Source organism: Polynucleobacter sp. JS-Polo-80-F4 (assembly GCF_018881965.1).
Classification (GTDB): Bacteria; Pseudomonadota; Gammaproteobacteria; order Burkholderiales; family Burkholderiaceae; genus Polynucleobacter.
The window spans coordinates 823,056-880,726 of record NZ_JACVPI010000001.1; the positions used below are offsets into that span (position 1 = coordinate 823,056).

52 protein-coding genes, 7 tRNA genes, 3 rRNA genes and 1 pseudogene (2 of these 63 cut by a window edge) are annotated in these 57,671 nt (G+C 46.4%); 53 read left to right on the plus strand and 10 right to left on the minus strand.

All coding sequences use genetic code 11. From position 1 onward, the window contains the following. The 4 genes in view from yidC to rpmH are tightly spaced (at most 8 nt apart) and all read right to left on the minus strand, a layout consistent with a single transcriptional unit that may run on beyond the window. Nucleotides 1-73 carry the start of a membrane protein insertase YidC gene (gene yidC / locus ICN20_RS04105; RefSeq protein WP_216238261.1) on the minus strand. 1,601 nt of this gene lie to the left of the window's left edge, so 73 of the gene's 1,674 nt are visible here — the first part of the coding sequence; it begins with the start codon at nucleotides 71-73; its stop codon lies beyond the left edge, outside the window. A gap of 6 nt (nucleotides 74-79) precedes the next feature. Continuing rightward, nucleotides 80-322, minus strand: coding sequence for a membrane protein insertion efficiency factor YidD (yidD, locus tag ICN20_RS04110; protein WP_216238263.1), 243 nt, complete (start codon nucleotides 320-322; stop codon nucleotides 80-82). A 1-nt stretch (nucleotide 323) separates the two neighbouring features. Beyond that, nucleotides 324-641, minus strand: coding sequence for a ribonuclease P protein component (gene rnpA / locus ICN20_RS04115; RefSeq protein WP_255534642.1), 318 nt, complete (start codon nucleotides 639-641; stop codon nucleotides 324-326). Nucleotides 642-649: 8 nt separating this feature from the next. After that, nucleotides 650-784: a 50S ribosomal protein L34 gene (gene rpmH / locus ICN20_RS04120; protein WP_011903922.1), complete on the minus strand. Its 135-nt coding sequence runs from the start codon at nucleotides 782-784 to the stop codon at nucleotides 650-652. Nucleotides 785-1,006: 222 nt separating this feature from the next. Here rpmH and dnaA point away from each other — a divergent pair, with 222 nt between their 5' ends. The 26 genes from dnaA to priA all read left to right on the plus strand — a co-directional run bounded on the left by dnaA (nucleotide 1,007) and on the right by priA (nucleotide 27,734). Next, the gene (gene dnaA, locus ICN20_RS04125; RefSeq protein ID WP_255534643.1) at nucleotides 1,007-2,434 is read left to right on the plus strand and encodes a chromosomal replication initiator protein DnaA; all 1,428 of its coding nucleotides are present in this window, start codon (nucleotides 1,007-1,009) and stop codon (nucleotides 2,432-2,434) included. A gap of 263 nt (nucleotides 2,435-2,697) precedes the next feature. After that, nucleotides 2,698-3,813 carry a DNA polymerase III subunit beta gene (gene dnaN, locus ICN20_RS04130; protein WP_216238264.1) on the plus strand — a complete coding sequence of 372 codons (1,116 nt, stop codon included), beginning with the start codon at nucleotides 2,698-2,700 and terminating at the stop codon, nucleotides 3,811-3,813. A gap of 11 nt (nucleotides 3,814-3,824) precedes the next feature. After that, on the plus strand, nucleotides 3,825-6,323 hold the full coding sequence (gene gyrB / locus ICN20_RS04135) for a DNA topoisomerase (ATP-hydrolyzing) subunit B (RefSeq protein ID WP_216238266.1): 2,499 nt from the start codon (nucleotides 3,825-3,827) through the stop codon (nucleotides 6,321-6,323). 3 nt (nucleotides 6,324-6,326) lie between these two features. Continuing rightward, nucleotides 6,327-6,821 carry an SET domain-containing protein gene (locus tag ICN20_RS04140; RefSeq protein WP_216238268.1) on the plus strand — a complete coding sequence of 165 codons (495 nt, stop codon included), beginning with the start codon at nucleotides 6,327-6,329 and terminating at the stop codon, nucleotides 6,819-6,821. Between the two features lie 11 nt (nucleotides 6,822-6,832). Next, nucleotides 6,833-7,048 carry a DUF3717 domain-containing protein gene (locus ICN20_RS04145; RefSeq protein ID WP_216238269.1) on the plus strand — a complete coding sequence of 72 codons (216 nt, stop codon included), beginning with the start codon at nucleotides 6,833-6,835 and terminating at the stop codon, nucleotides 7,046-7,048. Between the two features lie 107 nt (nucleotides 7,049-7,155). Then, entirely contained in the window at nucleotides 7,156-7,923 is a 768-nt protein-coding gene (locus tag ICN20_RS04150; RefSeq protein WP_216238270.1) for an ABC transporter ATP-binding protein, read from the plus strand. Further along, a complete protein-coding gene (locus ICN20_RS04155; RefSeq protein ID WP_216238271.1) occupies nucleotides 7,920-8,624 on the plus strand; it encodes an ABC transporter ATP-binding protein in 705 nt (234 codons plus the stop codon). The genes ICN20_RS04150 and ICN20_RS04155 overlap by 4 nt, the downstream gene beginning before the upstream one ends. A 22-nt stretch (nucleotides 8,625-8,646) precedes the next feature. Further along, nucleotides 8,647-9,873: an ABC transporter substrate-binding protein gene (locus ICN20_RS04160; protein ID WP_216238272.1), complete on the plus strand. Its 1,227-nt coding sequence runs from the start codon at nucleotides 8,647-8,649 to the stop codon at nucleotides 9,871-9,873. 16 nt (nucleotides 9,874-9,889) lie between these two features. After that, on the plus strand, nucleotides 9,890-10,810 hold the full coding sequence (locus ICN20_RS04165) for a branched-chain amino acid ABC transporter permease (protein ID WP_216238273.1): 921 nt from the start codon (nucleotides 9,890-9,892) through the stop codon (nucleotides 10,808-10,810). A 2-nt stretch (nucleotides 10,811-10,812) separates the two neighbouring features. Continuing rightward, nucleotides 10,813-11,742 (plus strand): branched-chain amino acid ABC transporter permease, encoded by a 930-nt coding sequence (locus ICN20_RS04170; protein WP_216238274.1) that lies wholly within the window; start codon nucleotides 10,813-10,815, stop codon nucleotides 11,740-11,742. Between the two features lie 117 nt (nucleotides 11,743-11,859). Then, nucleotides 11,860-12,597, plus strand: a complete 738-nt coding sequence (locus ICN20_RS04175) for a TSUP family transporter (protein ID WP_216238275.1) — start codon at nucleotides 11,860-11,862, stop codon at nucleotides 12,595-12,597. A 106-nt stretch (nucleotides 12,598-12,703) separates the two neighbouring features. Further along, the gene (mnmG, locus tag ICN20_RS04180) at nucleotides 12,704-14,626 is read left to right on the plus strand and encodes a tRNA uridine-5-carboxymethylaminomethyl(34) synthesis enzyme MnmG (RefSeq protein WP_216238276.1); all 1,923 of its coding nucleotides are present in this window, start codon (nucleotides 12,704-12,706) and stop codon (nucleotides 14,624-14,626) included. After that, on the plus strand, nucleotides 14,619-15,287 hold the full coding sequence (gene rsmG / locus ICN20_RS04185) for a 16S rRNA (guanine(527)-N(7))-methyltransferase RsmG (protein ID WP_216238278.1): 669 nt from the start codon (nucleotides 14,619-14,621) through the stop codon (nucleotides 15,285-15,287). Before mnmG ends, rsmG begins: the two co-directional genes overlap by 8 nt. A 19-nt stretch (nucleotides 15,288-15,306) precedes the next feature. Next, the gene (locus ICN20_RS04190; protein ID WP_216238279.1) at nucleotides 15,307-16,077 is read left to right on the plus strand and encodes a ParA family protein; all 771 of its coding nucleotides are present in this window, start codon (nucleotides 15,307-15,309) and stop codon (nucleotides 16,075-16,077) included. Nucleotides 16,078-16,100: 23 nt separating this feature from the next. Then, nucleotides 16,101-16,991 (plus strand): ParB/RepB/Spo0J family partition protein, encoded by an 891-nt coding sequence (locus ICN20_RS04195; protein WP_216238280.1) that lies wholly within the window; start codon nucleotides 16,101-16,103, stop codon nucleotides 16,989-16,991. 69 nt (nucleotides 16,992-17,060) lie between these two features. Beyond that, the gene (locus ICN20_RS04200; RefSeq protein ID WP_216238281.1) at nucleotides 17,061-17,555 is read left to right on the plus strand and encodes an ATP synthase subunit I; all 495 of its coding nucleotides are present in this window, start codon (nucleotides 17,061-17,063) and stop codon (nucleotides 17,553-17,555) included. A 40-nt stretch (nucleotides 17,556-17,595) separates the two neighbouring features. Beyond that, entirely contained in the window at nucleotides 17,596-18,471 is an 876-nt protein-coding gene (atpB, locus tag ICN20_RS04205) for a F0F1 ATP synthase subunit A (protein ID WP_216238282.1), read from the plus strand. Nucleotides 18,472-18,516: 45 nt separating this feature from the next. Further along, a complete protein-coding gene (atpE, locus tag ICN20_RS04210) occupies nucleotides 18,517-18,783 on the plus strand; it encodes a F0F1 ATP synthase subunit C (RefSeq protein ID WP_011901869.1) in 267 nt (88 codons plus the stop codon). Between the two features lie 63 nt (nucleotides 18,784-18,846). Then, nucleotides 18,847-19,317, plus strand: a complete 471-nt coding sequence (locus ICN20_RS04215; RefSeq protein WP_215364694.1) for a F0F1 ATP synthase subunit B — start codon at nucleotides 18,847-18,849, stop codon at nucleotides 19,315-19,317. A gap of 1 nt (nucleotide 19,318) precedes the next feature. Further along, the gene (locus ICN20_RS04220; protein ID WP_216238284.1) at nucleotides 19,319-19,855 is read left to right on the plus strand and encodes a F0F1 ATP synthase subunit delta; all 537 of its coding nucleotides are present in this window, start codon (nucleotides 19,319-19,321) and stop codon (nucleotides 19,853-19,855) included. A 45-nt stretch (nucleotides 19,856-19,900) separates the two neighbouring features. Further along, nucleotides 19,901-21,442: a F0F1 ATP synthase subunit alpha gene (atpA, locus tag ICN20_RS04225; RefSeq protein ID WP_072582050.1), complete on the plus strand. Its 1,542-nt coding sequence runs from the start codon at nucleotides 19,901-19,903 to the stop codon at nucleotides 21,440-21,442. A gap of 17 nt (nucleotides 21,443-21,459) precedes the next feature. Further along, on the plus strand, nucleotides 21,460-22,329 hold the full coding sequence (atpG, locus tag ICN20_RS04230; RefSeq protein WP_216238286.1) for a F0F1 ATP synthase subunit gamma: 870 nt from the start codon (nucleotides 21,460-21,462) through the stop codon (nucleotides 22,327-22,329). A 55-nt stretch (nucleotides 22,330-22,384) separates the two neighbouring features. Beyond that, complete coding sequence (atpD, locus tag ICN20_RS04235) at nucleotides 22,385-23,785, plus strand: F0F1 ATP synthase subunit beta (RefSeq protein ID WP_072582052.1); 1,401 nt, start codon at nucleotides 22,385-22,387, stop codon at nucleotides 23,783-23,785. Nucleotides 23,786-23,797: 12 nt separating this feature from the next. Then, complete coding sequence (locus tag ICN20_RS04240; protein ID WP_215321259.1) at nucleotides 23,798-24,214, plus strand: F0F1 ATP synthase subunit epsilon; 417 nt, start codon at nucleotides 23,798-23,800, stop codon at nucleotides 24,212-24,214. A 9-nt stretch (nucleotides 24,215-24,223) separates the two neighbouring features. Next, nucleotides 24,224-25,342, plus strand: coding sequence for a uroporphyrinogen decarboxylase (gene hemE / locus ICN20_RS04245; RefSeq protein ID WP_216240263.1), 1,119 nt, complete (start codon nucleotides 24,224-24,226; stop codon nucleotides 25,340-25,342). A 265-nt stretch (nucleotides 25,343-25,607) separates the two neighbouring features. Continuing rightward, the gene (gene priA / locus ICN20_RS04250; RefSeq protein WP_216238289.1) at nucleotides 25,608-27,734 is read left to right on the plus strand and encodes a primosomal protein N'; all 2,127 of its coding nucleotides are present in this window, start codon (nucleotides 25,608-25,610) and stop codon (nucleotides 27,732-27,734) included. Between the two features lie 13 nt (nucleotides 27,735-27,747). On the opposite strand, the gene gcvH is transcribed toward priA, so the two are convergent. Next, nucleotides 27,748-28,140, minus strand: coding sequence for a glycine cleavage system protein GcvH (gene gcvH, locus ICN20_RS04255; RefSeq protein WP_255534645.1), 393 nt, complete (start codon nucleotides 28,138-28,140; stop codon nucleotides 27,748-27,750). Nucleotides 28,141-28,219: 79 nt separating this feature from the next. Between gcvH and ICN20_RS04260 the strand changes: the two genes are divergently transcribed. Beyond that, on the plus strand, nucleotides 28,220-28,864 hold the full coding sequence (locus ICN20_RS04260; protein WP_216860186.1) for an MBL fold metallo-hydrolase: 645 nt from the start codon (nucleotides 28,220-28,222) through the stop codon (nucleotides 28,862-28,864). A 19-nt stretch (nucleotides 28,865-28,883) separates the two neighbouring features. Here the strand turns inward: ICN20_RS04260 and ICN20_RS04265 are convergent, their stop codons facing one another. The 3 genes from ICN20_RS04265 to ICN20_RS04275 all read right to left on the minus strand — a co-directional run bounded on the left by ICN20_RS04265 (nucleotide 28,884) and on the right by ICN20_RS04275 (nucleotide 30,410). Then, a complete protein-coding gene (locus ICN20_RS04265) occupies nucleotides 28,884-29,069 on the minus strand; it encodes a hypothetical protein (protein ID WP_041396810.1) in 186 nt (61 codons plus the stop codon). A 40-nt stretch (nucleotides 29,070-29,109) separates the two neighbouring features. Further along, entirely contained in the window at nucleotides 29,110-30,261 is a 1,152-nt protein-coding gene (locus ICN20_RS04270) for a fatty acid desaturase (protein ID WP_370624556.1), read from the minus strand. 73 nt (nucleotides 30,262-30,334) lie between these two features. Continuing rightward, a tRNA-Arg gene (locus tag ICN20_RS04275) sits at nucleotides 30,335-30,410 on the minus strand. A gap of 103 nt (nucleotides 30,411-30,513) precedes the next feature. Here ICN20_RS04275 and ICN20_RS04280 point away from each other — a divergent pair. Beyond that, on the plus strand, nucleotides 30,514-30,741 hold the full coding sequence (locus tag ICN20_RS04280) for a hypothetical protein (protein ID WP_255534646.1): 228 nt from the start codon (nucleotides 30,514-30,516) through the stop codon (nucleotides 30,739-30,741). Nucleotides 30,742-30,795: 54 nt separating this feature from the next. Here the strand turns inward: ICN20_RS04280 and rsmI are convergent, their stop codons facing one another. Then, entirely contained in the window at nucleotides 30,796-31,689 is an 894-nt protein-coding gene (gene rsmI / locus ICN20_RS04285) for a 16S rRNA (cytidine(1402)-2'-O)-methyltransferase (protein WP_216238293.1), read from the minus strand. 104 nt (nucleotides 31,690-31,793) lie between these two features. On the opposite strand from rsmI, the gene ICN20_RS04290 reads away from it, so the two are divergent. Genes ICN20_RS04290 through ICN20_RS04300 form a run of 3 tightly spaced genes read left to right on the plus strand, consistent with a single transcriptional unit; the run spans nucleotide 31,794 to nucleotide 33,452 of the window. Further along, a complete protein-coding gene (locus tag ICN20_RS04290) occupies nucleotides 31,794-32,396 on the plus strand; it encodes a phosphoheptose isomerase (protein WP_216238295.1) in 603 nt (200 codons plus the stop codon). A 35-nt stretch (nucleotides 32,397-32,431) separates the two neighbouring features. Then, the gene (locus ICN20_RS04295; RefSeq protein ID WP_216238297.1) at nucleotides 32,432-33,082 is read left to right on the plus strand and encodes a BON domain-containing protein; all 651 of its coding nucleotides are present in this window, start codon (nucleotides 32,432-32,434) and stop codon (nucleotides 33,080-33,082) included. 16 nt (nucleotides 33,083-33,098) lie between these two features. Then, nucleotides 33,099-33,452, plus strand: a complete 354-nt coding sequence (locus ICN20_RS04300; RefSeq protein ID WP_216238299.1) for a c-type cytochrome — start codon at nucleotides 33,099-33,101, stop codon at nucleotides 33,450-33,452. A gap of 21 nt (nucleotides 33,453-33,473) precedes the next feature. On the opposite strand, the gene ICN20_RS04305 is transcribed toward ICN20_RS04300, so the two are convergent. Continuing rightward, entirely contained in the window at nucleotides 33,474-34,130 is a 657-nt protein-coding gene (locus ICN20_RS04305) for a GNAT family N-acetyltransferase (protein WP_216238301.1), read from the minus strand. A gap of 482 nt (nucleotides 34,131-34,612) precedes the next feature. On the opposite strand from ICN20_RS04305, the gene ICN20_RS04310 reads away from it, so the two are divergent. The 22 genes and pseudogenes from ICN20_RS04310 to tuf (ICN20_RS04415) all read left to right on the plus strand — a co-directional run. Then, nucleotides 34,613-36,145, plus strand: a 16S ribosomal RNA gene (locus tag ICN20_RS04310). Nucleotides 36,146-36,203: 58 nt separating this feature from the next. Further along, nucleotides 36,204-36,280 (plus strand) — tRNA-Ile (locus ICN20_RS04315). Nucleotides 36,281-36,310: 30 nt separating this feature from the next. Beyond that, a tRNA-Ala gene (locus ICN20_RS04320) sits at nucleotides 36,311-36,386 on the plus strand. A 268-nt stretch (nucleotides 36,387-36,654) separates the two neighbouring features. Further along, nucleotides 36,655-39,528: ribosomal RNA gene (locus ICN20_RS04325) — 23S ribosomal RNA — on the plus strand. Nucleotides 39,529-39,634: 106 nt separating this feature from the next. Then, a 5S ribosomal RNA gene (rrf, locus tag ICN20_RS04330) occupies nucleotides 39,635-39,748 on the plus strand. The 16S, 23S and 5S rRNA genes sit together here with 5 tRNA genes alongside, the layout of an rRNA operon. Before the next feature lie 105 nt (nucleotides 39,749-39,853). Further along, a tRNA-Tyr gene (locus tag ICN20_RS04335) sits at nucleotides 39,854-39,938 on the plus strand. 5 nt (nucleotides 39,939-39,943) lie between these two features. After that, a tRNA-Gly gene (locus tag ICN20_RS04340) sits at nucleotides 39,944-40,017 on the plus strand. Nucleotides 40,018-40,038: 21 nt separating this feature from the next. Further along, a tRNA-Thr gene (locus tag ICN20_RS04345) sits at nucleotides 40,039-40,113 on the plus strand. A 64-nt stretch (nucleotides 40,114-40,177) separates the two neighbouring features. Further along, complete coding sequence (gene tuf / locus ICN20_RS04350) at nucleotides 40,178-41,368, plus strand: elongation factor Tu (RefSeq protein WP_071464430.1); 1,191 nt, start codon at nucleotides 40,178-40,180, stop codon at nucleotides 41,366-41,368. Nucleotides 41,369-41,395: 27 nt separating this feature from the next. Beyond that, nucleotides 41,396-41,471 (plus strand) — tRNA-Trp (locus tag ICN20_RS04355). Between the two features lie 20 nt (nucleotides 41,472-41,491). Further along, nucleotides 41,492-41,869: a preprotein translocase subunit SecE gene (gene secE, locus ICN20_RS04360; RefSeq protein WP_216238305.1), complete on the plus strand. Its 378-nt coding sequence runs from the start codon at nucleotides 41,492-41,494 to the stop codon at nucleotides 41,867-41,869. Between the two features lie 7 nt (nucleotides 41,870-41,876). Further along, entirely contained in the window at nucleotides 41,877-42,449 is a 573-nt protein-coding gene (gene nusG / locus ICN20_RS04365) for a transcription termination/antitermination protein NusG (RefSeq protein ID WP_216152352.1), read from the plus strand. A gap of 147 nt (nucleotides 42,450-42,596) precedes the next feature. Then, nucleotides 42,597-43,028, plus strand: a complete 432-nt coding sequence (rplK, locus tag ICN20_RS04370; protein ID WP_068320088.1) for a 50S ribosomal protein L11 — start codon at nucleotides 42,597-42,599, stop codon at nucleotides 43,026-43,028. A gap of 2 nt (nucleotides 43,029-43,030) precedes the next feature. Continuing rightward, nucleotides 43,031-43,732 (plus strand): 50S ribosomal protein L1, encoded by a 702-nt coding sequence (rplA, locus tag ICN20_RS04375; protein ID WP_071464433.1) that lies wholly within the window; start codon nucleotides 43,031-43,033, stop codon nucleotides 43,730-43,732. A gap of 236 nt (nucleotides 43,733-43,968) precedes the next feature. Further along, a pseudogene (gene rplJ / locus ICN20_RS04380) lies at nucleotides 43,969-44,496 on the plus strand (50S ribosomal protein L10); the annotation flags it as partial. Nucleotides 44,497-44,652: 156 nt separating this feature from the next. Then, complete coding sequence (rplL, locus tag ICN20_RS04385) at nucleotides 44,653-45,027, plus strand: 50S ribosomal protein L7/L12 (protein WP_173941805.1); 375 nt, start codon at nucleotides 44,653-44,655, stop codon at nucleotides 45,025-45,027. Nucleotides 45,028-45,253: 226 nt separating this feature from the next. Continuing rightward, nucleotides 45,254-49,354, plus strand: coding sequence for a DNA-directed RNA polymerase subunit beta (rpoB, locus tag ICN20_RS04390; RefSeq protein WP_216238310.1), 4,101 nt, complete (start codon nucleotides 45,254-45,256; stop codon nucleotides 49,352-49,354). Nucleotide 49,355: 1 nt separating this feature from the next. Next, nucleotides 49,356-53,618, plus strand: coding sequence for a DNA-directed RNA polymerase subunit beta' (gene rpoC, locus ICN20_RS04395; protein ID WP_216238312.1), 4,263 nt, complete (start codon nucleotides 49,356-49,358; stop codon nucleotides 53,616-53,618). Between the two features lie 177 nt (nucleotides 53,619-53,795). Further along, nucleotides 53,796-54,176 (plus strand): 30S ribosomal protein S12, encoded by a 381-nt coding sequence (gene rpsL, locus ICN20_RS04400; protein WP_072582063.1) that lies wholly within the window; start codon nucleotides 53,796-53,798, stop codon nucleotides 54,174-54,176. A gap of 161 nt (nucleotides 54,177-54,337) precedes the next feature. Next, entirely contained in the window at nucleotides 54,338-54,808 is a 471-nt protein-coding gene (gene rpsG / locus ICN20_RS04405) for a 30S ribosomal protein S7 (protein ID WP_015420229.1), read from the plus strand. Nucleotides 54,809-54,835: 27 nt separating this feature from the next. Beyond that, a complete protein-coding gene (fusA, locus tag ICN20_RS04410) occupies nucleotides 54,836-56,938 on the plus strand; it encodes an elongation factor G (protein ID WP_216238314.1) in 2,103 nt (700 codons plus the stop codon). Between the two features lie 50 nt (nucleotides 56,939-56,988). Then, nucleotides 56,989-57,671: the 5' portion of an elongation factor Tu gene (gene tuf / locus ICN20_RS04415; protein WP_071464430.1), read on the plus strand. The gene runs 508 nt beyond the window's last position; 683 of the gene's 1,191 nt are visible here — the first part of the coding sequence; it begins with the start codon at nucleotides 56,989-56,991; its stop codon lies off the right edge, out of view.

Here is a 57,671-nt window from a genome sequence, read left to right on the forward strand (position 1 = left end):
CCTGCCAATTGTTGTAGAGCATAAGACCCGACATCGAGAATACTGCCCAAAGAATTGTTTTTTTAAAGTCCATTTACATTCACTTAAGTTGATGTTTTGTATCTTTTAAAGCTGGATCATAACCGCCGTGTGACCACGGGTTACAGCGCAAAATACGCCACACCGTCAGACCAAAGCTTTTAATAAATCCGTAATGACTAAAGCAGTCACAAGCATATTGCGAACAACTGGGTACATATTTGCAATGCACCCCTAAATATGGGCTCAAAGCTAGTTGATAAATTTTTACCAACCTAATTGCCGCATTATTTAAAAGGCGCACCCTAAATTAACCCTGAAATTTGAGAGCGCAAAATCTCTTTTTCTTTTTTTCTGAGTCTGCCTCGAGTTTCGCGACCAATTGGCTTTTTAAGCTTCACCACAACATCTTTATTTAATGTGTTGGCTTGAGCCGTCCAAACCAATTCGCGGATCATCCGCTTTAGGCGATTTCGATCAACCGCTCTTTTGGCTAACTTCTTTGCCACCGCAACACCCAAGTCAGGCTTAGCGCCCTCTTGAGTAGATGCGACATACAAACCCCAATACAAACTTGTCTTGGGGCGTGCTTTTAGTAATTCAGAAATCCTTGCGCTATTCAATGGCTAAATTAAACAGCCAAACGCTTGCGGCCTTTTGCGCGACGTGCATTTAAAACTGCGCGTCCACTTTTGGTTTTCATGCGAATGCGGAAGCCGTGTGTGCGCTTGCGACGGGTTACTGAGGGTTGGTAAGTTCTTTTCATGTTCGATCCCTGGAAAACCAAGTATTTTCCTTGTTGCAGAGCAAAAGGTCAATCCATCTTGACGAATATGTAGGTGTTTTTCTCTATTTTTCTATAAATTTCTCTTAAATCATTAATTTAAATAGAGTTTTTCTTATTATTCACAAGTTATCCACAGCTTTTCCACGTTTTTGTTGCTTGTGGATAACTTTGGAGCATCGCTACAATGAATCCTCCAAAAATATGAGCAACCTACACAATCCCCTCGCCTTGAATTCAATTAGCCCACTGGGGTTTTGGGATGATGCCATCGGCACTTTATCCCGCGAACTGTCGCCCCAACAGTTTAAAACATGGATTCAACCCCTTACTTTCTTGTCTTTTATTGAAAGTGATGACTTACTAACAATTGGAGCACCCAATCGTTTTAAGTTAGATTGGACCAAAAAGACTTTTGCTGACAGATTCCAAGAATTAGCCTCTCAGTATTTTGGGCGACCCATTAATGTTGGCTTTACTTTGGCGGTTGAGGGGGGCACTGCAAGCCCTGCGCCCGCAACTGCTAGTGATGAGCCGGCGCAGAAGATGGTTTCGATCGAGGTAGTAGAGCCAAGCATCTCTGTTGAAGAAAATGCTTTTGAGATTGAAGATCACTCCAAGCTCAACCCAAATCTAACATTTGACACATTTGTAACCGGTAAAGCGAATCAACTTGCTAGGGCCGCATCAATTCAGGTGGCACACAACCCAGGCACATCGTATAACCCGATGTTTTTATATGGCGGGGTGGGTTTGGGTAAAACACACTTAATCCACGCGATTGGTAATCACCTCTTAAAAGAGAAGCCTAACGCCCGGATCCGCTACATCCACGCCGAACAGTACGTGTCTGATGTGGTTAGAGCCTATCAACAAAAGGCTTTCGACCGCTTTAAGCGCTATTACCACTCTCTAGATCTTTTGCTAATTGATGATATTCAGTTCTTTAGTGGCAAATCTAGAACCCAAGAGGAATTCTTTTACGCCTTTGAGGCGCTTTTAAGCAATAAGGCTCAAGTCATCATCACTAGTGATACCTACCCGAAAGAAATGGCAGGAATTGATGATCGCCTCATTTCACGCTTTGATTCTGGCTTAACGGTTGCAATTGAACCCCCAGAGCTCGAAATGCGGGTGGCTATTTTGATGAAAAAGGCTATTAGTGAGGGCATCCCCATGAGTGAGGATGTTGCGTTCTTTGTGGCCAAGCACCTGCGCTCAAATGTCCGTGAATTAGAAGGTGCCTTGAGAAAGATTTTGGCTTTTGTTCGTTTTCACGGCCGCGAGGTGACGATTGATGTTGCTAGGACGGCGTTAAAAGATTTGCTGTCTATACAAAATCGTCAGATTTCTGTGGAAAACATCCAAAAGGCGGTGGCTGATTTTTATAGCATCAAGGTCGCAGACATGTACTCTAAAAAGCGCCCAGCAAATATTGCTAGACCTCGCCAGATCGCCATGTTTATGGCTAAAGAGCTCACCCAAAAGAGCCTTCCTGAAATTGGTGAGTTGTTTGGTGGAAGAGACCATACGACCGTTTTACACGCTGTAAGAAAGATTGCGGATGAGCGGTCGCATGATGGACAGCTAAATCATGAAATCCACGTTATCGAGCAAACCCTAAAAGCGTAGTTTTTGCTTGTGGATAAGTTTGTGGACAACCCTAGGGATAAGTTTGGGGATTAGTTGTGGATAAATTGTGGAAAGACTCAGCTTCATGCAAAAATAGGGTATTAATAAAAAGTTATCCCCTTTTTATGCAATGCTTATACAAGAGTTTTCCACAGGTTTTTTAGTCTTCAAGGTGTTGTTTTATAAAGGGTTTTTGACTTATCCACGGAATTTCGAACCCTTATTACTATTACTACTAAGATATATACAAGGATTTAAAAGCAATGCAACTCGTTAACACTTCTCGCGATAGCCTACTAAAACCCCTTCAGGTTGTTAGTGGAATTGTTGAACGTAGACACACACTGCCAATTTTGGCAAACCTATTATTTAAAAAAGTTGGAGAGAGGGTTTCACTTATCTCCACCGATATTGAAATTCAAATAACAACCAATGCTAATTTTGGTGTTGGTACTGAAGATGTCACAACCACCGTTGCTGCTAGAAAGTTGTTGGATATTTTGCGTGCGCTACCAGAAGGACCGGTGTCTTTAAATCTTAAAGACAACAAAATGGTTGTTCAAAGCGGTAAGAGCCGCTTTTCTTTGCAAACACTATCAGCAACTGAATTTCCGGTAATGCAAAGCGTTGGTGAAGTTACTGCTGCCTGGAAGATGTCCCAAAAGAGTTTTCGTCAGCTGATTAGTCAAGTTCACTTTTCAATGGCTCAACAAGATATCCGTTATTACTTAAATGGTATGTTGTTGGTGATTGAGGGTAAAGAAGTGGTTGCTGTAGCAACCGATGGACATCGTCTCGCTTACTCACAAGTTGAGTTGACTGAAGCGCCTTCTGGCTCAGGTCAAAAACAAGAAATTATTATTCCCCGTAAAACAATTTTAGAGTGCCAGCATTTACTGGAAGACTCTGATGAGTCTCTAGAGATTAGTTTGACCGCAAATCAAGTTAAATTTTCTTTTGGTGATATTGAATTAATTTCAAAATTGGTTGAAGGTAAGTTTCCAGATTTTCAACGGGTAATTCCTAAGGGACAGAAAAACTCATTGGTAGTTGGGCGCGAGGCACTTCAATCAGCACTGCAACGTGCCGCCATTTTGACGACGGATAAATTTAAAGGTGTTCGTTTTTCTTTATCTCCTAATCGCATCACGATTCAATCAACCAATGCTGAACAAGAAGAAGCTCAAGAAGAGATTGAGACTGAATATGCCGGCGATGCTGTAGAGATTGGATTCAACGTTAGCTATTTACTTGATGTTTTATCAAACCTCAAGAATGAAAAAATTCAAATTAGTTTGGGTGATGCAAATAGTAGTGCTGTGATTACTCTGCCTGGCTCAGAGAGCTTTAAGTATGTTGTGATGCCAATGCGTATTTAACTTAGAAAAAAATGACTGAAGAAAAAAAAGTAGTAGAGCAGTACGGCGCTGCATCGATTCAAATCCTAGAAGGTCTTGAGGCTGTTCGTAAACGCCCAGGCATGTACATCGGAGACACTTCTGATGGAACCGGTTTGCATCATCTTGTTTTTGAGGTTTTAGATAACTCAATTGACGAAGCCTTGGCGGGATATTGCTCTGAAATTACGGTAGTTATTCAAACTGATAACTCTATTTCTATTGTTGATAACGGCCGTGGTGTTCCTACAGGCATTAAGTACGACGACAAGCATGAACCAAAACGTAGTGCTGCTGAAATCGTAATGACCGAGTTGCATGCTGGTGGTAAGTTTGACCAAAACAGCTATAAGGTTTCTGGTGGTCTTCATGGCGTGGGTGTTAGTTGTGTAAACGCACTATCTAAATGGTTGAAATTAACTATTCGTCGTGATGGTAAGGCGCATTACATGGAGTTTGCGCGCGGCGTTATTCAAAATCGCAATGTAGTAGATGAGGATGGTGTATTGGTTTCACCAATCACTGTTACTGGTGATACAGAGCTTTCAGGAACTGAAGTTCACTTTTTAGCCGACGAGACTATCTTTGGAAACGTAGAGTTTCATTATGAAATCTTAGTAAAACGTATTCGTGAACTTTCATTCCTGAATAACGGCGTTCATATCAAACTTATTGATCAACGCACCGGTCAAGAAGAAGATTTTGCTTTTTCGGGTGGTGTTAAAGGGTTTGTTGAGTACATCAACCAAACTAAAAATGTATTACACCCTAATATTTTTTACGCTGAAGGTGTTCGTCCATCTGATCTTGGTGGGCAAATTACTGCTGAAGTTTCTATGCAGTGGAACGATAGCTTTAGTGAACAAGTACTGTGTTTTACCAACAACATTCCCCAAAGAGATGGTGGCACACACTTAACTGGTTTGCGTGCAGCAATGACGCGCGTCATCAATAAATACATTGATGAGAATGAAGTTGCTAAAAAAGCAAAGGTTGAGATTTCTGGTGACGATATGCGCGAAGGCTTGGCCTGCGTTTTGTCCGTTAAAGTCCCAGAACCAAAATTCTCCAGCCAAACTAAAGATAAATTGGTTTCTAGTGAAGTTCGTGGGCCAGTGGAAGAAATTGTTGCAGAAGCTTTGAGTGCTTATTTACAAGAGCGCCCAGCAGACGCCAAGATTTTGTGCGGAAAAATTGTTGATGCAGCGCGTGCTCGTGAAGCGGCACGTAAGGCTCGCGACATGACAAGACGCAAAGGGGTGCTGGATGGCCTTGGTTTGCCTGGTAAGTTGGCTGATTGCCAAGAGAAAGATCCGACTAAATCCGAACTCTTTATTGTTGAGGGCGATTCCGCGGGCGGCTCTGCTAAGCAAGGCCGCGATCGTCGCTTCCAAGCCATTCTCCCTTTAAAAGGAAAAATTCTGAACGTGGAAAAAGCACGTTTTGACAAAATGCTGGCCAGCCAAGAGGTGGTTACCTTAATTACCGTTCTTGGCACCGGTATTGGCATTGAAGAATACAAGGCGGATAAGCTTCGTTATCACCGCATCATCATCATGACCGACGCGGACGTAGACGGCAGCCATATTCGTACATTGTTGTTAACGTTCTTCTATAGACAGATGCCAGAGTTGATTGAGCGTGGCCACATCTATATTGCTCAGCCACCACTTTACAAAGTGAAGTTTGGTAAAAACGAACAGTACATCAAAGACGACAATGAGCTAAACCAATTGTTGTTAAAGATTGCATTAGAAACAGCCTCTCTGCAAACTCCATCTGGTGAGGTTATTGAAGGCGAAGCGCTTAATGAGTTGGCAAAACACTATCAAGTGATTCAATCGATTGTTGATCGCTTGTCGCGCACCATTGATGAAGATGCTTTGCGTGCAATTGCGTCGGGCACACCACTGAATTTGGATACAGAAAAATCAGCAAACGAGTCTGCGGATCGATTAAGACAGGCGCTTGCCGACTCTTTAAATCCCTTGGCTTTGCCCCCTGAAATCATTGTGCAGAAAGAAGATCGCACCGAGCGCTTCCGTTTGTTGTTGTCCCGCCGAATTCATGGAAATCTAAAGCTATCCTCTATCAATTCAGACTTTGTTCATGGCGATGACTATCAAAGTCTTGCAAATGCTGCGGCTGTTTTATCAGGCAAGGTGGTTGCTGGCTCCAAGGTTCGCCGCGGAGATCCTGATAAAAATCAAAAAGAGCAAACCATTGGCGACTTTAGGGCTGCTTTTGCATGGTTATTGTCAGAGGCAGAGCGTGTATTAAGTCGTCAGCGCTACAAAGGTCTTGGTGAGATGAATCCATCGCAGCTGTGGGAAACCACCATGGATGCAAGCTCAAGAACGCTTCTGCAGGTAAAGATTGAGGATGCGATTGCTGCAGACCAAGTCTTTACAACATTAATGGGGGATGAGGTTGAGCCTCGTCGTGCATTCATTGAAAAAAATGCACTCATTGCACGCAACCTAGACGTTTAATTTATGGCATCCAAAAAATTAAAACCACCCAAGGTGGACCGATCTTCTATCGTTGTTAAGACATCACCCATTCATGGGAAGGGCGTTTTTGTTGCTAAGCCGATCAAAAAAGGTCAGGCAATTATTGAGTACAAAGGCGAGCGCATTAGCTGGAAATTAGCCGAGAAGCGCCACCCACACGACCCCAAGGATCCGAATCACACCTTTTATTTTTCATTGGATGATGGTCGCGTAATCGATGCTAAATATGGCGGTAATGCCGCGCGCTGGATTAATCATTCTTGCAAGCCAAGTTGCGAAACTCGCGAAGACAGTTTTGATGGTGAGCCGAGAGTCTTTATTTATGCAAAGCGCGCGCTCGAGGTTGGTGAAGAGTTGTTTTATGACTACTCACTCGACATCGAGGGAAAGATTACCAAGCAAATGAAAAAAGACTACGAGTGTCGTTGTGGTGCAAAAAAGTGTCGTGGCACCATGCTTGCAACAAAAGATAAGTAAAAACAATTTTCATGCTGTTTGTAACAATTCAAGAGTTAGAGGCTGCCATCAATTACTGGCGGAGTCAGTCCCCATCAGAGGGTGATGAGCTGCGCCTTTGTCCGGAGGCCGCTGCGCTAGCAAAACCATACGCATTGATGATCGTCCAGGGAGCCCAGAGGGTGCCGGTTGACGTCTTGGATGAGTTGGCTCGCTCGGCAATTCAACGGTTTCAAAAAATCACCTAAATACTTTTTTATTTTTGACCTGCTTGTTGTTTAGGGTTATTGCTATATAAAGCTGGTCCATCTTGGGTTATTCTCATATTCTTGCTCCCAAGTAGGGGGTAGAGGGTATGAGATTGCAAGAAACAATATTAAAAACAATAGGACTGGGAAAATCCTTTAAGGGATTTTCTGCGGTTACTGACGTGAATTTAGATGTCGCCCGGGGAACCATTCATGCGTTGATCGGACCCAATGGAGCGGGCAAGACCACCTGCTTTAACTTGCTAACCAAGTTCTTGGAGCCCAGCAGCGGGCAAATCTTATTTAATGGCCTTGATATCACCAATGAGGCGCCTGCACAAATTGCGCGCCGAGGCATTATTCGCTCTTTCCAGATTTCAGCAGTTTTTCCACATTTGACTGTGATTGAAAATGTTCGTGTTGCACTGCAGCGTGGATTGGGTACCGAGTTCCATTTTTGGAAGTCTGGCAACTCTTTAAATGTGCTGAACGACCGCGCCTTAGAGCTTCTTCATGAGGTTGGCTTGGAAGACTTTGCTCATGAGGAAACCTTAAATCTGGCTTATGGCCGCAAAAGGGCGCTTGAAATTGCAACGACCTTGGCAATGGAGCCCGAGCTAATGCTTTTGGATGAGCCCACCCAAGGCATGGGGCACGAGGACGTAGAGCGTGTAACAGAGTTAATTGATCGGGTGGCTAAGGGCCGCACTATTTTGATGGTTGAGCACAATATGAAGGTGGTTTCTTCTATTGCTGATCGTATTACTGTTTTGCAGCGAGGCTCAGTCCTGGCTGAGGGTTCTTATCATGAGGTCTCAAATAACCCATTGGTTGTTGAGGCCTATATGGGAAGCCATGGGGGAGACAACCTATGAGCACCATGGCACTAGATGTTAAAAACTTAGAGTCTTGGTATGGCGAGTCCCATATTTTGCATGGCGTAAATTTTGCTGTGCGTGATGGCGAAGTGGTTACTTTGCTTGGTAGAAATGGGGCTGGCCGAAGCACTATCCTTAAAACAATTCTAGGGCTAACCAGCAAGAGAACTGGTTCGGTTGAGGTTTATGGAGCACAAACCATCACTATGCCGACCTACAAAATTGCGCGTCTCGGGGTTGGTTATTGTCCCGAAGAGCGTGGGATTTTTGCAAGCTTAAGTACGGAAGAAAATTTATTGCTTTTGCCAGAGATTGCCCCTGGCGGCATGGGTTTGGATGAGATTTATGAAATGTTTCCAAACCTTTATGAGAGAAGAAATAGTCCTGGTACCCGCCTATCGGGTGGTGAGCAGCAAATGCTGGCAATGGCGCGCATTCTCAGGACCGGTGCAAGACTGTTGTTATTGGATGAGATTACCGAGGGGCTAGCCCCCGTGATTGTGCAAAAGCTCGGCGAAGTAGTTACCAGTTTGCGCAACAAGGGTTTCACGATTGTGTTGGTTGAACAAAACTTCCGCTTCGCTGCGCCCTTGGCAGATCGTCATTATGTAGTTGAACACGGAAACGTAGTTGAGGTTGTAAATCAGAATGAGCTTGCTGAAAAGGCGGCTCTATTAAATGAGTATCTTGGTGTTTAGTGGATTTCTATAGGAGACGGTAATGAAGTTAAAGCAAATAACCGCGTGTCTGGTTGCGGCGACCATGTTTGGTTCAAACCCAGTGTTTGCGCAAAGCGCACCAAAGGTCAGTGGCGACGTAGTGAAGATTGGCGTGTTGACCGATCTTTCTTCCACCTATTCTGACTTGGCCGGCCCTGGTGCTGTGATTGCAGCGAAGATGGCAATTGCTGATTTTTCTAAAGACGGCACCGTTATTGGCAAGAAGATTGAGCTTGTTAGCGCCGATCACCAAAACAAGGCTGATATCGCGGCAAACAAAGCGCGCGAATGGTACGACAAAGATGGCGTAGACGTTATTGTTGAGCTGGTTTCAACTAACGTGGCTTTGGCGGTAATGGAAGTTGCAGAGCAAAAGAACAAAATTACATTGGTCTCTGGCGCAGCATCTTTGCCAATCACCAACGAAAAATGTACAGCCAATAACGTTCATTGGACCTATGACACTTATGCTCTTTCTAACGGAACAGCCAAGGCAGTTGTAAAGCAAGGCAAAAAGAATTGGTACTTTATTACTGCTGACTATGCGTTTGGCGCTGCTTTGGAAAAAGACTCAACCAACGTTGTGACTGCAAACGGCGGCAAGGTGTTGGGAACAAGCAAGCACCCATTCCCTAATAGCGACTTTTCTTCTTACCTACTGAAAGCACAAGCTAGTGGCGCAGATGTTGTTGCGTTGGCCAATGCTGGTCAAGACACTATTAATAGTGTTAAACAAGCTTCAGAGTTTGGAATTAACAAAAAGCAGACAGTAGTTCCTTTGCTAATGTTTATTTCTGACGTTCACTCTTTAGGCCTCAACTCTGCTCAAGGCATGTACCTTACAGAAGGTTTCTATTGGGATAAAGACGACAAGACTCGTGCATTTTCTAAGCGCTTTATTTTGCAGCACAAGCGTATGCCTACAAGCGTTCAAGCCGGTGTTTACTCGTCAGTTCTTGCTTACTTAAATGCAGTTCAAAAAGCGGGCACCGATGACACTCAGGCTGTAATGAAAGCATTGAAGTCTACAAACATTGATGATGGCCTCTTCAAAGGCAAGATTCGTGCAGATGGTAAGTTTGAGCATGACATGTACCTGTTGGAAGTTAAGAAGCCTTCAGAATCTACAAGCCCATGGGACTATTACAACGTTAAGGCCGTGATTCCTGCTGCCGAAGCAACACAACCACTTTCATTGTCACGATGCAAGCTGGTTACTAACAAGTAATTGATACCTATTTAGTATGTTTGAACTTCTTGGAATAACCCCTCAAGGGCTGGTAGCCCAGCTCTTGGTGGGGCTTATCAATGGCTCGTTTTATGCCATTTTGAGTTTGGGATTGGCCATTATTTTTGGCCTTCTCAACATCATTAATTTTGCACATGGCGCTCAATACACCATGGGCGCATTTATCGCCTGGATTGGTTTAACTCAAATTAGCCAATGGTTAGGCTTTCCTGAGCTCTCAATTAATTATTGGTTTGCTCTCATTGTTGTGCCATTGGTTCTAGCTGGCTTTGGTTTAATCCTAGAGCGAACGATGTTGCGTCGCTTGTATCACCTCGATCATTTATATGGCCTATTACTAACGTTTGGTTTGGCGTTGATTATTGAAGGTATGTTCCGCCATTGGTATGGCATTTCTGGCGAGAGCTACCCAGCCCCAGAAATACTGCAAGGCGCCATTCCCCTAGAGTCTATCGGCATCATCTTGCCAAAGTATCGGGTGTGGGTGGTCGTTATCTCCTTGGTAGTTTGTTTCTCTACTTGGTATGTCATTGAGCGAACCAAGTTGGGCGCCTATTTACGCGCTGGAACAGAAAACCCTAAATTACTGCAGGCTTTTGGTATTAATGTTCCGCTGATGATTTCTTTGGCCTACGCCTATGGCGTTGGCTTGGCTGGTTTTGCTGGTGTTTTGGCCGCACCAATTTTCCAAGTAAATCCTTTGATGGGTTCTAACCTCATCATTGTTGTTTTTGCTGTGGTGGTGATTGGCGGCATGGGTTCTATCATGGGCGCCATTCTGACTGGCTTAGGATTGGGCCTTGTTGAGGGCCTTACTAAAGTCTTTTATCCAGAGGCTTCTGGCGTTGTGATTTTTGTAATCATGGCAATTGTTTTATTGATTCGTCCTGCTGGACTGTTTGGGCGGGAGAAATAAGCGTGAATCCGAAAACAAAATTGCTTTACGGCATCCTCGTGTTGATTGCCCTGCTATTGCCGTTTCAGGACTTTATTTATCTTGTATTTGCAATGAAGGTATTGTGCTTCGCTCTTTTTGCCTGCGCATTTAACTTATTGCTTGGCTTTACAGGCCTTCTATCTTTTGGGCATGCTGCCTTCTTTGGAACCGCGGCGTACATCACGGCTTATTTTTGTAAAGAGGCCGGCTTATCTCCCGAGCTCGGGATCGTATTGGGGATGCTTGGATCAGGGGTTCTTGGTTTTCTGATTGGCTCGCTCGCCATTCGTAGGCAAGGTATTTATTTTGCAATGGTGACCTTGGCCCTGTCGCAAATGGTTTACTTCCTAGCGGTTCAGCTTCCCTTCACTGGTGGTGAGGATGGAATACAGGGCGTTCCGCGCGGCATGTTGTTTGGTCTGATCGATTTGAAAAACGATGTGGCGATGTATTACTTTGTTTTAGCTGTTTTCTTATTTGGTTTTGCTGTGATCATGCGCGCAGTGCACTCCCCGTTCGGTCAGGTACTTAAGGCAATCCGCGAAAACGAGCCTCGTGCAATTTCTCTTGGCTACGATGTTGATCGCTTTAAATTAATGTCCTTTGTAATTTCTGCAGCCCTTTCTGGTTTGGCTGGATCCATGAAGTCTTTGGTATTCCAGTTGGCAACATTGACCGATGTTCATTGGCACATGTCGGGCGAGGTTGTGTTGATGACTTTACTCGGCGGCATGGGAACCATCCTTGGTCCTGTGGTTGGCGCCGGCATTGTTGTTGGTCTGCAAAACTACCTGGCAAACATTGGGTCTTGGAGCATGATTGCAACGGGATTCATTTTCGTGATTTGCGTTTTAGCATTCCGTCGTGGCGTTGTTGGTGAAATTGCTGCGTACTATAAAAACAAAAACTGAGTTTTTGTTTTCCTCTTATTATTTAGTTTTTAGTACGGCGCTTTTTGCGCCGTACTCATTTAATTAAAAGAGACTCTCATCGAATTTTCAATTTTCATATGGCCGCTGCTTTTAGCAATGGCTTTCTTTGCCGGGCTAGTAGATGCGGTGGCTGGCGGCGGTGGCTTGATTCAGGTCCCCGCCTTATTTGCCGCGTATCCAGATGCTCCGCCCGCAACGCTACTTTCAACAAATAAAGTTTCTGCGGTTGGTGGAACTTTAAATGCTGCCAGAAAATATTTACGGCATGTGTCATTGCCGTGGGCAATTGTTTTGCCAGCAATCATTGCTGGCTTTGTTGGCTCTCTTGCAGGCGCAAATGCAGTTAGCAATTTCCCTGCAGAGCCTTTGCGTAAAGCATTGCCATTTGTGCTGCTGTTTCTTTTGCTATATACCTGGTTTCAGCCTTCACTTGGAGAGGCGCATGCGCCAAAAATTCTTGGACGCTTTCAGCAGGCCAAGGGCGTGGTTCTTGGTTTAACCATCGGATTTTATGATGGCTTCTTTGGCCCTGGCACCGGAAGTTTTTTGCTATTTGGTTTTGTACGTTTCTTTGGCTTTGATTTCTTACACGCCTCTGCCGCAACAAAATTGGTAAACGTGGCAACTAACTTAGCAGCCATTTTGATGTTGGCGAGTCTTGGGCAAATTAATTGGACTCTTGGGTTTGCAATGATGATTGCCAATATTGCCGGGAGTCAGTTCGGCAGTCGGCTTGCAATTAAACATGGCAGCGCCTTTGTCAGAAAAGCCTTTTTAGTTATTGTGAGCGTGCTGATATTGAAGTCAGCCTGGAATGCTTATTTTCCGAATTAAATCAATCACTTAGAAATATTTCTTTTGTTTTCCAGGTGTTTTGATGGATTTTGTTTCACGTGAAACAAACAAAATGCTATGATCATCGCCCTATCTGAGGCAAATCATGCGTTATTCCAAAAGTTTTGATGTCATCGTAGTTGGCGGCGGCCACGCAGGGACTGAGGCCGCCCTTGCATCAGCACGCATGGGTTGCGACACCCTATTAATTACTCATAGCATTGAAAATCTAGGCGCAATGAGCTGCAATCCTTCAATAGGCGGGATTGGCAAGGGGCACTTAGTAAAGGAAATTGATGCCATGGGCGGCGCGATGGCAGCTGCCACTGACGAGGCTGGTATTCAGTTCAGAATCCTCAACTCTAGTAAGGGCCCTGCTGTTAGGGCCACTCGTGCCCAGGGTGACAGGGTTCTATATAAGGCGGCTATTCGCCGCCGCTTAGAAAATCAGCCTAATTTAAGTCTCTTTCAGGCTGCGGTTGACGATTTATTGGTTAAGGGCGATGAAGTCCAGGGCGTAGTTACCCAAATGGGCCTGGAGTTCATGGCCAAAAAGGTCGTGCTCACGGCCGGCACTTTCTTGGATGGAAAAATCCACGTGGGTTTAAATAACTACGCTGGTGGACGCGCGGGTGATCCTGCGGCGGTTTCTTTGTCGGCCAGATTAAAGGAATTGAAGCTTCCCCAGGGAAGGCTAAAGACTGGCACTCCACCACGTATTGATGGTCGAACTATCGACTTTTCGGTCATGCTGGAGCAGCCGGGGGATTTAGATCCTGTGCCCGTATTCTCGTATTTGGGCCGTCCAGAGCAACACCCTAAACAGGTTCCCTGCTGGATTTCCCATACAAACGAAAAGACTCACGATATTATTCGGGGCGGTTTAGACCGTTCGCCTATGTATACGGGCGTTATTGAGGGGGTTGGTCCCCGCTACTGCCCCTCAATTGAGGACAAGATCCATCGGTTTGCCTCCAGAAATAGCCACCAGATCTTTTTGGAGCCAGAGGGTCTAACAACCAATGAGTTTTACCCCAATGGGATTTCTACCAGCCTGCCTTTTGATGTTCAGTGGGACCTGGTTCGCAGTATCCGCGGGATGGAGTCTGCAGTAATTGTCCGCCCTGGCTATGCAATTGAGTATGACTTCTTTGATCCACGCCAGCTCCGACATAGTCTAGAGACAAGAGTTATTGGCGGGCTTTACTTTGCCGGTCAGATTAATGGCACAACAGGCTATGAAGAGGCTGCTGCACAAGGAATGTTGGCCGGTATTAATGCTGGACTGGCGGCCAAAGGGAAGGAGCCTTGGTTACCAAAGCGTAGTGAGTCCTACATTGGCGTTCTGGTTGATGATCTAATAACTCGCGGGGTTCAAGAGCCGTATCGCATGTTTACCAGCCGGGCTGAATATCGCTTAAGTTTGCGTGAAGATAATGCGGACATGCGCTTAACTACTATTGGGCGAGAGTTGGGCTTGGTGGATGACTATCGCTGGGAAGTATTCTGTAGAAAACAAGAGGCTGTTTCACGTGAAACATCTCGTTTACAAGATATATGGATTGGACCAAAACATGACGCTGCCCCCCTGCTGTCTCAGTTGCTGGGTCAAGATTTGTCCCACGAATGCAATTTAACTGAGTTATTAAGGCGTCCGGGCGTTACTTATGAGGCAATTACTGCTTTGGGTAATGGAATGTGGGCTCCAGAAACCCTGGATGATGATCTTGGTTTGGCCGCTCAAATTAGCGATCAGGTAGAGATTTCAGTCAAATACCAGGGTTATATCGACCGTCAGGCAACAGAAATTGCTCGTCAAGAACACAATGAGTCCTTCCCCCTGCCCGAATCACTGGATTATTCGCTGGTTGTTGGCCTGTCTAAAGAGGTTCAACAAAAGCTCAATTTGCATAAGCCTGAAACATTAGGTCAGGCTGGCCGTATTTCCGGGGTCACACCCGCAGCCCTCTCCCTTTTATTGGTGCACCTGAAAAAAGGCTTGGGCCGCGCCCAAGAAACCCATGAGTGAGGGGTTGCTCGCCTTAGGAATTGAGGACCTTGGCCTCGAGTTAAGTCCGACCAATATTGCTGACCTAGAGTTATTTTTGCAGGAAATGGGGCGCTGGAATCAAGTCCATAATCTTACGGCAATTGAGGGTGAGAAAGACTCTATTATTCTGCATCTCATTGATTCTATTGCAGTTTTACCAGTGTTAAGGCAGTTTCTGAAGGGCCCTTCCCCCAGGATCGCGGACCTTGGTTCTGGGGGCGGCCTGCCGGCAATCCCGATAGCTATTGTTCAGCCAGGGTGGCAACTTTCGTTGATAGAGGCTATTCGTAAGAAGACCGCATTCTTGCAGCACGTACGTGGAAAGTTAAAACTTAAAAACATTGAAGTGCTCTGTGAGCGAGTAGAAGATGCTGCGGTGCAACAACCCGCGCAATTTGATGCGGTGATTTCTCGCGCGTTTACTAACCTCGCACGCTTTTTAGAGTTGTCATTGCCATTCTTAAAGCCAGAAGGCCTTGTATTCGCAATGAAGGCCAAGCGCGCTGATGATGAAATGAAGGATGTTTGCATGGAAGACTGGCGCTTGGTTGCCGACGAACCTCTTCATATACCTAATTTAGCGGTGGAGCGACGCCTTTTGGTGTTGGCCCCCGTGAGAAAATCCACCCCCACCCTTTAAGTAAAACCAAAAAGTAGCCATGGCCAAAATTTTCTGTATCGCAAATCAAAAAGGTGGTGTTGGCAAGACCACCACTGCCGTAAATTTAGCCGCAGGATTGGCTGGGCTAAAACAGCGTGTTTTGCTGGTGGACTTAGACCCGCAGGGTAATGCCACCATGGGCTCCGGGGTAGAAAAAGCGGAGTTGAATAACAGCGTTTATCAAGTTCTCATTGGATTAGCGTCTGTCAAAGATTGCGCACAGCGTTGCGAAAGTTCTGGCTACGATGTGTTACCCGCAAATCGTGATTTAGCTGGAGCAGAAATTGAATTAGTTGATATCGATGCGCGCGAATCTCGTTTGAAAGATGCGCTTGCACCAGTTGCCAATGATTACGATTTTATTTTGATTGATTGTCCACCTGCGCTGTCGTTGCTAACGCTGAACGGATTGTGTGCTGCAAATGGTGTGATTGTTCCAATGCAATGTGAATATTTCGCGCTAGAAGGCTTGTCTGATTTGGTGAACACCATAAAACAAGTGCATGCAAATCTAAATCCAGATTTGGTCATTATTGGTTTGTTGCGTGTCATGTTTGATGCGCGTATGACCTTGCAACAACAGGTTTCTGATCAGCTGCTTGAGCACTTTGGCGACAAAGTATTTAAGACGATTATTCCGCGCAATGTACGCCTAGCAGAAGCCCCTTCTTACGGGCTTCCCGGGGTTGCCTTTGATAAATCATCCCGCGGTGCAAAAGCCTATTTAGAGTTTGGTGCAGAGATGGTTGAGCGCATCAAACACATGTAATTTGTAGAAAGAAAATAAAGATCATGGTTGCTATTAAGAAAAAAGGTTTGGGTAGAGGCCTTGAAGCTTTGCTTGGAGAAAAAACACAGCAAGCAAGTCCATCTACTGAAATCAATCGTTTGCCGCTAACTGCTTTGCAAGCAGGTAAATATCAGCCGCGTCAAAAAATGGAAGCGGGTGCTTTACAAGAGTTGGCAGAAAGCATTCGTGAGCAAGGTGTAATGCAGCCTTTGTTGGTGCGCTTAGTTTCCCCTGGTAAGTATGAAATTATTGCGGGCGAGCGACGTTTTCGTGCAGCAACAATTGCGGGCTTAAAAGAAGTCCCCGTTTTGGTTTCGGGCGCGGATGATCAAGCTGCTGCCGCAATGGCTTTGGTTGAAAATATGCAGCGTGAGGATTTAAACCCTCTCGAAGAGTCGCAAGGTTTGGCCAGATTGATTGAGGAGTTTGGTTTTACGCACGAACAGGCGGCAAAGGCAGTGGGCAAGTCCCGTAGCGCTATTACCAATTTATTGCGCCTTGCCCAGCTGGCAAAGCCAGTGCAGGCTATGTTGTTAGCTGGTGATATTGATATGGGCCATGCCCGCGCCCTTTTACCGTTACCGGGCGCCAGTCAGGTGGCTTTGGCCCAAAGAATCTCTGCCCAAGGTTTGTCAGTTCGTGAAGCAGAGCGTATGACTGCAGCATTGGTGATTGCGGGCGGTCAAATTGGCGACAAAAAATCTAAAAGTAAGCCTGGCAAATCTTCGCAAGGTGCCGATCCAGATATGCAGCGTTTAACGCAGGAAATAGCAGATTTAATAGGTTTAAGTACGGAATTTAAGCTCAAAGGCAAAGGCGGAGAACTCAGAATTCGCTTTAGTCAATTTGATGAGCTTGATTCCTTGTTAAAAAAGTTGGGCGTTGAGTCATAAATTCGGTAGAAAAATGTCCCCAAATCCTTTGACATATTGCACTGCACACACTAAACTTTCGGGGCTAAAGTGATTCCTCAAAAAAATCAATTTTCCGAGGTAAATGAGTGGGATGAGCCGGAAGAAGAAGTTATTCGGGTCTACAGCAAGGAAGAGATTGTTGCGCTGCAGCAAAGCGATGCAACAAAATACCGTGCCCTATCTCCTTGGAAGATTATTTTGGCCCAAGTGCTCATTACTGCTATCAGTATGGTGTTTTGGTCATTTTTTGGGGACCCGGTAGGGGTAAGCGTTTATACTCAGTCGGCCTTTTTAGGTGGTTTAATTAGCGTCTTGCCTACGACCTTATTTTTAATGAGGTTGGAGTTGGCAAAAAAATCGCAAATATTGAACCCAGGAAGATTTTTGGCTGCATTGGTATCTGGTGAATTTATCAAAATCGCTGTGACGCTGATGTTGTTTGTAGGGATTGCGTATTGCGTCCCTGGCGTGCTTTGGGTCCCTTTGTTGGTGACTTACCTGCTTGCTTTGAAGTGCGTATGGCTGGCGTGGTTGTGGCGCTAAGTAGTGAAAATTGAGATTGAAACAAAGGACTAGTTAAGAGATGTCTAGCGAAGTAAACCAAGCCCACGGGGCAGCAGAGCAGATGACGCCAACGGCGTACATTTCTGAGCACTTACAAAACCTCACCAACTCTGGTGGGCCACAGTCATCCATTATTGATTTCAGCATCATAAATTTAGACACTATTTTTTGGGCCTCTTTAATGGGCCTCGTAACAGTATTTATTTTGTTAATTGCTGCACGTCGCGCAACACCTGGCGTTCCTGGCCGTTTCCAGTGTTTGGTGGAAATGATTGTAGAGATGGTAGATACACAAGCTAAGAGCATTGTTCATGGCGATCGTACTTTTATTGCTCCTCTCGCACTCTTCGTATTTTTCTGGATCATTCTTCTAAATACTCTCGACTTAATTCCAGTAGATTGGGTTTTAGGCGTAAATCATTTCATCGAAAGTTTTGGTGTGCATGTACCGCACCATAGATTGGTTCCTACAACCGATTTGAATGCCACTATGGGCATGTCTCTTTCAGTATTGGTTTTGGTGTTCTTTTACAGCTTTAAGGTAAAAGGTTTTGGCGGCTTCTTACATGAACTTATCTCGGCCCCTTTCGGCGCGAAATGGTATTTAGCCCCATTTAATCTTGCATTGAACATCATTGAGTATTTGGCAAAAGGCGTTTCCTTAGGAATGCGACTTTTTGGCAATATGTACGCTGGCGAATTGGTCTTTTTATTGATCGCCCTGCTCGGTAGCGTATGGACCTTTAATTTAGATTTATCCCTGTTCGGATTGGTGGGCCACGTTATTGCTGGATCAGCTTGGGCCATCTTCCACATTTTGGTTATTTTGTTGCAGGCCTTTATTTTCATGATGTTGACTTTGGTTTACATCGGGCAAGCGCATAGCCATCACTAAGATTTTATTTTTAACTTACCTCTTTTAACTTCAGGAGTCAGCAACATGCAAGCATTTTTAGCAACTATTCAAGGTTCAACAGCTATCTGTATCGGCATCATCATCGGCCTCGGCGCGATCGGTGCATGTTTGGGTATCGCATTGATGGGTGGCAAGTACATCGAAGCATGTGCACGTCAACCAGAATTGATGGAGCCACTCCAAACTAAGATGTTCCTTTTGGCTGGTTTGATCGACGCTGCGTTCTTGATCGGCGTTGGTGTTGCAATGTTGTTTGCTTTCGCAAACCCACTGCTCGCAGTTATTAAGTAATTGTTTTGGCGTGGATGACCAAGAGGTCATCCAACTGTTCTCAACAATACTGAAAGGAATATCGTGAATCTGAACGCGACCCTATTCGCGCAAATGATCGTTTTCTTCGTCTTATGGTGGGTTGTTGCACGCTTTGTGTGGCCACCGCTAGTTAAGGCGTTAGATGAGCGTTCAAGCAAAATTGCTGATGGTTTAGCTGCTGCCGAGCGCGGTAAAGAAGCACTCGCATTAGCCAGCAATGAAGCTGAGCAAGAATTAACTAAAGCACGCCAAGAAGGTGTTCAACGTGTTGCCGAAGCTGAAAAGCGTGCACAAATGTCAGCCGAAGAAATCCGCGCTAACGCACAAGCTGAAGCAGCTCGAATCATTTCTCAAGCTAAGCAAGATGCAGACCAACAGGTAACGCGTGCACGTGAAGTGTTGCGCGCTGAAGTTGCTGTTCTTGCTGTTAAAGGCGCTGAGCAAATTTTGCGTCGTGAAGTTGATGCAAAAGCTCACGGCCAGTTGCTTGATCAACTAAAGGCAGAACTTTGATATGGCTGAATTAGCCACTATTGCACGTCCTTATGCTGAAGCGCTTTTTCAAAGCGCTAAGCCAGCTGAGCTCGCTGGATGTTTGGAGCAGTTAAACGAATTGGCACAGCTTGCTGCTTTGCCAGAAGTTGCTGCCCTATCAAACAACCCAAAAGTATCCGCTGATGATTTAAGCAAGTTACTTTCTGGCATGGTGAAAACCAAGCTCGATCCTAAGGTTGCTAGCTTTTTGAATCTCGTGAATCAAAACCACCGCTTAGCAGCCGTTCCTGAAATTGCTCATCAATTTGAAGCAATGAAGAACAAGAGCGAAGGTGCGGCAGAAGTAAATATTACTAGCGCATTCCCTTTAGAGGGATCTGCGTTAAATGATTTGTTGTCAAGTTTGAAGAAGCGCTTTGGGGGTAAAGAATTGCGCCCAACTATTCAAGTTGACCCAACGTTGATTGGCGGAGTTCGCATTCAAGTTGGTGATGAAGTAATGGATAGTTCTGTTAAGGCCCAGTTAGCTCAAATGCAAGCAAGTCTTGGCGCATAAGTGATCCCTATTAAGAACATACGAAATAAGACCCAGGAGTAAGTAATGCAACTCAACCCTTCCGAGATCAGCGAGCTGATCAAAAGCCGAATTAGCGAATTGGGCGTTGACTCCCAAGTTCGCAACGAAGGCACTGTAATTTCAGTGACCGACGGTATTTGCCGCGTACATGGCTTGTCAGGCGTTATGCAGGGCGAAATGTTGGAGTTTCCTAACAACACTATCGGCCTCGCGTTAAACCTTGAGCGTGATTCTGTTGGTGCCGTAGTGTTGGGTGAGTACACCCACATTAAAGAAGGCGACCCAGTTAAATGTACTGGCCGTATTTTGGAAGTTCCAGTTGGCCCAGAATTGCTCGGCCGCGTTGTAAACGCGCTTGGTCAACCGATTGATGGCAAAGGCCCAATCAACACTAAGTTAACTGACTTTATTGAAAAAGTTGCTCCTGGAGTTATCGCACGTCAATCTGTTAGCCAGCCAGTGCAAACTGGTTTGAAGGCGATTGATGCAATGGTTCCAATTGGTCGTGGTCAGCGTGAGTTGATCATTGGCGACCGTCAAACTGGTAAGACTGCAGTTGCGGTTGACGCGATCATTAACCAAAAAGGTAAAGGCGTTTATTGCGTTTACGTGGCGATCGGTCAAAAAGCTTCCACTATTGCTAACGTTGTTCGCAAGCTCACAGAATTGGGCGCGATGGAGTACACCGTTGTTGTTGCAGCAAGTGCTTCTGAGTCTGCAGCGATGCAGTACCTCTCAGCATATGCAGGTTGCACCATGGGCGAATACTTCCGCGATCGCGGCGAAGACGCTTTGATTGTTTACGATGACTTAACTAAGCAAGCAGTTGCTTACCGTCAAATTTCCTTGTTGCTCCGTCGCCCACCAGGCCGCGAAGCTTATCCTGGCGACGTGTTCTATCTCCACTCACGCTTGCTCGAGCGCGCTGCTCGTGTAAATGCCGAGTATGTTGAGAAGTTCACCAATGGCGCAGTTAAAGGTAAAACTGGTTCATTGACAGCATTGCCAATTATTGAAACTCAAGCGGGCGACGTTTCTGCATTCGTTCCAACCAACGTGATTTCGATTACTGACGGTCAGATCTTCTTGGAAACTGACTTGTTTAACGCTGGTGTACGTCCTGCGATTAACGCCGGTATTTCTGTATCCCGCGTTGGTGGTGCTGCACAAACTAAAGTAATTAAGAAATTGTCTGGCGGTATTCGTACCGACTTGGCGCAGTATCGTGAATTGGCAGCGTTTGCTCAGTTCGCGTCTGACCTTGACGAAGCAACCCGCAAGCAGCTCGAGCGTGGTCGTCGTGTTACTGAATTGTGTAAGCAAGCTCAATACAAGCCGCTCCAAGTCTGGGAAATGGCCGCTTCACTTTACGCTGTTAATAACGGCTACTTCGATGACCTCGAAGTAAAGAACGTATTGCCATTCGAAAAAGGTTTGCAAGATCATTTGAAATCTAAATTCGCTGACTTAGTTGCGCGCATTGAAGAAACCAAGGATTTGAGCAAAGATGACGAAGCTGCATTGCGCGCTGCCATTGAGGATTACAAGCGTTCTGCCTCTTTCTAAGAGGGCTCGCATAAATCATGGCAAGCACAAAAGAGATACGATCTAAGATCAAGAGCGTGCAAAACACGCGCAAGATCACGAAGGCAATGGAAATGGTCGCCGCATCCAAGATGCGTCGCGCCCAGGAGCGCATGCGTAATGCGCGCCCATATGCTGAAAAAATTCGTGAGATTGTTGCCAACCTTTCTAAAGCAAATCCCGAGTTCCGCCCTGCTTACATGGCAACTCGTGAAGTGAAGAAGGTTGGTACGATTTTGGTTACAACAGACAAAGGTTTGTGCGGCGGTTTAAATACCAACGTCTTGCGTTTGATTGCTAACCAAGTGCGCGATTTGCAGGACAAAAATGTTGAGATTGCGTATACCGCAATTGGTTCAAAAGGTCTGCAGTTTTTGAATCGCTCAAAAGCAAAACTCATTTCTCAAACAATCCAAATTGGTGACACACCACATATGGATGTTTTGATTGGCGCAATTGTTGCCCAGTTAGAAGCGTTTGAGCGTGGCGAGATTGATGCTGTTTATTTGGCATATACCCGTTTTGTAAATGCAATGAAACAAGAGCCTGTTTTAGAAAAACTCTTGCCTTTGGAGCCAGAAGCATTGGCCCCACAAGAAAAAACAGGCAATTCTTGGGATTACATCTACGAACCTGATGCAGAGTCCATTTTGAATGGCTTGCTAAAGCGTTATGTAGAAGCAATGATTTATCAAGCTGTTGCTGAAAATATGGCTTCAGAACAATCTGCACGCATGGTCTCAATGAAGGCCGCTTCAGATAATGCGAAGAATGTAATCGGCGAATTGCAATTGGAATACAACAAAACACGACAGGCTGCTATTACTAAAGAGTTGTCAGAAATTGTTGGCGGAGCGGCTGCGGTTTAAGCGGTCAGCGTTTAGGAATACGAAAGAATTCAGGAATTAAAAGCGGAGAAATGCGATGAGTAACGGAAATATCGTGCAGTGTATTGGTCCAGTGGTGGACATTCAGTTCCCACGCGACAAAATGCCAAACATTTATGATGCGTTGACATTAGTTGATAGCGGCGAAAAATCATTTGCCGAAAAAGGCTTGACCTTTGAAGTTCAGCAACAAATCGGTGACGGCGTAGTTCGCGCTATTGCCATGGGTGCAAGCGATGGTTTGCGCCGTGGCATGGAAGTGAAATCTACTGGTGGTCCGATTTCTGTTCCTGTTGGCCCAGCAACTTTAGGCCGCATCATGGATGTTCTAGGTCGCCCAATCGATGACGCAGGTCCGATTGCTACTGAAGAGCGTCGCGCTATTCACCAGCCAGCCCCTAAGTTTGACGAACTCTCTCCTTCTGTTGATTTGCTCGAAACAGGCATTAAGGTTATTGACTTAGTTTGCCCGTTTGCTAAAGGCGGTAAGGTTGGCTTGTTCGGTGGTGCGGGTGTTGGTAAGACCGTGAACATGATGGAATTGATTAACAACATCGCGAAGCAGCACTCTGGTTTGTCAGTATTTGCCGGTGTTGGTGAGCGTACTCGTGAAGGTAATGACTTCTACCACGAGATGAAAGAATCTAACGTTATCGACAAAGTGGCGATGGTGTTTGGTCAGATGAATGAGCCTCCTGGCAACCGTTTGCGCGTTGCGTTGACTGGTTTGACAATGGCTGAAGCATTCCGTGACGAAGGCCGTGACATTTTGTTCTTCGTTGACAATATCTACCGTTACACATTGGCCGGTACTGAAGTTTCTGCGTTGCTCGGTCGTATGCCTTCCGCTGTGGGTTACCAGCCTACATTGGCTGAAGAAATGGGTAAATTGCAAGAGCGTATTACCTCTACAAAGACTGGTTCTGTTACCTCTATTCAGGCCGTTTACGTTCCTGCGGATGACTTGACCGATCCATCACCAGCAACAACCTTCTTGCATTTGGACTCTACAGTTGTGTTGTCACGTGATATCGCTGCATTGGGTATTTACCCAGCGGTTGATCCATTGGACTCCACTAGCCGTCAGCTCGACCCACAAGTGGTTGGTCAAGAGCACTATGAAGTGGCTCGCGAAGTACAGATGACATTGCAGCGTTACAAAGAGTTGCGCGACATTATTGCAATTTTGGGTATGGACGAGTTGTCACCTGAAGATAAGTTATCTGTATCACGTGCACGTAAGATTCAGCGTTTCTTGTCCCAGCCTTTCCACGTTGCTGAAGTGTTTACTGGTTCACCAGGCAAATACGTTCCATTGAAAGAAACTATTCGTGGTTTCAAAATGATCTGCAGCGGCGAATTGGATCACTTGCCTGAGCAAGCGTTCTACATGGTGGGTTCAATTGATGAAGCCATCGAGAAAGCCAAGAAGCTTTAATCTAGGGAAATTATGTCAACCATACGCGTCGATGTAGTAAGTGCTGAGCAGTCTATTTTCAGTGGGGAAGCCAAGTTTGTTGCGCTTCCTGGCGAAAGTGGCGAGCTCGGCATTTTGCGCGGCCACACCCCTTTGATTACACGCATTCGTCCAGGCTCAGTTCGTATTGAAAAAGCTGATGGTGATGAAGAGTTTGTATTCGTAGCAGGTGGCTATTTAGAGGTTCAGCCAGATCGCGTTACCGTACTAGCAGACACTGCTATTCGTGGCCACGATCTTGATGAAGCTAAAGCTATTGAAGCCAAGAAACGTGCCGAAGAAGCTATGCAAAATCGTGGCACTGACTTTGATTTGGCTTTGGCCCAATCTGAGTTTGCAATGGCCGCAGCTCAGCTGGCTGCAATTGCTCGTTTCCGTCGTAAAAAGTAATAGCCGGTCATCTCCTTGCTGTTAAATGATCGGTTTTTAAAGGCCTGCCTGGGCGAAGCGGTTGATCAAACACCGCTTTGGCTCATGCGTCAAGCCGGTCGATATCTCCCCGAGTACAACGCTACTCGCGCTAGAGCTGGAAGTTTTTTAGGGCTCGCAAAAAATCCCGCATACGCTACAGAAGTAACGCTTCAGCCTTTGGATCGCTATCCATTGGACGCGGCGATTTTATTCTCTGATATTTTGACTATTCCAGATGCGATGGGACTAGGGCTGAAATTTACTGCAGGCGAAGGCCCAAGCTTTGAACACCCTCTTCGCACGGAAGAGGCGGTTAAAAAATTACGCGTTGCTGATATGGATCAACTTACATATGTTTTTGATGCCGTTTCAGAAATTCGTAAGGCGCTTATTCAGGATGGAAAACAGCGCGTTCCATTGATTGGATTCTCGGGAAGCCCTTGGACTTTAGCTTGCTACATGATTGATGGTTCGAGCGCTGACGATTTTCGTCATGCTAAAACGATGATGTTTAGTCGCCCTGATCTGATGCAGCACATTCTAGATATCAACGCGCAATCGGTTGCTGATTATTTAACTGAGCAAGTAAAAGCCGGTGCACAGGCATTAATGATTTTTGATACCTGGGGTGGAATGCTTCCAGATGGTTGGTATCAAAGAATGTCTCTAGCGTCGATGCAAAAAGTGATTTCTTTATTGCCACGCGAGCACGAAGGCAGAAAAATTCCGGTCATTATGTTCACCAAGGGCGGCGGAATTTGGTTGAACGACATGGCACAAGTTGGCGCTGACGTGATTGCGATTGATTGGACCATGTCCCTGAGTCGCGCTCGCAAACAATTGCTTGATCTGAACAAGCCGCTAGCTTTGCAAGGCAATTTAGACCCGCTTATTCTGTTCTCAGAGCCAAAACAAATTGCAGAGCAAGCAAACCTTCTTTTGGAGGATTTAGCGAGCGCACCAGCCCTTAAATCAGGCCTGCATCCTTTGGATGGCCACGTCTTTAATTTGGGTCACGGCATTTCACAGTTCACCCCTCCGGAAAGCGTCACAGCACTCTCGGAGGCGGTCATTAATCGCTCAAGGGCTCTCAGGGCAAAGTCTTAATACTGAGTGATTGCTAACTTGACATTGAAATTTTGAATGAAAGTTATGCACAGATAGCGGGAAAATTTGAAATTCAGTGAGATTGCGAATAAAGGTGAAAATTCACTTTCGAATAATGTTGTAACTCATTGATTCTTATATAAAATAACTAAAAAGCTTTAAAAGGGTGCAAAAACCAAAAGCTGATAAATTAGCTTATAAATCAGATTCCTCGGATGATATCCACAGACTTATCCACAAGCAAAATAGAGATTTGAAGTAAATAATGCCCGCTCCAATCGTAGTCCAAGTAGTTGTTGATAAGCCCCTTGCCCAGGGCTTTGACTACTTGTGGGACAAAGATTTACTAGGAGGTCTTCCGGAGGTGGGTGCAATAGTTGAGGTTCCGTTTGGGCGTACCATGCTCGTAGGAATGGTAATAAAAGTAAGCGCTTACTCTGATTATGAATCCTATAAGTTAAAAGGTGTCGCTAGGGTTGCTCCACTGCCCCCTTTAGATCCAGCCGTTTTGCGCCTAATGAATTTTGCAAGCCAGTATTACATTCACGGGCTTGGCGAGACTATTATTCCGACCATTCCACAGATGTGGAAAAAGCCAGATGATTGGGAAAAAATTCCGCAGAAATTGGCTGCGGATAATGAAAAGAAAAAGAAAAAAACTCTTTCAGAAGTAAGCGAGGGATTTATTGATGAAAACCGCTTCAATGATGGGCAAAAGTTAGCGCTTGAAAAATTAAGAGCATGCCCATCGAGCGAGTTCAAGGCAATCCTTTTGCAAGGACAAACCGGTAGCGGAAAAACGGCAGTATTTCTAAATTGGTTGAGTGGAATTTTGAAAGATACAAGCGCACAAGTGTTGCTCTTGGTCCCGGAAATAAATTTAACGCCACAACTAGAGCGAAGAGTACGGGCTTATTTTCCAGATAAAAAAATGGTTGTACTTCACAGTGGCGTGAGTGAAAAAGTTAGGGGCATTGCTTGGCATGCGGCGATGACTGGTGAAGCCAAAATAATTTTGGGAACAAGGTTGGCCGCCTTAACCCCCATGCCTAATCTTCGCGCCATTGTTATCGATGAAGAGCATGATCCATCGTATAAGCAACAAGATGGCATTCGATATTCTGCGCGTGATCTTGCTGTTTGGCGTGCCCACGATCTCAAAATACCGATCTTGCTTGCCTCCGCCACACCTTCGCTTGAAACATGGATGGCGGCCAAGGCAGGTCGATATGAATATGTTCGCCTAGATGAGCGCGCTCAGGGTGCAAGCTTGCCGCAAGTGCATTTGATCAATATGCGAGACCCGCAAACACAATTTAGCCCTGGTGATGTTGATAAGCCCAAATCAAAAAGTCTGATTACCAAGACACTAGCCAATGCAGTCAGCAAAAATCTAGCAAGTAAACAGCAAAGCCTGATACTCATCAATCGACGCGGTTACGCACCGGTGCTCAGTTGCAGTGCTTGTTCGTGGCTTTCTAAATGCGAGCAATGTACTTCATATATGGTGCTCCATAAGGCCGGAGCATTGGGCAGAAAGTCAGTCTTAAGCTGCCATCACTGTGGCTTGGTAAAAGCAATTCCGAATCACTGTCCTGATTGTGGCAACCTTGATCTAACTAGCCTTGGACAAGGCACTCAAAAGGTTGAGGACTCTATTGAGGAGATGTGGCCGGGTGCGAGATTGCTGCGGGTGGATACAGACTCCAGCAGAAAAAGTAAGGGTGCCGAAGAACTTTTTCAGGAAATTCACGAGGGCAATGTTGATATCGTTGTTGGTACTCAGATGATTGCTAAAGGACACGATTATCAAAACATTGGTTTAGTTGCGGTGTTGGATGCTGATAGCAGGCTCTTCTCTCAAGACTTCAGAGCCGCAGAAAGATTATTTGCGCAGTTGGTTCAGGTTGCTGGACGGGCTGGACGCTCCAATAAAAGCGGCGAAATGGGAGGTGCAATCTATATCGAAACCCAGTTTCCCGAGGCAGCCGTTTTTCAGTTTTTGCTCCGTCATGATGTAGATGGTTTTTTAAGCTTTACGGCCAATGAAAGAAAAGAGGCGGGCCTGCCACCATTTGCCTATCAAGCCCTCATTCATGCAGAGGCAAAAAGCCTGGACAAGGCAATTCGGTTTTTGGGCGGCTTAAAAAGGCACCTAAAGGCTGAAGGCCATGTATCTCATGGGCTCAGAGTCTATGATCCTGTGCCAAAAGCTGTTATGCGAGTAGCCGGATCTGAGCGCGCCCAATTACTTGTTGAGTCTGACGATCGCAAGAATCTTCAGGAAATATTAGAAGCAATGGATCGCTATTTGCGAGAGAACTCTCAGGGCCGTATTAGCAAAGAGGGGCGCATTCGATGGTTAATTGAGCGCGACCCCATTTCAATCTAATTGATCTAATGTGTCAGGCGCCTGGGCCAGAGATGTATTTTTCCAGGCTTAATAGTTGGTTTATTTCGGACGCAAGAGTCTCGACAGAAGTAGGCTTGATTTTGAAGAGCCAAACGCTATACGGTTTTTCGTTCACGATCTCGGGCGAGGCATCTACCTCTTCGTTGAGCGCAACGATCTCTCCACTCACTGGCGCATGAATATCGCTAGCTGCCTTAACAGATTCAATGGCAGCAATGGCCTCACCCTGCTTCACTTGTTGCCCAATCTTAGGTGCTTGAAAGAACATCACATCACCTAATGCCTCTTGCGCATGATTGCTAATCCCAACCCATACCAAGCCATCATTTTCCTGATCGGCCCATTCATGAGTTTCTGCAAATTTAAAAGTATCTTGGCTGTTCATTGTTTTATCCTTTAGGGGCATTTTATGCCGACTCCCATAAACTAGCTTACTCAATGATTCACTCAACTGCTTTATTTTTATGCCAATTAAATTAGGAATTGTTCCTGTTACGCCCTTTGAGCAAAATTGCTCGATCTTGGTTTGCCAAGAGACTGGAGAGGCTGCTGTGGTCGATCCTGGCGGGGATATTGAAAAGATACTTGAGGGCGTTAAACAGATGGGCGGTAAGGTTAAAAAGATCTTACTAACCCACGGACACCTTGATCACTGTGCGGCCGCTAAGGACTTGGCCGATCAACTCGGCATTCCAATTGAGGGGCCACAAGAGGACGAGCGTTTTTGGATTGATCAATTACCAGAGCAAACAGTGCGCTTTGGATTTGGGCACGCTAAAGTTTTTGAGCCTGACCGCTGGCTAAATAATGGCGATCATGTGAATGTTGGCAATGTTGATCTTGAGGTATTTCATTGCCCAGGCCATACACCAGGCCATGTTGTATTTTTTGACAAAGAAGATCGTCTTGCAATAGTTGGCGATGTCTTGTTCGCTGGCTCAATTGGCAGAACGGATTTTCCGCGCGGTAATCATGCGGATTTAATTCATGCGATTAAAACGAAACTGTGGCCTTTGGGCGATGACGTACAGTTTGTGCCAGGACATGGGCCAATGTCTACGTTCGGAAAAGAACGGAAGACCAATCCCTATGTTGGGGATGGCGCTTAAATTTTTACTTCAGATGAATTTAGGTTTTTGCTGAACCGGTACGATGCGTACGGTTGTATAAACAGCTAGCGCAGATCCAGCGCTGCTTGCGATTGCTTGTCGGAATCCATGTGCCACCCTCAAGTCGTTTTTCACGGCTGCAAGAAGAGCAAAATTTTAGGCTCTGGGAGGTTTCTTGGGTAGCTGCTGGAGTCGAAGTAGTCATGGGCAATCCGGGTAAGGCAAATCTATACAGAAGATCTATTTTACCCGTTTTGTCCCGCTGGGGCTGGGCTGAGCACAACGCGGACTGAATCAGCCGTTTTGTTGCCATCGAAATCTAGCCAGGCCTTGTTTTCAAAGTCGTAAAGCTTGCATTTACGAGCAGTATCGAAATACCAGCTCCAAGAGAACTTTTGAATGAAAATGCGCTCAGGAAGGATGGTTTCCAGGGTTTCCTGGGCTTCTTGCAGGCGATAAAGCGGTACGCTCATGTCCACGTGGTGGGCAGTGTGCTCCATGATGTGGTGCATCAGCTTGCCCCAAATCCAGTTAAAGGTCAGGTGAACGGTTGTAGACACAAATGGCTGGGCGCGCAACCACTCTGATTTCTTGTCATACCAAGAAACCTTTGGATGGGTGTGGTGCACATAGACTACAAAACCAATCATGCCGTTCCAGAACAAAAATGGAACTGCAAAACCAGTGATTAAGCCAACCCAAGCCGATTGACCAGTAGCAATGGCTCCAGCAATCAAGCAAGCAATCCAAACAATTGCAAATGCGGTAACAAGTAAATTGTCTTTTAAGAAAATCGGACGATCGCCAGGTTTGTTTTTGGCATTTGGAAAGTACTCGCGTCTCCACCAAATTTCAATGAGGTAATAAAAAACAGGGCCCCAGCCGCTACGGTAAAGGCGCTCTAGAGCCTTACGCCATGCGGGAAGCGCGTCGTATTCTGATTTTGATAAAGGCGCCCAAACGAAGTCAAAACCCTTGAGGTTTGTTTGACCATGATGCACAACGTTATGGCCAACATCCCACAAGCTATATGGTGTGAGTGATGGCAAGAACGCAATGCGACCTAACACTTTGTTCAGCTCGCGATTAGGGGTGTAACTTTGATGGCAAGCATCATGACCCAAAATAAAGATGCGGCCTGTTACAAAGCCAGCAACAACACCAAAAACAATTTTAAGTAAGACGCTCTCTACAAAAATTGTTCCTGCGATGCAGCCAAGCCAAAGGAGGGCATCAATTGCTAGGAGCATGATGGCACGCCCAGTTTCGCCCTGCGCCATTGGGATTAACCAGCTTCGAATGATTTTTCGATGCGGTAATGGGGCCTCTGGTGACAAAGGATTAGTTAGGGATGGCTCTGAAAGGGCTGAATTTAGATGTGTAGACACGATAAGAATCAATAAGTTAGGTGCAAATGATAGCGGTTTTCATGATTTGTCGCATGATGTAAGTCAAAAACCCCTCTAGTTTTGGCGCGCCCGGCAGGAATCGAACCTGCGACCCTTGGCTTCGGAGGCCAATACTCTATCCACTGAGCTACGGGCGCTAGTGAAAAACTAGCTACCCCTCCATTGTAAGTGCCTATAAGCCTACTCTCTAGTTATAATCTTGGCAAAACAACCCTAAAACCCGTCAAACGATAAATTCTTATGAGCAACGAGCACGGAAGTCTAATTAAGTCCCCAAAACAACTCATCATTATGGTGTTTGCAAGCTTTTTTGTGCCACTCATCATCATTCTGTTGTTGATGGTGTTTGTGAACAATGGCAAGCGAGTAGATTCAGCCGCTTCTTCCGATCAAATTATTAAGCCGGTGGCGCAGCTAAATTTTAAAGATGCTAGCGAGCCTGCGGCTCCAGCTGCTGGCGCTAAATAAAAGTTTTCTGCATACATTGAAAAGCTGGCTAGATGCCAGCTTTTTTATTTCTGTTTATTCACTTTTTGCATCCAGGGCCACTTGATAAGCCTCTTTTTTGGTGAGGCCTAAAGTTTGCGAGAGCACGGCGGCGATCTCTTTGCTACCTAGATATGGGCTCAATGCGTTTGCCCACAACAATAGAGACGAATGCTCAGGAGCCTCGTCATTGTTGGATGAGCGCCCTGCCACCACAATCACAAACTCACCCTTTAGGCTCTCTGCCACTTCAAGCCAGTTGGCGACATCTTGCGCTTGAAGGGATACAAGTTGCTCAAATTTTTTGGTTAACTCACGGCAAACTAGAAGCTGACGATCAGCCTCTAAATTTTTTGCAAGCAAGGTAAGCGTTTCTTTGATGTGGTGTGGAGATTCAAAAAAAATGCTGGCTTTTTTACTGCTGGAAATATCTTGCATGAGGGCATCACGCTCTTTAGCTTTGTTGGGCCAAAATCCTAAAAATTGAAAGCGCCCTTCTGAGTTATGCATCACCGAGCCTGCCACTGAGATTGCGCTTGATACAGCGCTTGCTCCGGGAATGGGAATCACCCTTAGGCCTGCTTTTTGGACCTCATTTACAAGCCTTGCGCCAGGGTCTGAGACTCCTGGGGTCCCTGCATCTGAAATATAGGCCCAGCGCTCATGATTAGTAAGATGTTGGATGACGGTTTGTGCGCCGGCAATTTCATTGTGCTCATGTAGCGCCAAACATTTTTTGTGAATACCAAATTGCTGTAGTAATGCTGCGCTATGCCTAGTGTCTTCACATGCAATACCATCCACCGCATTTAAAACGTGTAGGGCGCGCAAGGTAATGTCGCCTAAATTACCGATGGGTGTAGCAACCATGTAAAGCGCCCCAGCAGGCAAATCCTGCTGTTTTAAAAAATTGAAGGAGCTAAGTTCCATAGGGGTTGCCTGAGAAAGGTTAAATAATTAGTAAGAGAATACGTTGCTTTTGAGATAAGCTAATAGCTACTGAAATTAGGACATCTTTGGCGCATAATATTGTTATGGATAAAGAGATTAACGAACGTTTGCGTCAGCGTGCCTCCCAGCATTTTTTGGACAGTATTGCCGTTAAGCAAGAGGCGGAAAAATTACTGCCAGAGTCTGTTGCCAGAGGGGTATTGGCAATGGTGGATTGTTTGCGCTCTGGCGGCAAGGTAATGGCTTGCGGTAATGGTGGCTCGGCAGCTGATGCCCAACACTTTGCCGCAGAGCTTATTGGGCGCTTTGAGAGAGAGCGCCAAGAGTTGGCCGCAATTGCCTTGACAACTGACACCTCAATTTTGACTGCAGTTGGAAATGACTACAGCTATGACGAAGTCTTCAGCAAACAAGTTCGTGGGCTTGGCAAAAAAGGCGACATCCTGATGGGAATCTCTACTTCTGGCAATTCAAAGAATGTTATCAAGGCAATTGAGGCCGCAAAAAAAATGGGAATCAAAATTATTGCCCTTACCGGCAATGGTGGCGGAAAAATTGCCCAGCTATTGGATCAGGACGATATTCATTTGTGCGCACCATCAACTCGCACTGCGCGTATTCAAGAGACGCATCTGGTTTTACTTCACGCCTTGTGTGATGGCGTAGACCACGTTCTTCTAGATTAATAAATTATTGCTACTTCAATTCAGAAAACACCTAAATGAAAATCTCACTCCTTAGAAGATTCTTGCTCACCACTCTTGTGGCGTCCCAAATCACCGGTTGTGCTGTAGTTGCTGTTGGTGGCGTAGCGGCAGGCGCAACCATAATGGCAGATCGTCGAACACCAGCAGTGCAAGCCATTGACAAGGGCATTGAGTTGCAAGCAGAGAACGCGCTAGCAAAACGATTTGGTGATAACGCACACATTAATGTGACTTCATTTAACCAAAAAGTGTTACTCACTGGCGAAGTTAAGGATGCCGATATTAAGGGCGAGGCTGATGCTTACGTAAAAGCCATGAAGAATGCGCGCTCAGTCTTTAATGATTTGGTTGTTGGGCCTAACAGTACCTACACATCGCGCGCAAATGATTCCTATCTTGAGTCTAAGATCAAGTCACAAATGATTTTTACTGACCAACTGCCATCAAACTCGATGGCTATAGTTGCTGAAGGAAGTAGCGTTTACCTGATGGGTATCTTGACACAAAGCGAAGCTGATCTCGCCAAGAAAGTTGCTAGCAATACCAGTGGCGTAAAAGATGTTTTTGTTTACTTTGACATCATTTCTGTAGAAGAAAAAAAGCGCTTAGAAAAACAAGGTAAAGCCGATCAAACTCAACCTACTAGCCCACCAAAATTCCAATAATTTTTTTAGGTTGGTGATGTTTAACGCCCGAGTAATTGTAAAAATATTTTTTCTTTTTGCGGCGCTCACTTTTTTAATACCGATTGCGCAAGCGACGGCTGAGGATGAGAATGCATACGCCATTGCAAAGCAAAATGCCTGCTTGGGTTGTCATGCGATTAATAAAAAAATAGTTGGACCAAGCTTTCAATCAGTCGCGCAGAAATATAAAAGCGATTCAAGCGCACAAACATTTTTGAAAAATAAAATCGCTAAGGGTGGATCAGGTTCTTGGGGTGTTGTACCCATGCCAGCAAATACAAAGCTAAGCGATGCAGATTTGACTGTGCTAACTGGTTGGGTACTGCGTGGCGCGCCGAGCAAAAATTAATGCTCAAAACGAATTAATTAACTAGCGCGCGAGATCTGGTCTTCCCAAGAACCACCACCATGCTTGGTTGGAGCGCTTGAGATTTTCTTTTAAGGCGTAATCCATATCAGCCCACTGCCCATTAGCAGCCTCTGCCACGATGGTTGCGGGACTTGCTGGCGGGAGCTTCAGGCAGGCATCGGCATCACCATAGGCGTATTCCACAGTCATCCCAGCCTTTTGTGCCAAATGCATCATTGCCTTGTTGTTGGCAAGGCAATGCACATATAGGGTCTCAATACGGGTATTGCGCGAATGCACTGCTGAGCGCTCTAAAAGAGCCGTGCCCAAGCCCTGAGAGCGGCCCTCTGGTAATACTGAGACTCCAAATTCTGCGGCTCGTGCTTGACCTTTATTCTCCGGCAAATAGGCTAAATGCGCCATGCCAATGAGCTTCAGGTTCAAATCAAACACACCAAAAATAACATCCTTGTTGAAATCAAGTCCTTCTACGTAGTGGGTAATGACCTCATCAGGGGTCTGTGTCCCAAAGCGCAAGCGTCGATCTTCATCATTTAGCTGTAATAAATGATTCAAAATTTCTTCTCTATATCCGGCATGAAGCTCGCGAACAGGTACAGCCTTTCCAGCCGTATATAGGCTTGAAGGTGAGTGACTATTCGCTAATTTGTTATCCATCTAATCATCTTAGCAGTAATAGCGGGAAATTTCAGGGTTTTCCCTTAGTTTGTTGGAAATAGGCCAAATAAACATGAAAAAAGGGCACTATTTCCTAGTTGTTTTTGGCAAAACCCTAAAAAAATCAAATTTTTTCAAAAAAAATGAAATTATTTTCAAAATCTACACCCTTGTTTTTATTGGGTTTATTTCTCAACTAAGAAAAAACTTCGCCTTTTTTAAGTAAAAGAGTACGAAAGGTGTTGACGACCCTAAAAAAGTGGGATATAGTCTCACCTCTCTGCTGAATGTTTTTTGAAATACGAAACAAGTCAGCCCTCTTTAAAAATTAGTCAACCGATAATTGTGGGTACTAAGTGAAAGCATCCAGTCCTTCGGGACAGATGTAAATAAATAGTACTCATAGACAGTAAAAAGATTTGGTTTTATTACCAAGTCAATTTCTTGAATGAGTGCGACGATCCGCAAGGATCACAGGAATTAAACTGAAGAGTTTGATCCTGGCTCAGATTGAACGCTGGCGGCATGCCTTACACATGCAAGTCGAACGGCAGCACGGGTGCTTGCACCTGGTGGCGAGTGGCGAACGGGTGAGTAATACATCGGAACGTACCTTATCGTGGGGGATAACGCAGCGAAAGCTGTGCTAATACCGCATACGCCCTGAGGGGGAAAGCGGGGGATCGAAAGACCTCGCGCGATTAGAGCGGCCGATGCCTGATTAGCTTGTTGGTGGGGTAAAAGCCCACCAAGGCGACGATCAGTAGCTGGTCTGAGAGGACGATCAGCCACACTGGGACTGAGACACGGCCCAGACTCCTACGGGAGGCAGCAGTGGGGAATTTTGGACAATGGGGGAAACCCTGATCCAGCAATGCCGCGTGAGTGAAGAAGGCCTTCGGGTTGTAAAGCTCTTTTGTCAGGGAAGAAACACCGGCTCTAACACAGTCCGGGAATGACGGTACCTGAAGAATAAGCACCGGCTAACTACGTGCCAGCAGCCGCGGTAATACGTAGGGTGCAAGCGTTAATCGGAATTACTGGGCGTAAAGCGTGCGCAGGCGGTTATACAAGACAGGCGTGAAATCCCCGGGCTTAACCTGGGAATGGCGCCTGTGACTGTATAGCTAGAGTGTGTCAGAGGGGGGTAGAATTCCACGTGTAGCAGTGAAATGCGTAGATATGTGGAGGAATACCAATGGCGAAGGCAGCCCCCTGGGATAACACTGACGCTCATGCACGAAAGCGTGGGGAGCAAACAGGATTAGATACCCTGGTAGTCCACGCCCTAAACGATGCTGACTAGTTGTTCGGGATTTACATCCTGAGTAACGTAGCTAACGCGTGAAGTCAGCCGCCTGGGGAGTACGGTCGCAAGATTAAAACTCAAAGGAATTGACGGGGACCCGCACAAGCGGTGGATGATGTGGATTAATTCGATGCAACGCGAAAAACCTTACCTACCCTTGACATGTCACTAACGAAGTAGAGATACATTAGGTGCTCGTAAGAGAAAGTGAACACAGGTGCTGCATGGCTGTCGTCAGCTCGTGTCGTGAGATGTTGGGTTAAGTCCCGCAACGAGCGCAACCCTTGTCTTTAGTTGCTACGCAAGAGCACTCTAAAGAGACTGCCGGTGACAAACCGGAGGAAGGTGGGGATGACGTCAAGTCCTCATGGCCCTTATGGGTAGGGCTTCACACGTCATACAATGGTGCATACAGAGGGTTGCCAACCCGCGAGGGGGAGCTAATCTCAGAAAATGCATCGTAGTCCGGATCGTAGTCTGCAACTCGACTACGTGAAGCTGGAATCGCTAGTAATCGCGGATCAGAATGTCGCGGTGAATACGTTCCCGGGTCTTGTACACACCGCCCGTCATACCATGGGAGTGGGTTTTGCCAGAAGCCGTTAGCCTAACCGCAAGGAGGGCGACTGCCACGGCAGGGTTCATGACTGGGGTAAAGTCGTAACAAGGTAGCCGTATCGGAAGGTGCGGCTGGATCACCTCCTTTCTAGAGAAAAGATGCTGAATCCTAGTGCCCACACTTATCGGTTGACAATAAAAGCCACGGGTCTGTAGCTCAGCTGGTTAGAGCACTGTGTTGATAACGCAGGGGTCGTAGGTTCAAGTCCTACCAGACCCACCACCAGCCAGAAACAAGACTTAGTGGGACGTTGGGGGATTAGCTCAGCTGGGAGAGCACCTGCTTTGCAAGCAGGGGGTCGTCGGTTCGATCCCGTCATCCTCCACCATCATCTAAATGTCAAAACTAAGCGATTTAACGATTGTTTAGTTTTGCCATTTATGGCTGTTCTTTAAAAATTTGAGTAAGCAAAGTGTCAAATGTTTCTTTGAGAGGACATTTGACAATGTAATAAGGGTAAAGATTGAATCATCAATCAGTAATACAAACGAGTTTTACCAAGTTCTTAACAAAGTACTTACAGTTTGGATTACGGCAAACATGTCAGAAGTAGAAGTAAAACCTATAACGGTTACTAGCAATGGTGCTCGTTATAGGATCAAGTGAATAAGTGCACATGATGGATGCCTTGGCGATTACAGGCGACGAAAGACGTTATAACCTGCGATAAGCCCCGGGGAGCTGGTAAATAAGCTTTGATCCGGGGATTTCTGAATGGGGAAACCCACCACTTTTGTGGTATCCATACCTGAATACATAGGGTATGAGAAGCGAACCTTGTGAACTGAAACATCTAAGTAGCAAGAGGAAAAGACATCAACCGAGATTCCCAGAGTAGTGGCGAGCGAAATGGGAAGAGCCTTCTAGTGATATCTCAGTAATTAACAGAATGGAATGGAAAGTCCAACAATAAAGGGTGATAGTCCCGTATGTGAAAATTATTGAGTGGTACTAGGCTAGAGACAAGTAGGGCGGGACACGTGAAATCCTGTCTGAATATGGGGGGACCATCCTCCAAGGCTAAATACTCGTAATCGACCGATAGTGAACAAGTACCGTGAGGGAAAGGCGAAAAGAACCCCGGGAGGGGAGTGAAATAGATCCTGAAATTGTGTGCATACAAACAGTAGGAGCCTCGTAAGGGGTGACTGCGTACCTTTTGTATAATGGGTCAGCGACTTACATTCAGTAGCAAGCTTAACCGAATAGGGAAGGCGTAGCGAAAGCGAGTCCGAATAGGGCGCTAGTTGCTGGGTGTAGACCCGAAACCAGTTGATCTATCCATGGCCAGGTTGAAGGTGCGGTAACACGTACTGGAGGACCGAACCCACTAACGTTGAAAAGTTAGGGGATGAGCTGTGGATAGGGGTGAAAGGCTAAACAAAACTGGAAATAGCTGGTTCTCTCCGAAAACTATTTAGGTAGTGCCTCGTGTATCACTGTAGGGGGTAGAGCACTGTCATGGTAGTGGGGTCCATTGCGGATTACTGCGCCATAGCAAACTCCGAATACCTACAAGTGCAAGCACGGGAGACAGACATCGGGTGCTAACGTCCGGTGTCAAGAGGGAAACAACCCAGACCGCCAGCTAAGGTCCCTAATATATGCTAAGTGGGAAACGAAGTGGGAAGGCTAAAACAGTCAGGAGGTTGGCTTAGAAGCAGCCATCCTTTAAAGAAAGCGTAATAGCTCACTGATCGAGTCGTCCTGCGCGGAAGATGTAACGGGGCTAAGCATATAACCGAAGCTGCGGATCACAGCAATGTGATGGTAGGAGAGCGTTCTGTAAGCCTGTGAAGGTGTCTTGTAAAGGATGCTGGAGGTATCAGAAGTGCGAATGCTGACATGAGTAGCGATAAAGGGGGTGAAAAGCCCCCTCGCCGTAAGCCCAAGGTTTCCTGTTCAACGTTCATCGGAACAGGGTGAGTCGGCCCCTAAGGCGAGGCAGAGATGCGTAGCTGATGGGAACAAGGTTAATATTCCTTGACCATTGTTAGATGCGATGGGGGGACGGATCGCGGAAAGTTGTCCGGGTGTTGGAAGTCCCGGTTCTTGCGTTGGAGATGGCTATTAGGTAAATCCGGTAGCGTAATTCAAGGGCGTGAGACGAGCGAATTTATTCGCGAAGCAATTGGAAGTGGTTCCAAGAAAAGCCTCTAAGCTTCAGTCTAACAAGACCGTACCGCAAACCGACACAGGTGGGCGAGATGAGTATTCTAAGGCGCTTGAGAGAACTCAGGAGAAGGAACTCGGCAAATTTGTACCGTAACTTCGGGATAAGGTACGCCCTGGTAGTTTGACCCTGTACAAGGGGAGGACGAAAGGGTTGCAATAAAAAGGTGGCTGCGACTGTTTAATAAAAACACAGCACTCTGCAAACACGAAAGTGGACGTATAGGGTGTGACGCCTGCCCGGTGCTGGAAGATTAAATGATGGGGTGCAAGCTCTTGATTGAAGTCCCAGTAAACGGCGGCCGTAACTATAACGGTCCTAAGGTAGCGAAATTCCTTGTCGGGTAAGTTCCGACCTGCACGAATGGCGTAACGATGGCCACACTGTCTCCTCCTGAGACTCAGCGAAGTTGAAATGTTTGTGATGATGCAATCTACCCGTGGCTAGACGGAAAGACCCCATGAACCTTTACTGTAGCTTTGCATTGGACTTTGAATCGGTCTGTGTAGGATAGGTGGGAGGCGTTGATAACAGGATGCTAGTTCTGTTGGAGCCAACCTTGAAATACCACCCTGATTTATTTGAGGTTCTAACCTTGGCCCGTTATCCGGGTCGGGAACAGTGCATGGTAGGCAGTTTGACTGGGGCGGTCTCCTCCCAAAGTGTAACGGAGGAGTACGAAGGTACGCTTGGTACGGTCGGACATCGTACCTAAAGTGCAATGGCAAAAGCGTGCTTAACTGCGAGACCGACAAGTCGAGCAGGTGCGAAAGCAGGTCATAGTGATCCGGTGGTTCTGTATGGAAGGGCCATCGCTCAACGGATAAAAGGTACTCTGGGGATAACAGGCTGATACCGCCCAAGAGTTCATATCGACGGCGGTGTTTGGCACCTCGATGTCGGCTCATCTCATCCTGGGGCTGTAGCCGGTCCCAAGGGTATGGCTGTTCGCCATTTAAAGAGGTACGTGAGCTGGGTTTAAAACGTCGTGAGACAGTTTGGTCCCTATCTGCCATGGGCGTTGGAGATTTGACGGGGGCTGCTCCTAGTACGAGAGGACCGGAGTGGACATTCCGCTGGTGTACCTGTTGTTTCGCCAGAAGCATCGCAGGGTAGCTATGAATGGAAGAGATAACCGCTGAAAGCATCTAAGCGGGAAACTTGCCTGAAGATGAGATCTCCCGTAGGTTTAACCTACATAAAGGGTCGTTGAAGACCACAACGTTGATAGGTCGGGTGTGGAAGTGCAGTAATGCATTAAGCTAACCGATACTAATTGCCCGTTAGGCTTGATCCTATAACCAGCACTATTGTGTTGGATGTTTGCCAGATTTAATCTGCATCCTTATTACATGCTTACTCAAATAGAGTTGTTGATTTAATCAGCAACTCGACCCTCTACGCCCGGTGACCATAGCAAGTTGGAACCACTCCTTCCCATCCCGAACAGGACAGTGAAACGACTTTACGCCGATGATAGTGCGGATTACCCGTGTGAAAGTAGGTAACTGCCGGGCACCAATGCGACGCCCAGACCCTCTTAGGTCTGGGCGTTTTTACTTGTGCAAAGCGTTTAGAGATATTGACAGAAACTCCATTTGGAGTCAGAATATTGGGTTCGCGGAGGGGTGTCCGAGCGGCTAAAGGAGGCAGACTGTAAATCTGTTGGCTATGCCTACGTAGGTTCGAATCCTACCCCCTCCACCAGATGTGCGGGATTAGTTTAATGGTAAAACAGCAGATTTCCAATCTTCGGTCAAGAGTTCGATTCTCTTATCCCGCTCCAGAATTTGTTGCATTAGATTTCGCCCATGTGGCTCAGTGGTAGAGCACTCCCTTGGTAAGGGAGAGGTCGGCAGTTCGATCCTGCCCATGGGCACCATGTTTGATTTTATTAATTGTGTATTTCGTGTTTGGTTTAAGAGCTAACTAAAGGCAGATTAAAAATGGCAAAAGAAAAATTCGAGCGGACAAAACCGCACGTAAACGTAGGCACCATCGGTCACGTTGACCACGGTAAAACCACATTGACAGCAGCAATTGCAACCGTGCTTTCTAAAGCATTCGGTGGCGAAGCTAAAGCATACGATCAGATCGATGCTGCTCCAGAAGAAAAAGCACGTGGTATTACGATTAATACTGCGCACGTTGAGTACGAGACAGCAAACCGTCACTACGCACACGTTGACTGCCCAGGACATGCTGACTACGTTAAGAACATGATTACTGGTGCTGCTCAGATGGACGGCGCAATTTTAGTTTGCTCTGCTGCTGACGGCCCAATGCCACAAACACGTGAGCACATCCTCTTGGCACGCCAAGTTGGTGTTCCTTACATCGTCGTATTCTTGAACAAGTGCGACATGGTTGACGATGCTGAATTGCTCGAGTTAGTTGAAATGGAAGTTCGTGAGCTTCTATCTAAGTACAACTTCCCTGGCGATGACACACCAATCATTCAAGGTTCTGCTAAGTTAGCGCTTGAAGGCGACGAAGGCCCATTGGGCAAAGAAGCCATCATGAAATTGGCTGAAGCATTAGATACCTACATCCCAACTCCAGAGCGTGCTGTTGACGGTGCGTTCTTGATGCCAGTAGAAGACGTGTTCTCTATCTCTGGTCGCGGTACTGTAGTTACAGGCCGTATCGAGCGCGGTATCGTTAAAGTGGGTGAAGAGATCGAAATCATCGGTATCAAGCCAACACTCAAGACAACTTGTACTGGTGTTGAAATGTTCCGCAAATTGCTCGACCAAGGTCAAGCAGGCGATAACGTTGGTATCTTGTTACGCGGTACAAAACGTGAAGAAGTTGAGCGCGGCCAAGTATTGGCTAAGCCAGGTTCAATCACTCCACATACTCACTTTACAGCCGAGGTTTACATCTTGGGTAAAGATGAAGGTGGCCGTCATACACCATTCTTTAACAACTATCGTCCACAGTTTTACTTCCGTACAACGGACGTAACTGGTTCAATCGAGTTGCCAAAAGACAAAGAAATGGTTATGCCTGGTGATAACGTCACGATTACCGTAAAACTCATCGCCCCAATCGCGATGGAAGAAGGTTTACGTTTTGCGATCCGTGAAGGTGGCCGTACTGTTGGCGCCGGCGTGGTTGCAAAGATTTTGGCTTAAGTAGTCGGTATTAATTAGTTTTTATAAAGGGGTGTAGCTCAATTGGCAGAGCGTTGGTCTCCAAAACCAAAGGTTGGGGGTTCGATGCCCTCCGCCCCTGCCACGATTTGAACTGAAAGCAAAATGTCTCATCAAACAGCAAGTCATACTGAAGAAAAAAGCAGCTGGGTCACTGTACTCGCTGCTTTAATCGTCGTTGCAGCGTTAGTTCTTTACTACACGCTTGCGGACCAATCTATATTGATTCGTCTTGCCGTTTTGTTTGGCGGTATTGCTGCTGCAGTTTTGATTGTGGCGATTTCTCCTGATGGGCGTCGTTTTATCGCCTATGCAAAAGATTCTTGGTATGAAGTAAAAAAGGTTGTTTGGCCAACTCGTAAAGAGACTACCCAAATGACTCTAGTCGTATTTGGCTTTGTTCTGATCATGTCCTTGTTTTTGTGGATTGCAGACAAATTGATTGAATGGCTAGTTTTTTCAGTCTTTTTGGGCTGGAAGTGAGTAAAAAATGATTGATTCTGAAGTAGCTACAAATCCACAAGCTACCGGCAATATGCGCTGGTACGTTATCCATGCTTATTCTGGAATGGAAAAGAGCGTGAAAAAAGGCCTCGAAGAGCGGATTGCGCGCTCTGGAATGCCTGAGAAATTTGGCCGTATTTTGGTCCCTTCCGAAGAAGTTGTGGAGATCAAATCCGGTACAAAATCAGTTTCTGAGCGTCGTTTTTTCCCAGGATATGTGCTGATTGAGATGGAAATGACCGACGAGAGCTGGCATTTGGTGAAAAACACGCCAAAAGTGACTGGTTTCGTAGGCGGCGTTCGTAACCGTCCAAGCCCTATTTCTACCGCTGAAGTAGCCAAAATCATGGATCAAATGCAGGCTGGGGTAGATAAACCTAAGCCTAAGACCCTGTTTGAGGTTGGCGAGATCGTGCGAGTTAAAGAAGGCCCATTTGTTGATTTCAACGGAAATATCGAAGAAGTCAATTATGAGAAGTCAAGATTGCGCGTTTCTGTTACAATTTTTGGCCGCGGTACCCCAGTTGAGCTGGAGTTCGGCCAGGTAGAAAAGATGTAAAAACAAGGACTTAGTCCTGGTTTTAGTAGTTGGTAGTTAAGTGGTTAGCAATAACCGAGGAGCGGAGCTAGATAGCCAAAAACTAGCGAAGCGTTTACTCAACAGCGGTCTTTCCTAATGAGGTTAGGCGCGCTTTAAGGAGCACACATGGCAAAGAAGATTATTGGCTTTATTAAGCTGCAGATCCCTGCAGGTAAAGCAAATCCATCACCACCCGTAGGTCCAGCATTGGGTCAACGCGGTCTTAACATTATGGAATTCTGTAAGGCGTTCAATGCTCAAACTCAGAGCATGGAACCTGGCCTGCCAATTCCAGTCGTGATTACAGCGTTCGCTGATAAGAGCTTCACGTTCATCATGAAGACTCCTCCAGCAACCATCATGATTAAGAAGGCTGCGAAGATTGAAAAAGGATCACCACGTCCTCATACCGATAAAGTGGGTTCAATTACTCGTGCTCAAGCGGAAGAAATCGCTAAAGCAAAAATGCCAGATTTGACAGCAGCCGATATGGACGCAGCTGTTAGAACAATCGCTGGTAGCGCCCGTTCCATGGGCATCACTGTGGAAGGTCTCTAATCATGACTAAATTATCTAAACGCGTTAAAGCAATTCAATCTAAAGTTGATCGCAATAAGTTTTATTCATTAGACGATGCATTGAACCTCGTTAAAGAGTGTGCAACTGCTAAGTTTGATGAGTCAATCGACGTTGCAGTTCAGTTGGGTATTGATGCTAAGAAATCTGACCAAGTTGTGCGTGGCGCAGTAGTGCTCCCAGCTGGTACAGGTAAGCATGTTCGTGTTGCTGTTTTTGCACAAGGCGAGAAGGCTGAACAAGCTAAAGCCGCTGGCGCAGAAATCGTTGGCATGGAAGAGCTTGCTGAACAAATTAAAGGCGGCAAAATTGATTTTGATATTTTGATCGCATCTCCAGACACAATGAAAATTGTTGGTACTTTAGGTCAAGTATTGGGCCCACGTGGTTTGATGCCGAATCCAAAAGTTGGAACAGTGACTCCTGACGTTGCTACTGCAGTTAAAAATGCAAAAGCCGGTCAAGTTCAGTTCCGTGTGGACAAAGCCGGTATCGTGCACGCAAGCATTGGCCGTCGTTCATTCGAGCCAACTGCATTGAAATCCAACTTGCTCGCATTGCTCGAGGCTTTGAATAAAGCTAAGCCGCCTGCATCTAAGGGTATTTATTTAAAGAAGGTTGCCGTAAGCAGCACCATGGGTGCAGGCGTACGCGTAGACCAAGCATCGTTACAGGCAGCAGCTTAATTAGCTTGTAACAAAAAAGAACTTTGGGTCGACTCGCACTCTTTGGGTGGGAGTCGAACATCAAAGACCGTTGGTGGATTAATTGCTTGTAAAGAGTTAATTCTTAATCGTTACGAAAGTAATAGCCAGCGCAGATGGCGACCCTGAAAAGATTTTCACAAGAACCTTGTGAACAAATGATCAGACGCTGGTGTGTAACCCCAACTGGAAACAGTTGGTTTTTTAGGAGTTAAACCGTGCCTTTGAATGTACAAGACAAAAAAGCGATTGTTGCTGATGTCGGCGCTCAATTGGCTGGAGCTCAAACAGTCGTGCTCGCTGAATACCGTGGTATTCCAGTAGAGCAGTTGACAAAGCTACGTGCTAGCGCACGTGACCAAGGTGTATATCTTCGCGTTTTGAAGAACACATTGGCACGCCGTGCTGCACAAGGCACACAGTTTGAGCCTCTTGCTGATTCGATGGTTGGCCCCTTGATCTACGGCATCTCTGCTGATCCGATTGCTTCGGCAAAAGTATTGCAGAACTTTGCTAAGACTCAAGACAAGCTAGTCATTACTGCTGGCTTATATAACGGCAAGTTGTTGGACGTAGCGGGCGTTAAATCCCTCGCGTCTATTCCAAGCCGCGACGAGTTGTTATCTCAGTTGTTGGGTGTCATGTTGGCCCCAGTTTCTGCTATGGCTCGCGTATTGGGCGCAGTAGCAGCACAGAAAGCCGCAGGAGCACCTGCTCCGGTAGCCGAAGTGGCAGCACCTGCAGCAGAAGCAGCAGCCCCAGCAGAAGTAGTTGCTGAAGCCGCAGCTCCTGAAGCAGCCGCTGAGCCTGCAGCCGCAGCCCCAGAAGCTGGAACAGAAGCAAAAGAAACCCCTGCCGCTGAATAAGCGACAGATTAACTATTTAAGTATTAGGAGCTAAAAATGGCGATTACTAAAGAAGAAATCATTGATGCAGTAGGTAGCATGTCCGTTATGGATTTGAACGACTTGGTTAAGGCGTTCGAAGAGAAGTTTGGCGTTTCAGCTGCAGCGATGGCTGTTGCTGGTCCTGCCGGTGCAGCTGGCGGCGCTGCTGCTGAAGAGCAAACAGAATTCACTGTTAACTTGCTCGAAGCTGGCGCAAACAAGGTTTCAGTAATTAAGGCAGTTCGCGAAATTACTGGTCTTGGCTTGAAAGAAGCTAAGGACTTGGTTGACGGTGCACCGAAGCCAATCAAAGAAGCTGTTGATAAGAAGACAGCTGAAGAAGCTAAGAAGAAGCTTGACGAAGCAGGCGCTAAGTCAGAAATCAAGTAACACAAACTTTTCTAACGCCTCCCAAAAGGAGTCGTTAGTTACGTTGGGTTTGATCTTTAGAGGTCAAACCCGATTTCATTTCTGATTGAAATCGGGTTTGCCTTCTGATACGACTGCAGAATGCAAGTTTGGTCGGACACTGGATCTTTCGATTTAGTGTTGTCCGCCAGTGATTGGTAGTGGCCAATCGCCAAATCTTTGTACAGTCGCTGAATTCGGAGATGAAATGAACTATAGCTTCACCGAACGCAAGCGAGTCCGTAAAAGCTTTGCTAAGCGAGTAAACAACCACCAGGTTCCGTACCTGATCGCAACGCAGCTGGAATCCTACGCTAAATTTTTACAGGCTGAAAAGCCAGCAATGTCTCGCCTTACTGAGGGACTTCAAGCTGCCTTTACATCAGCGTTCCCAATTGTGTCTAACAACGGCTATGCACGTATGGAATACGTGTCTTACCAGTTATCACAGCCACCATTTGACGTTAAAGAATGTCAACAACGTGGTTACACATACCACTCTGCCTTACGCGCAAAAGTTCGCTTGATTATTTATGATCGCGAAGCGCCTACTAAGGTTAAAGAGGTAAAAGAGAGCGAAGTCTACATGGGTGAAATTCCACTCATGACAGAAAATGGCTCTTTTGTGATCAACGGTACTGAGCGCGTGATCGTTTCTCAGTTGCACCGCTCCCCAGGCGTGTTCTTTGAGCACGACAAGGGCAAGACACATAGCTCAGGTAAGTTGCTGTTCTCAGCACGCATCATTCCTTACCGTGGTTCATGGCTCGATTTCGAGTTTGATCCAAAAGATATTCTCTATTTCCGCGTTGACCGTCGTCGTAAGATGCCTGTCACCATTTTGCTCAAAGCAATTGGCTTAAACAACGAACAGATTCTTGCTAACTTCTTTAACTTTGACCATTTCTCATTGACTGCTAACGGCGGCTCAATGGAATTTGTGCCAGAGCGTTTGCGTGGTCAGTTAGCCAGCTTTGATGTGCTCGACAAGAATGGCGTTGTAGTCATTCAAAAAGACAAGCGTATCAATGCAAAGCACATCCGCGAACTCGAAGCCGCTAAGACAAAAACGATCGCCGTACCAGATGACTATTTAATTGGTCGCGTGGTTGCACGCAATATTGTTGATCCAGATTCTGGTGAAATCTTGGCTTACGCTAATGATGAAATCACTGAAGAAGTATTGGCTACATTACGCGATGCAGGTATCAAGCAATTAGAAACAATCTACACCAATGATTTGGATTCTGGTGCGTACATTTCACAGACATTACGTACTGATGAAACCGCGGATCAAATGGCTGCACGTATCGCCATCTACCGCATGATGCGTCCTGGTGAGCCTCCAACAGAAGATGCTGTTGAAGCCTTGTTCCAGCGCTTGTTCTACAACGAAGATACTTACGATTTGTCACGCGTAGGCCGTATGAAGGTCAACAGCCGTTTGAACCGTCCAGAAATGGAAGGTCCAATGGTTCTGTCGAACGAAGATATTCTCGACACTATTAAGTCCCTCGTAGATTTGCGTAACGGCAAAGGCGAAGTAGACGATATCGATCACTTAGGTAATCGTCGTGTACGTTGCGTTGGTGAATTGGCAGAAAACCAATTCCGTGCAGGTTTGTCACGTGTTGAGCGTGCGGTTAAAGAACGTCTCGGCCAAGCCGAAACAGAAAACCTCATGCCGCATGACTTGATTAACAGCAAGCCAATCTCTTCTGCGATTCGTGAGTTCTTCGGTTCTTCACAGTTGTCCCAGTTTATGGATCAAACCAACCCACTTTCAGAGATCACGCACAAGCGTCGTATTTCTGCATTGGGACCTGGTGGTTTGACACGCGAGCGCGCAGGCTTTGAAGTGCGTGACGTGCATCCAACCCACTACGGACGTGTTTGCCCAATCGAAACTCCAGAAGGACCAAACATTGGTTTGATCAACTCACTCGCGTTATTTGCGCGTTTGAATGAGCATGGTTTCTTAGAAACTCCATACCGTAAGGTTTCCAATAGCAAGGTAAGCGATGAAGTGGTTTACCTCTCTGCGATTGAGGAAGCAAAGTATGTGATTGCTCAGGCAAATGCAACAATCGACAAGAGCGGTAAGTTGGCCGACGAATTGGTTTCAGCGCGTCAAGCTGGTGAGACCATGATGGTTAGCCCAGAGCGCATCGATTTCATCGACGTTGCTCCTAGCCAGATCGTTTCTGCTGCTGCTTCACTCGTTCCATTCTTAGAGCATGATGATGCGAACCGTGCGTTGATGGGTGCGAACATGCAGCGTCAAGCGGTTCCTTGCTTACGTCCAGATAAGCCATTAGTTGGTACAGGGTTAGAGCGTATTGTTGCAGTCGACTCCGGTACAGTTATTTTGGCGTCCCGTGGCGGTATCGTTGATTATGTTGACGCTAACCGTGTTGTGATTCGTGTAAACGATGATGAGACAGCTGCTGGTGAAGTTGGTGTGGATATTTATAACCTCATCAAGTACACCCGTTCAAATCAAAACACCAACATTAACCAACGTCCAATCGTTCAAGCGGGTGATCGTGTTGTCCGCGGCGACGTAGTTGCTGATGGCGCATCTACCGATTTGGGTGAATTGGCTTTGGGTCAAAACATGACTGTGGCATTTATGCCATGGAACGGTTATAACTTCGAAGATTCAATCTTGATCTCTGAGAAAGTTGTTGCTGACGACCGCTACACCTCTATTCATATTGAAGAGTTGTCAGTAGTTGCGCGTGATACCAAACTTGGTTCAGAAGAAATTACTCGCGATATTTCCAATTTGGCAGAGTCACAACTCTCCCGTTTGGATGAGAGCGGTATTGTTTACATCGGTGCTGAAGTTGAAGCTGGCGACGTATTGGTTGGCAAGGTAACTCCTAAGGGCGAGACTACTCTCACTCCTGAAGAGAAGCTCCTCCGTGCGATCTTCGGTGAAAAAGCATCTGACGTTAAAGATACTTCTTTGCGCGTTCCATCAGGAATGATCGGCACTGTTATCGATGTTCAGGTCTTCACTCGTGAAGGTATTGAGCGCGATGCCCGTGCACAGTCAATCATTCAGGAAGAATTACAACGCTATCGTTTGGACTTGAACGACCAGTTGCGTATTGTTGAGGGCGATGCCTTCATGCGTTTAGAAAAGCTGTTGATTGGCAAAGTTGCTAACGGCGGCCCTAAGAAATTAGCTAAGGGCACAAAGATCGACAAGGAATACCTTGCTGATTTAGACAAATACCATTGGTTTGATGTTCGTCCAGCGGATGACGAAGTTGCCTCACAAGTTGAAGCAATCAAGTCTTCTATCGAAGCGAAACGTAAACAGTTTGACGAAGCTTTTGAAGAGAAGCGCACCAAACTTACCCAGGGTGATGATTTGCAGCCTGGCGTAACGAAGATGGTTAAGGTGTACTTGGCAGTTAAGCGTCGCTTGCAGCCTGGTGACAAGATGGCCGGTCGTCACGGTAACAAAGGTGTGGTTTCTAAAATCGCTCCAGCAGAAGACATGCCATTTATGGCTGACGGACGCCCTGTAGACATCGTCTTGAACCCATTGGGCGTTCCTTCCCGTATGAACGTTGGTCAGATCTTGGAAACCCACTTAGGTTGGGCGGCTCAAGGTATTGGTAAGCGTATCGACGAGATGGTTCGTGAACATGCTAAGCAAGCTGAATTGCGTAAGTTTTTCAAACAGCTTTACAACGAAACAGGCCGCATTGAAGATATCGACAACTTCACTGATGAGCAGATCAATGTTTTGGCTGAGAATCTCCGTCAAGGCTTGCCATTTGCTACTCCAGTGTTTGACGGTGCTACAGAAGCTGAAATCGGACGCATGCTCGAGTTGGCGTATCCAGAAGATGTTGCTAAATCTTTGAAGATGACACCATCACGTCAGCAAATGATTTTGTGCGACGGTCGTACTGGCGATCAGTTTGAGCGTCCAGTAACCGTTGGCGTAATGCACGTCTTGAAGCTCCACCATTTGGTCGATGACAAGATGCACGCACGTTCAACCGGACCTTACTCTTTAGTAACGCAACAGCCATTGGGCGGTAAAGCTCAGTTCGGTGGTCAGCGCTTTGGTGAGATGGAAGTCTGGGCCCTCGAAGCATACGGTGCTTCATATGTCTTGCAGGAAATGCTGACAGTGAAGTCCGATGACGTCGCAGGCCGTACCAAGGTTTACGAAAACATCGTCAAGGGCGAGCACACGATTGATGCTGGCATGCCCGAATCCTTCAACGTGCTGGTAAAAGAAATCCGTTCGTTGGGTATTGACATTGACATGGAGCGCAACTGATATGAAAGCATTGCTCGATTTATTTAAGCAAACGCAGGGCGAAGAGCAGTTTGATGTCATCAAAATTGGTCTCGCATCTCCTGAGAAAATTCGCTCATGGTCTTTTGGTGAAGTACGCAAACCAGAAACCATCAACTACCGGACTTTTAAGCCCGAGCGTGATGGTTTGTTCTGCGCCAAGATTTTTGGACCAACCAAAGACTACGAGTGCTTATGCGGTAAGTACAAGCGTTTAAAGTTCCGTGGCGTAATCTGCGAGAAGTGCGGCGTTGAAGTAACTCTCGCCAAGGTACGTCGTGAGCGCATGGGCCACATTGAGTTGGCAGCCCCTGTAGCGCACATCTGGTTCTTGAAGTCCTTGCCATCCCGTTTGGGTATGGTTCTCGATATGACATTACGTGATATCGAGCGCGTTCTCTACTTTGAGGCATATGTAGTGGTTGATCCTGGCATGACTCCTGAAGGCGCGATGAAGCGCGGTCAGATCATGTCTGAAGACGAGTACATTGCTAAGACTGAAGAGTATGGTGACGGTGCATTTACCGCCATCATGGGCGCGGAAGGTATTCGTGATCTCTTGCGTTCGATTGATATCGATCGTGAAGTAGAGACTATTCGTGCCGACTTGAAAGCTACTGGTAGCGATGCCAAGATCAAGAAATACGCTAAGCGCTTAAAAGTGCTCGAGGCGTTCCAGACTTCAGGTATTAAGCCTGACTGGATGATCATGGAAGTATTGCCAGTATTGCCACCTGAATTGCGCCCATTGGTGCCATTGGATGGCGGTCGCTTTGCTACCTCCGATTTGAACGATCTCTATCGTCGCGTTATTAACCGTAACAATCGTTTGAAGCGTTTGTTAGAGTTGCGCGCACCAGAGATCATCGTTCGCAACGAAAAACGGATGTTGCAAGAAGCGGTTGACTCATTGCTCGACAACGGTCGTCGCGGTAAGGCTATGACTGGCGCTAACAAGCGTCCTCTCAAGTCCTTGGCTGAGATGATTAAAGGTAAGAGCGGTCGTTTCCGTCAAAACTTGTTGGGTAAACGCGTTGACTACTCTGGTCGTTCAGTCATCGTGGTTGGCCCTACATTGAAATTGCATCAGTGCGGCTTGCCAAAATTGATGGCTTTAGAGTTGTTCAAACCATTTATTTTCAACAAGCTTGAGACTTTAGGAATTGCAACCACTATTAAGGCTGCGAAGAAAGAAGTTGAGAGCCAGACTCCAATCGTTTGGGACATTCTCGAAGAAGTGATTCGTGAACATCCAATCATGTTGAACCGTGCGCCTACATTGCACCGTCTTGGTATTCAGGCTTTCGAGCCAATGCTGATTGAAGGTAAAGCAATCCAATTGCACCCATTAGTTTGCGCGGCATTTAACGCGGACTTTGACGGTGACCAAATGGCGGTTCACGTTCCTTTGTCGCTCGAAGCGCAAATGGAAGCACGTACATTGATGTTGGCTTCGAACAACGTATTGTTCCCAGCTAACGGCGAACCATCAATCGTTCCTTCACAGGACGTGGTGTTAGGTCTGTATTACGCTACACGTGACAAGATCAACGGTAAAGGCGAAGGTATGGTTTTCGCCAACATTACTGAAGTAGTGCGCGCATACGAAGCAGGTCAAGTTGAATTGGCTTCTCGTGTTGCTGTGCGTATTACTGAGTTTGAGATTGTGGACAAGAAGGCAGAGGGCGACGCCCGTTTTGCTGAAAAGACCAAGATCTACCAAACATCAGTTGGCCGTGCAATCTTGTCTGAGATTTTGCCTAAAGGCATGTCTTTCGAGGAAATTAACAAGCCTTTGAAGAAAAAAGAAATCTCACGTTTGATCAACACATCATTCCGCAAGTGCGGTTTGCGTGAAACAGTGATTTTTGCTGACCGCCTCTTGCAGTCTGGTTTCCGCTTGGCGACCAATGCTGGTATCTCGGTTGCGATTGACGATATGCTGATCCCAACTTCTAAAGAGCGCATCATCACTGAGGCTTCTGCCAAGGTTAAAGAGTATGACAAGCAGTTCATGTCAGGTCTCGTAACCAATCAAGAGCGTTATAACAACGTGGTTGATATTTGGGGTGCCGCAGGCGACCAAGTTGGTAAGGCGATGATGGACGAGTTGTCACACGTTGACGTACTCGATCGTAACGGTAAGACTGTTCGTCAAGAATCTTTCAACTCCATCTACATGATGGCGGATTCTGGTGCGCGTGGATCTGCAGCGCAGATTCGTCAGTTGGCTGGTATGCGTGGTTTGATGGCAAAGCCTGATGGCTCCATCATTGAAACCCCAATTACTGCGAACTTCCGTGAAGGCTTGAACGTATTGCAGTACTTCATTTCAACCCACGGTGCTCGTAAAGGTCTTGCTGATACAGCGTTGAAGACAGCGAACTCTGGTTACTTGACACGTCGTTTGTGCGACGTGACTCAAGATCTCGTGGTGATTGAGGATGATTGCGGCGCAACTTCAGGCGTAACAATGAAGGCGCTTGTTGAAGGCGGCGAAATTATCGAAGCATTGCGCGATCGTATTTTGGGTCGTGTATGTATCGGTGACATCGTTCACCCTGACACACAAGAAGTTATCGTTCCGAACGACACCTTGCTCGATGAAGATCATGTTGATCAAATCGTGGCATTGGGTATCGACGAAGTTAAAGTTCGCACAGTATTGTCTTGCTTAACTCGCTTTGGCTTGTGCGCTAAGTGCTACGGACGTGATCTAGGTCGCGGTGGTTTGGTGAACGTTGGTGAAGCGGTTGGTGTTATCGCTGCTCAGTCTATCGGTGAGCCAGGCACACAGTTGACTATGCGTACCTTCCACATCGGCGGTGCAGCGTCACGTGCATTGGTTGCAAGCAATATTGAAGCCAAGTCTAACGGTGCATTGAAGTTCTCCGGCACGATGCGTGTTGTGAAGAACGCGAAGGGTGAGCAGATCGTGATTTCACGTTCTGGCGAAGCCTTGATCGTTGATGAGAATGGTCGTGAGCGCGAGCGTCACAAAGTGCCTTACGGTGCAACTCTCTTGTTGAAAGAAGATGCAGCAGTGAAGGCTGGCGCAAGCTTAGCGACTTGGGATCCATTAACACGTCCGATTATTTCTGAGTACGCTGGCATCGCTCGCTTCGACAACGTTGAAGAAGGCGTAACTGTTGCTAAGCAGGTTGACGAAGTTACTGGTCTTTCCACTTTGGTGGTTATTGATGGCAAACGTCGCTCTGCTGCAAGCAAAGGCGTTCGCCCAATGATCAACTTGGTTGATGACAAGGGTAACGAAGTCATGATCGCTGGTACTGATCACCCAGTAAACATTGGCCTCCAAGTAGGCGCTCTGATTACTGTTAAAGATGGTCAGAAGGTCGAAGTTGGTGAAGTATTGGCACGTATTCCAATCGAATCACAGAAGACTCGCGACATTACCGGTGGCTTGCCACGCGTTGCAGAATTGTTCGAAGCACGTTCACCAAAAGATGCAGCTGTCTTGGCGAAAGTTACTGGAACAGTTTCCTTCGGTAAAGAAACCAAAGGTAAACAGCGTTTGGTGATTACCGATATGGACGGCGAAGCCAATGAATTCTTGATTCCTAAAGAGAAGCAAGTTCTTGTTCATGACGGTCAAGTTGTGAACAAGGGCGAGATGATTGTGGAAGGCCCTGCCGATCCGCATGACATCTTGACTCTCCGCGGTATTGAAGAGTTGGCGATTTACATTGTTGATGAAGTTCAAGACGTTTACCGTTTGCAAGGCGTGAAGATTAATGACAAGCACATTGAAGTGATCGTGCGTCAAATGTTGCGTCGTGTGCAAATCACTGATGGTGGCGATACTGCCTACATCACTGGTGAGCAAGTTGAGCGTTCAAAACTGTATGACGCTAACGATTTAGTGATTGCTGCAGGTAAGCGCCCAGCTCAGTTCGAAAACGTACTGTTGGGTATTACTAAAGCATCCTTGTCGACAGACAGCTTCATTTCAGCGGCTTCTTTCCAAGAAACCACCCGTGTATTGACCGAAGCCGCAATTATGGGCAAGACCGATACACTCCGTGGCCTCAAGGAAAACGTCATTATTGGTCGTCTGATCCCTGCTGGTACTGGCTTGTCTTATCGCCGTGCACGCAAGGTCAGAGAGCAATTCGAGCGTGATCGCGCTCAAATGATTGCCGCCGAAGAGGAAGCAATGGCCAATATGCCTGTAGAAATCGAGGCTGAAGTCGTTGCTCCTGCTGGGGAGGCTGATCCGAGCTAATTTGGTAATTCTGGCCAGAAATGGCCAGTTTTTTCCCCATTAAGTTGACGGAAAAGGCTGGCCAAGCTAGAATGCTGAGTTCTACTGATTCAGAAGAGGGTCTTTTTGACCTAGAAATTCTCTAAGTCATTGATTTTCTTGAAGAAAGCAACAAAGAAGTACTAACCGAGCTATTTTATGCCAACAATTAATCAATTAATACGCAAGCCAAGATCCAGGCTGATCGTTAAAAGCAAGAGCCCTGCACTGGAAAACAGTCCGCAGCGCCGTGGTGTTTGTACACGTGTGTACACCACTACTCCTAAAAAGCCTAACTCTGCGCTTCGTAAAGTAGCCAAAGTTCGCTTAACCAATGGTTTTGAAGTGATTTCATACATTGGTGGTGAAGGCCACAACCTCCAGGAACACTCAGTAGTGTTAATCCGTGGCGGTCGTGTAAAGGATTTGCCAGGTGTTCGTTACCACATCGTTCGTGGCTCACTTGACTTGCAAGGTGTTAAAGACCGTAAGCAGTCACGTTCCAAGTACGGTGCAAAGCGCGCTAAGAAATCTGCTTAATCTTTCAATAGATTTTTGCTGAAGTATTTGTAGTAAGTCTTCGTTTGTCAGACTTAAAAGACAAGTAAGTGGTTGTTCCGTCTAGGAATCTTCTTAGATAGTAGGGCAACCGGAGCGGGTGATCCATGTGGGTCGCCCCTAACTGAACTGAAGGAGTAGTTATGCCACGTCGTCGTGAAGTTCCCAAACGGGAAATTTTGCCGGATCCAAAATTCGGAAATGTAGAAGTAGCTAAATTCATGAACGTCCTCATGTTGGACGGCAAGAAATCGGTTGCAGAGCGTATCGTTTACGGTGCCTTTGATCACATCGAGAAAAAAGCAAACAAAGAACCACTCGAAGTTTTCTCAACAGCTATGGGCAACGTTAAGCCAATGGTTGAGGTGAAGAGCCGTCGTGTTGGTGGTGCTAACTATCAGGTTCCTGTTGAGGTTCGTCCATCACGCCGTTCTGCTTTGGCAATGCGCTGGGTGCGCGAAGCCGCTAAAAAGCGTGGTGAGAAATCCATGGCTCAACGTTTGGCCAACGAATTATTAGAAGCTGCAGAAGGTCGCGGCGGAGCAATGAAGAAGCGTGAAGAAGTTCACCGTATGGCAGAAGCTAACAAAGCTTTCTCCCATTTCCGCTTCTAATCGCACAGCAAAGAAAAGGTACCAACAGTGGCACGTAAAACTCCTATCGACAAATACCGCAATATCGGTATTTCTGCGCACATTGACGCAGGTAAGACAACAACTACAGAACGCGTTTTGTTCTACACCGGTGTTAACCACAAGATCGGTGAAGTACATGATGGCGCTGCAACCATGGACTGGATGGAGCAAGAGCAAGAGCGTGGCATCACGATTACTTCTGCTGCTACAACAACGTTCTGGAAGGGCATGGCTGGTAATTTCCCAGAGCACCGTATCAATATTATTGATACCCCAGGACACGTAGACTTCACTATTGAAGTTGAGCGTTCAATGCGCGTGTTAGATGGTGCTTGCATGGTTTACTGTGCGGTAGGTGGTGTTCAGCCACAATCTGAAACTGTTTGGCGTCAAGCTAACAAGTACCAGGTTCCACGTTTAGCATTCGTAAACAAGATGGACCGTACTGGTGCAAACTTCTTTAAGGTCTATGACCAGATGAAGTTACGTCTCAAAGCAAATCCAATCTTGATCCAGATTCCTATCGGCGCTGAAGAGAATTTCAAGGGCGTTGTGGACTTGGTCAAAATGAAGGCCATCTATTGGGATGAGGCTTCACAAGGCACTAAATTTAGCTACGAAGAGATTCCTGCTGAATTAAAGGCGTCTGCAGATGAGTGGCGCGAAAAGATGGTTGAAGCCGCCGCTGAAAGTTCAGAAGAGTTGATGGAGAAGTACCTCGGTGGCGAAGAGTTGACCGAAGAAGAAATCAAAAAAGCATTGCGTCAACGTACTATTGCTAATGAAATCATTCCAATGATGTGCGGAACTGCTTTCAAAAACAAAGGCGTTCAGGCGATGTTGGATGCAGTGGTTGAGCTACTGCCATCCCCATTAGATGTTCCACCAGTTCCATGTGAATTGGAAGACGGCACCCCAACAACACGTAAAGCTGACGATGCTGAGAAATTCTCTGCATTGGCATTTAAGATCATGACCGACCCATTCGTTGGTCAGCTCATCTTCTTCCGTGTTTACTCGGGCGTAATGAAATCAGGCGACACAATCTACAACCCAATCAAGGGCAAGAAAGAGCGTGTTGGACGTTTGTTGCAGATGCATGCAAACCAACGTGAAGAAATTAAAGAAGTTTATGCAGGTGATATCGCTGCTGCAGTTGGTCTAAAAGACGCAACTACTGGCGAAACATTGTGTGATCCAGATAGCATCGTGATTTTGGAGCGCATGGTATTCCCAGAGCCAGTGATCTCTCAAGCTGTTGAGCCTAAGACAAAACCAGACCAAGAAAAAATGGGTCTTGCTTTGAATCGTTTGGCACAAGAAGATCCATCATTCCGCGTTAAGACTGATGAAGAATCTGGCCAAACTATTATTTCCGGAATGGGCGAGCTCCACTTGGAAATTTTAGTTGACCGTATGCGTCGTGAGTTCGGTGTTGAAGCAACTGTTGGTAAGCCACAAGTTGCCTATCGCGAAACTATTCGCAAGGTTTGCGAAGAAATCGAAGGCAAGTTTGTTAAGCAGTCCGGTGGTCGCGGTCAATACGGTCACGTGGTATTGAAGCTTGAGCCACAAGAGCCAGGCAAAGGTTTTGAATTCATTGACGCTATTAAGGGCGGTGTGGTTCCACGCGAATACATCCCTGCAGTAGAAAAAGGAATTCGTGAAACATTGAATTCCGGTATTTTGGCTGGCTATCCAGTTGTAGATATCAAAGCTACATTGTTCTTCGGTTCATACCATGATGTTGACTCCAATGAAAACGCATTTAAGATGGCGGGCTCTATGGCATTCAAAGACGGTATGCGTAAAGCAGCGCCAGTGTTGCTTGAGCCGATGATGGCTGTTGAAGTTGAAACACCAGAAGATTTCATGGGTAACGTAATGGGTGATCTTTCATCCCGTCGCGGTATTTTGCAAGGTATGGACGACATTCCAGGCGGCGGTAAGATCGTTCGCGCTGAAGTGCCGTTGGCAGAGATGTTTGGTTACTCAACTGGCTTGCGCTCGTTGACCCAAGGTCGCGCTACCTACACCATGGAATTTAAGCATTATTCCGAAGCACCTAAGAACGTTGCTGAAGCAGTTATGGCTGCTAAAGCGAAGTAATTTATCCACATTAATTTTGAATATTGACTAGCTAAAGAAGGCAGACAAAAATGGCAAAAGAAAAATTCGAGCGGACAAAACCGCACGTAAACGTAGGCACCATCGGTCACGTTGACCACGGTAAAACCACATTGACAGCAGCAATTGCAACCGTGCTTTCTAAAGCATTCGGTGGCGAAGCTAAAGCATACGATCAGATCGATGCTGCTCCAGAAGAAAAAGCACGTGGTATTACGATTAATACTGCGCACGTTGAGTACGAGACAGCAAACCGTCACTACGCACACGTTGACTGCCCAGGACATGCTGACTACGTTAAGAACATGATTACTGGTGCTGCTCAGATGGACGGCGCAATTTTAGTTTGCTCTGCTGCTGACGGCCCAATGCCACAAACACGTGAGCACATCCTCTTGGCACGCCAAGTTGGTGTTCCTTACATCGTCGTATTCTTGAACAAGTGCGACATGGTTGACGATGCTGAATTGCTCGAGTTAGTTGAAATGGAAGTTCGTGAGCTTCTATCTAAGTACAACTTCCCTGGCGATGACACACCAATCATTCAAGGTTCTGCTAAGTTAGCGCTTGAAGGCGACGAAGGCCCATTGGGCAAAGAAGCCATCATGAAATTGGCTGAAGCATTAGATACCTACATCCCAACTCCAGAGCGTGCTGTTGACGGTGCGTTCTTGATGCCAGTAGAAGACGTGTTCTCTATCTCTGGTCGCGGTAC

Coding starts and splice junctions, on each gene's coding strand:
- rpmH (WP_011903922.1), bottom strand. CDS start 784: ATGAAAAGAACTTACCAACCCTCAGTAACCCGTCGCAAGCGCACACAC.
- dnaA (WP_255534643.1), top strand. CDS start 1,007: ATGAGCAACCTACACAATCCCCTCGCCTTGAATTCAATTAGCCCACTG.
- dnaN (WP_216238264.1), top strand. CDS start 2,698: ATGCAACTCGTTAACACTTCTCGCGATAGCCTACTAAAACCCCTTCAG.
- gyrB (WP_216238266.1), top strand. CDS start 3,825: ATGACTGAAGAAAAAAAAGTAGTAGAGCAGTACGGCGCTGCATCGATT.
- ICN20_RS04140 (WP_216238268.1), top strand. CDS start 6,327: ATGGCATCCAAAAAATTAAAACCACCCAAGGTGGACCGATCTTCTATC.
- ICN20_RS04145 (WP_216238269.1), top strand. CDS start 6,833: ATGCTGTTTGTAACAATTCAAGAGTTAGAGGCTGCCATCAATTACTGG.
- ICN20_RS04150 (WP_216238270.1), top strand. CDS start 7,156: ATGAGATTGCAAGAAACAATATTAAAAACAATAGGACTGGGAAAATCC.
- ICN20_RS04155 (WP_216238271.1), top strand. CDS start 7,920: ATGAGCACCATGGCACTAGATGTTAAAAACTTAGAGTCTTGGTATGGC.
- ICN20_RS04160 (WP_216238272.1), top strand. CDS start 8,647: ATGAAGTTAAAGCAAATAACCGCGTGTCTGGTTGCGGCGACCATGTTT.
- ICN20_RS04165 (WP_216238273.1), top strand. CDS start 9,890: ATGTTTGAACTTCTTGGAATAACCCCTCAAGGGCTGGTAGCCCAGCTC.
- ICN20_RS04175 (WP_216238275.1), top strand. CDS start 11,860: ATGGCTTTCTTTGCCGGGCTAGTAGATGCGGTGGCTGGCGGCGGTGGC.
- mnmG (WP_216238276.1), top strand. CDS start 12,704: ATGCGTTATTCCAAAAGTTTTGATGTCATCGTAGTTGGCGGCGGCCAC.
- rsmG (WP_216238278.1), top strand. CDS start 14,619: ATGAGTGAGGGGTTGCTCGCCTTAGGAATTGAGGACCTTGGCCTCGAG.
- ICN20_RS04190 (WP_216238279.1), top strand. CDS start 15,307: ATGGCCAAAATTTTCTGTATCGCAAATCAAAAAGGTGGTGTTGGCAAG.
- ICN20_RS04195 (WP_216238280.1), top strand. CDS start 16,101: ATGGTTGCTATTAAGAAAAAAGGTTTGGGTAGAGGCCTTGAAGCTTTG.
- atpB (WP_216238282.1), top strand. CDS start 17,596: ATGTCTAGCGAAGTAAACCAAGCCCACGGGGCAGCAGAGCAGATGACG.
- atpE (WP_011901869.1), top strand. CDS start 18,517: ATGCAAGCATTTTTAGCAACTATTCAAGGTTCAACAGCTATCTGTATC.
- ICN20_RS04220 (WP_216238284.1), top strand. CDS start 19,319: ATGGCTGAATTAGCCACTATTGCACGTCCTTATGCTGAAGCGCTTTTT.
- atpA (WP_072582050.1), top strand. CDS start 19,901: ATGCAACTCAACCCTTCCGAGATCAGCGAGCTGATCAAAAGCCGAATT.
- atpG (WP_216238286.1), top strand. CDS start 21,460: ATGGCAAGCACAAAAGAGATACGATCTAAGATCAAGAGCGTGCAAAAC.
- atpD (WP_072582052.1), top strand. CDS start 22,385: ATGAGTAACGGAAATATCGTGCAGTGTATTGGTCCAGTGGTGGACATT.
- ICN20_RS04240 (WP_215321259.1), top strand. CDS start 23,798: ATGTCAACCATACGCGTCGATGTAGTAAGTGCTGAGCAGTCTATTTTC.
- priA (WP_216238289.1), top strand. CDS start 25,608: ATGCCCGCTCCAATCGTAGTCCAAGTAGTTGTTGATAAGCCCCTTGCC.
- gcvH (WP_255534645.1), bottom strand. CDS start 28,140: ATGAACAGCCAAGATACTTTTAAATTTGCAGAAACTCATGAATGGGCC.
- ICN20_RS04260 (WP_216860186.1), top strand. CDS start 28,220: ATGCCAATTAAATTAGGAATTGTTCCTGTTACGCCCTTTGAGCAAAAT.
- ICN20_RS04265 (WP_041396810.1), bottom strand. CDS start 29,069: ATGACTACTTCGACTCCAGCAGCTACCCAAGAAACCTCCCAGAGCCTA.
- ICN20_RS04280 (WP_255534646.1), top strand. CDS start 30,514: ATGAGCAACGAGCACGGAAGTCTAATTAAGTCCCCAAAACAACTCATC.
- rsmI (WP_216238293.1), bottom strand. CDS start 31,689: ATGGAACTTAGCTCCTTCAATTTTTTAAAACAGCAGGATTTGCCTGCT.
- ICN20_RS04290 (WP_216238295.1), top strand. CDS start 31,794: ATGGATAAAGAGATTAACGAACGTTTGCGTCAGCGTGCCTCCCAGCAT.
- ICN20_RS04295 (WP_216238297.1), top strand. CDS start 32,432: ATGAAAATCTCACTCCTTAGAAGATTCTTGCTCACCACTCTTGTGGCG.
- ICN20_RS04300 (WP_216238299.1), top strand. CDS start 33,099: ATGTTTAACGCCCGAGTAATTGTAAAAATATTTTTTCTTTTTGCGGCG.
- ICN20_RS04305 (WP_216238301.1), bottom strand. CDS start 34,130: ATGGATAACAAATTAGCGAATAGTCACTCACCTTCAAGCCTATATACG.
- tuf (WP_071464430.1), top strand. CDS start 40,178: ATGGCAAAAGAAAAATTCGAGCGGACAAAACCGCACGTAAACGTAGGC.
- secE (WP_216238305.1), top strand. CDS start 41,492: ATGTCTCATCAAACAGCAAGTCATACTGAAGAAAAAAGCAGCTGGGTC.
- nusG (WP_216152352.1), top strand. CDS start 41,877: ATGATTGATTCTGAAGTAGCTACAAATCCACAAGCTACCGGCAATATG.
- rplK (WP_068320088.1), top strand. CDS start 42,597: ATGGCAAAGAAGATTATTGGCTTTATTAAGCTGCAGATCCCTGCAGGT.
- rplA (WP_071464433.1), top strand. CDS start 43,031: ATGACTAAATTATCTAAACGCGTTAAAGCAATTCAATCTAAAGTTGAT.
- rplL (WP_173941805.1), top strand. CDS start 44,653: ATGGCGATTACTAAAGAAGAAATCATTGATGCAGTAGGTAGCATGTCC.
- rpoB (WP_216238310.1), top strand. CDS start 45,254: ATGAACTATAGCTTCACCGAACGCAAGCGAGTCCGTAAAAGCTTTGCT.
- rpoC (WP_216238312.1), top strand. CDS start 49,356: ATGAAAGCATTGCTCGATTTATTTAAGCAAACGCAGGGCGAAGAGCAG.
- rpsL (WP_072582063.1), top strand. CDS start 53,796: ATGCCAACAATTAATCAATTAATACGCAAGCCAAGATCCAGGCTGATC.
- rpsG (WP_015420229.1), top strand. CDS start 54,338: ATGCCACGTCGTCGTGAAGTTCCCAAACGGGAAATTTTGCCGGATCCA.